Origin of the sequence: Legionella pneumophila subsp. pneumophila str. Philadelphia 1 (assembly GCF_000008485.1) — a bacterium.
GTDB lineage: Bacteria > Pseudomonadota > Gammaproteobacteria > Legionellales > Legionellaceae > Legionella > Legionella pneumophila.
Genome location: NC_002942.5, coordinates 3,162,672 through 3,220,342 on the forward strand (window position 1 = coordinate 3,162,672; position 57,671 = coordinate 3,220,342).

Consider the following 57,671-nt stretch of genomic DNA (forward strand, 5'->3'; position numbering starts at 1 on the left):
AGTTTTTAAAAATTTTGACAGCAAAGGAATGCGTTTTGTGGCTTTTTTTAATAGTGACGTTTTATCTATAGGCGTCAACGGATATTCAATAGGACGTTGCATCGACTGTAAGAGTTGAAGAGTCTTTTCTATTTCAAATTTTCTAAATCGTTCGTCTTTTGTAATTCCCATGATAATGACTCAAGAAAAGAATCGATTTAATTTAAGTATATCAATTCATAATTAAGAAAAGATGACATCGATAATTCTTTCTTGCTAATTAGCCCAGATTTCAACTATATTTCAAGTTATAATAAATAAAATAAAACATGATGGTTAAAAAAGCTCTATATTTGGCAGGTGGTGGTGCTCGAGGCGCTTATCAAGCAGGCGTACTCAAAGCTATCGGTCATATTTTACAAACCAAAACCCTACCTTTTGACTTAGTGAGTGGCGTCAGCGTAGGCAGCGTCAATGCGGCCGTACTTGCTGAAAATGCCAATGATTTTCCTGCTGCCCTGGAGAAACTCGAGGCTATTTGGGGTGAAATTCATTGTCAACAAATCTACAAAGCCAGTAACTACGAATTAAGCAAATCAGTAATGCGTAATTTAAGCACCTTGATTATCAAACAACGTCAATCAGGGCATTTGCTTGATACAACACCATTACGGCAATTTCTGGAAGAAAGCATTGATTTCACACGAATTGAACAAAATATACAAGAAGGATACCTCGATACTTTCGAAGTTTTAAGCGCCTGTTATGAAACACATCAAACCATCTCTTTCTACGCTCATAATCATTCAGAATTTGAAGATTGGAATTATCCCCGTCATAGCAGTCAACGTGCCGTGATCAACGCCCAGCATATTCTGGCATCAAGCGCCTTACCATTGTTCTTTCCCCCTGTCAGCCTCAATGGATTCCATTATGGTGATGGAAGCATAGGCTTGGTCGCCCCCCTTCGCGGTGCTATTCGTTTTCAAGTGGATAGAATTCTCATCTTAGGTACCAGGGAATTGCCCGAATTTACTGATCCAGAGACCTTGCGTAATGGTGAAATTGCTTTCGCTCATATTCTAGGCAATATGATGAATGGGCTTTTTCTGGATAATCTGGATAGAGACATTGAGATGGTCAATCGTATGAATGAAATAGCGACACTCTTATCTATGTGGAAAAAACGACGCTCTCCCTGGAGACCAATCTCAACCCTGCATTTACGCCCAAGCCGAGCAATGGCCTCAGTAGCCCAAAGCCATTACACCAGCATGCCAGTATTGCTTCGATTTTTATTAAATATTATGGGGGCCAGAAGTCATTCCGGTGATCTACTTAGCTTTTTACTCTTTGAAAAAGAATTTACTCGGGAATTACTGGAATTAGGATACCAGGACACCATTACTGCAGCGACAGAAGTGAGCGCCTTTTTTAGTTAACCAGAGTTTGGTTGCCAAAGTGCATCTAGTTGTTATGCAAGCTTCCAATTTAAAAAGATCGCAGGTGTTCTAATATTTTTTGGGTAGAAGGCATAACTTTGTTCCATGTAAAGAATGCTTCCGCAGCTTGCTCTACTAACATACCTAATCCATCAACTGCTTCGCACCCTCCATTACGAGCATATTGAACAAAGGCGGTGCTTGTTTTTTGATTATAAGCCAAATCATAACAAAATGGTTTATGGGATAACACCTCTTCAGGTAATACAATGACCTGACCGGACAAACTCGTAGAAGTGGCATTGATGATTAAATCAAAGAATTCTGTTAATTCAGCAAAACTTGTGACATTGATTTGAGGAAATTGACGCTGTAATTCTTCTGCTTTTTCCAAAGTCCGATTAGCAACAATTAATTGTAACGGTTTCGCTTCCAATAAAGGAAAAATAATCCCTCTTGCAGCTCCGCCAGCCCCCAGAATCAGAATTTTTTTATCCTTTAACTCAAGAAATCGGGATAAATCACGTATCAACCCAATACCATCGGTATTATCAGCATGTAATTGATTTTCCTCCATCCATAGGGTGTTTGCTGCTCCAGCCAGGGTGCATCTTTGCGTGCGTATTTTTGCTAATTCATAAGCGCGCTTTTTATAAGGTAAAGTGACATTAAGCCCGTTGCCATACTGGATAAAAAAATCAGAGATTTGTTGTTCAAACTTGACATCATCACCCAAGATTTTTTCATAAATCAATTCAATTTGGGTTTGTTGGGCAAACATTTGATGAATGACAGGAGACAAACTATGTGCAATTGGATGACCTATCACTGCAAAACGACGAAGCACAAAAACTCCTTTATCCTATAGGTTTCATTGGTTTTCCTAATTATAAACTGTTCTCACGCAACAAGCACATCAATCCAAGTTGTTCTTAAATCGCACCCGGTGATCAAGCTGAAAAGTTAGTTGATGAATTTTGAAAGCTTTGTTTGCACAAATTCGTTTAAGTCGTGCTGAATCTGCCTATAGCAAAATCCAGCACACTTTAATTCATCCTATTTTTCCTCAACAATCAGACTCTTATCTACAACCTCGCGTAAATCCCGCGACAAATCGAGTTTTGTAAGCTGCTCCAACTGGTTCTGTATTAACTTTTGTCTTGGTTCATCATAACTTCGCCAACGCGTAAAAGGCGTAGCCAAGCGTGCGGCGATTTGAGGATTTAGTTTGTCGAGCTTAATCAATACCTCACTTAAAAAGACATATCCGCTGCCATCCAACGCATGGAAGTTTCTGGGGTTAGCCATACAAAAAGCGCCAACCAGCGCCCGAACTTTATTCGGATTTTTAATACAAAAAGCAGGATGTTGAGTTAGTTTTTTGACATGATCCAATGTGCCTGGCAACTCACATGCCGCTTGCATCGCAAACCACTTATCCAGTACCAATTCATTATGAGACCATTGTTTATAAAATCCTTCTATGGCTTCATTTCGTTGAGATTCCCTGGAGCAATTGACTAGTAAGCTGCAACTGGCAATTTGATCCGTCATGGTACGAGAAGCCTTGAATTGTTCTCGGCATAATTCTAAAGCATCTGATTCGTTCGCTTTCATCATCAACCATAAACAAACATTTCTTAATTTTCTGCGTCCATAAGCTTGGCCATGCATGCGATGATCTTCTACTTCCCATAATTCTTTATAAAGATCAGACGCCTCAGTGTATAAGCCCAATCCCAATTGTTGACGGAAATAATCTCGCACTGATTCAACCTTGCTGACATCAACCCATTTCATGGTAGCTGCCACTTCTTCAAATCCTGGAGGTGTCAACAACTCTGCCCTGAGATCCATATCAAGAGAGTCATCAAGCAGAACATGCTGAAAGGCAGCAACAAGAGTTTTAGAGACTTGCCATTCACTGGCTGGCAATTTCAAGTTTTCATTGAGACAGTTAAGAACCAGGCGTTGTGCCGCATCCCACTTGGCATATCCATCCGTTTCATAACGCAATAAAAATAACAAGTCATCCTGATCCAGATCATCATAAATTTTCACAGGGGCTGAGAATTCTCTTAATAGCGAGACAACAGGCTTTTCATTTAGCCCAGAAAAAATAAAACGTTGCTCCTTTTCCTTTAACTCCAGAAGCTCGTTTTCTATGGGAATCATTTCCCCTTTCAAATCAAATAATGCAATGCGAACCGGGATATGAAATGGCTTTTTCTCATGGCACTCAGGCGTAGGAGGACAATTTTGTTGCATGGTAATTTCCAATCGTCCTTCTGAAAAATGGCTGAGAACGCGCACTTCAGGTGTCCCTGCCTGGCTATACCAGAGTTTGAATTGCGTTAAGTCAACTCCATTGGCATCTTCCATGGCAGCAACAAAATCATCAATGGTTACGGCATAGCCGTCATGGCGTTTGAAATAAAGATCCATGCCTCGTCGAAACCTCTCCTTGCCTAACAAAGTATGTTGCATGCGAATCACTTCCGCGCCTTTGTTATATACTGTCGCCGTGTAAAAATTATTAATTTCCTGATAGGATTCCGGCCTTACTGGATGCGCCATGCTCCCGGCATCCTCGGGAAACTGAGCACTGCGCAATACCTTAACGTCCATAATCCGATTAACATCACGAGAATTCATATCCCGAGAAAACTCCTGATCCCGGAATACAGTCAATCCCTCTTTTAAACTTAACTGGAACCAATCGCGACAAGTCACACGATTTCCTGTCCAGTTATGGAAATACTCATGGCCTACTACACCTTCAACATCCGCGAAATCTTGATCAGTGGCGGTTTCAGGGCGAGCGAGGATGTATTTGGAATTAAATATATTCAACCCTTTGTTTTCCATTGCTCCCATATTGAAATCACTCACCGCAACTATCATATAAATATCTAAATCGTACTCACGGCCATAAACCTCTTCATCCCATTTCATGGCTTTTTTTAATGATTCCATGGCATGAGAGCACTTGTCCTCATTCCCCGGTTCTACATAAATCCGTAAATCAACAATCCTGCCGGAGCAAGTAACAAAACTATCTCTAACGCAAGCTAAATTGCCCGCTACCAAAGCGAATAAATAAGAGGGCTTCTTGAAAGGATCCTCCCAAATCACCCAATGACGTCCATCCGCGGTTTCTCCGGTATCCATTAAATTACCGTTAGACAATAAAATCGGATATTGCTTTTTATCTGCAGTAATTCGTGTAGTAAAAGTTGCCAAAACATCGGGTCTATCAAGATAATAGGTAATTCGTCTGAAACCTTCTGCTTCGCATTGAGTACAGAATAAATGGTTAGAACGATAAAGTCCTGATAATTGCGTATTTTCTTGAGGTTTAATGCGAGTCACAATATTAAGTACTATTTCATCCGGGCATTGCTCTATAATAAGAGCATCTTTCGTCAACACATACTTCTCATGTTCTAAAGGTCGCCCATTTAAATGCAAAGCAATTAATTCCAGCTCTTCGCCATACAAATGCAAAGCGCCATCGTTTTGACGTGTTAACTTAAGAGTGCTGTTCACTAGAGCATGGTCATCATACAAATCAAAATTCAATTCCACAGTCTCAACTGTAAAAGAAGGCGGTTGATAATTCTTCAAATAAATGGTCGTGTCTGGCATAGTCATTGCTTCCTATAAAAAAAACGAATAAGTTTATTGATTTATGTATTAAATTAAGTGGTTAGTCTACTATACTATGAATTAAAAGAAGTAATTTTTGCTTTTATACAGGAAAGAGAAAAAAAAGAATCACATTATATCCTTCTCAGGGTTAAGTAAAAGGGGATGGCGCATGAATACACAAGATTTTTTAGCGGGTTATACCAAACGATTTGTTGATAACAAAGAAGAAGACATGAGTTTGGATGAATATCTGGAGTTGTGCAAAACGGACCCGACAGCATATGCCAACCCAGCAGAACGTTTGCTCATGGCGATAGGCGAGCCTGAATTGATCGATACCCGACATGATCCGGTTCTATCACGAATTTTCTCAAATAAAATAATCCATCATTATGAAGTTTTTAAAGATTTTTATGGAATGGAAGAACCCATTGAGCAAATCGTTGGCTTTTTGAAACATGCTGCGCAAGGGTTAGAGGAAACAAAACAGGTTTTATATCTTTTGGGGCCTGTTGGCGGTGGTAAATCTTCCATTGCAGAAAAATTGAAAGATTTAATGGAAAGAATCCCTTTTTATGCAATCAAAGGTTCTCCTGTCTTTGAATCTCCACTGTCATTATTTAACCCCTTGGAAGATGGTGAATTACTTAGAGAACGTTTTGGTATCCCAACACGCTACCTACGCTACTTAATGTCCCCCTGGGCAGTCAAGCGATTACAGGAATACAATGGCGACATCAGCAAATTCCGGGTTATTAAAGTCAAGCCTTCTCGACTCAAACAAATTGCCATTGCAAAAACAGAACCTGGCGATGAAAACAATCAAGACATTTCTTCACTGGTTGGTAAAGTCGATATCCGTAAATTGGAAGAATTTTCCCAAGATGATCCTGATGCTTACAGCTACTCTGGAGGCTTGTGTCGAGCTAACCGCGGACTTTTGGAGTTCGTTGAAATGTTTAAGGCACCGATAAAGGTCCTTCATCCCTTGCTGACCGCAACGCAAGAAGGGAATTACAATGCCACAGAAGGGCTTTCAGCTATTCCTTTTGAAGGAATTATACTAGCCCACTCCAATGAATCAGAATGGCAATCATTTAGAAACAATAAAAATAACGAGGCATTTATAGACCGAATCAACATAGTCAAAGTGCCTTATTGCCTGCGTGTTTCTGAAGAAATCAAAATCTATCAAAAACTAATCCATAACAGTTCTTTAGCAAATGCCCCTTGCGCACCTGGTACACTGGATATGCTAGCCCAGTTTTCTGTATTAACCCGTTTAAAAGAACCACAAAACTCCAGTATTTACTCCAAAATGCGCGTGTATAATGGAGAGAGTTTGAAAGATACCGATCCCAAGGCAAAATCGTATCAGGAGTATAGAGATTTTGCAGGGGTTGACGAAGGGATGAGCGGAATATCCACGCGGTTTGCCTTCAAAATCCTTTCAAAAGTATTCAATTTTGATCATACTGAAGTGGCCGCCAACCCGGTTCATTTAATGTATGTGCTGGAACGCCAAATCGAACAGGAACAATTTCCTCAAGAGTTACATGAAACCTACTTGAACTTCATTAAAGAATATTTGGCGACCAAATACGTCGATTTTATAGGCAAGGAAATTCAAACCGCTTACCTGGAATCCTATTCTGAGTATGGGCAGAACATATTTGACCGTTACATTACCTATGCTGATTTCTGGATTCAAGATCAGGATTATCGCGATCCGGATACTGGCGAGATATTTGACAGAGCCTTATTAAACCTGGAACTGGAGAAAATCGAAAAACCGGCAGGGATCTCCAATCCTAAAGACTTCCGTAATGAAGTAGTCAATTTCGTACTGCGCGCTCGAGCAAATAACCGAGGAAAAAACCCTGTATGGAATAGCTATGAAAAACTAAAATCAGTGATTGAGAAAAAAATGTTTACCAATACGGAAGATTTGTTACCCGTTATTTCTTTCAATGCCAAAGCATCTGAGGAAGATAAGAAAAAACACGAAGAGTTTATCTCTCGAATGGTAGAAAAAGGCTACACACGAAAACAAGTTCGCTTACTTTGTGAATGGTATTTGAGAGTAAGGAAGTCACAATAATAGGTAGGATCATTCATAACTCAATAGGTTATGAAATACAGTCAGGGTTAATAAGTAACTATCTGAAAAGATCAAGTAGAATCCTAAATTCAGATACTGCTTACAACCTGGCTAACAAAAAACTGACCTGCAGAAGGTGTGGAGCTAACAATTATGTCGCAATTAATTGATAGACGACAAAATGCTGGAAAAAAAAGCACGGTTAATCGCCAACGTTTTTTACGCCGTTATAAAAGCCAAATTAAAAAAGCAGTCTCTGAGGCTGTCGGAAAACGGAGTATTACTGAAATTGACCAAGGCGAACAAATCACTATACCAGCCAAAGATATTTATGAGCCCCAATTCCATAGAGGCCATGGTGGCCATATCGAACGTGTACTACCTGGAAATGATAACTTCATCGCCGGAGACAGGATAAAAAGACCCGGCGGTGGAGGTGCTGGAGGAGCTGGAGGTAACGCCAGCGATAGTGGTGAAGGCGAAGATAATTTTGTTTTTGAATTATCTCGAGAAGAGTTTTTGGAACTCTATTTTGAAGATCTGGAATTACCCGATTTGGTAAAAAAAGAACTAGCAAGAATTAGCACTTATAAAACAGTAAGGGCTGGCGTAACCACTAGTGGAATACCTAACAACATTAATGTCCTTCGCTCAATGAAACAAGCGACAGGACGCCGTGTCGCTTTAGCCTCCCCCTATAAAAAGAGATTAAAGGAAGCAGAAGAAGAGCTTGAACGGCTGAAACAATTGGCCAATCCAGACAAAATAGACCTATTGAAGCTTGAAAGAGACATTGAGTTTTTCAAAAAAAAGATACAAACTGTACCATTTATAGATACAATCGATCTGCGTTATAATCACCGTGTGCGTGTGCCTTCACCATCTACACAAGCAGTGATGTTTTGCGTAATGGACGTATCAGGTTCCATGGATGAAGCGAAAAAAGACATAGCAAAACGCTTTTTCATCCTACTCTATATGTTTCTTACCAAAAATTACGAAAAAATTGAATTGGTTTTTATCCGCCATCACACCTCAGCCAAAGAAGTTAATGAAGAGGAATTTTTTTATTCGCGCGAGACTGGCGGGACTGTTGTTTCCAGTGCCCTGGAGTTATTAAACACCATCATCGAGGCACGCTACCCTCCTCAAGCCTGGAATATTTATGTTGCCCAAGCATCAGATGGTGATAATTGGAATGCCGACTCTCCTTATTGTCAGGAGTTGCTGCAAGAAAAAATTATGCCTTTATTGCAATATTTTGCCTATATTGAAATTATGCCCCGTCATCATCAAAGTTTGTGGGAAGTATATCAACAAGTAAAAGAACGTTATCCTAATTTTGCCATGGAAAATATTGATAATGTTGCTGATATTTATCCGGTATTTCGCGAATTATTTAAAAGGAAAACGGTATGAGAAAAAAGCCTCTATCAACTGGTGCAGAATGGACTTTCGAGTTAATACAGGCCTATGATCGCGAAATTGCACGCATCGCCAAAAGCTTTAATTTGGATACATATCCAAACCAAATTGAAATCATTACCGCTGAACAAATGATGGATGCCTATTCTTCGGTGGGTATGCCTATCGGTTACCACCATTGGTCTTTTGGAAAACATTTTGTCAGTGTTGAGAAAAGCTACAAAAGAGGACAAATGGGCCTGGCCTATGAGCTTGTAATTAATTCCAATCCCTGTATTTCTTATTTAATGGAAGAAAATACCATGGCTATGCAAGCCTTGGTTATCGCTCACGCATGCTATGGCCACAATTCTTTTTTTAAGAACAATTACTTATTTAAAATGTGGACTTCTGCGGATGCTATTATTGACTATCTGGTATTCGCCAAGAAATACATCAGCGATTGTGAGGAACGCTACGGAATAGATGCGGTAGAACCAGTGCTTGATGCTTGCCATGCCCTTATGAATTACGGGGTTGATCGGTACAAACATCCCACACCCTTATCTATCCAGGAAGAAAAAATTCGACAGCAAAACCGTGAAATCTACATGCAATCACAAGTTAATGAGCTATGGAGAACGATACCTTTCAGTAAGCAAATCGATAAAAACGGACAAAAAAAACGCTTTCCAGAAGAGCCTCAGGAAAATATTCTCTATTTTATAGAAAAAAATGCCCCTTTATTAGAGCCTTGGCAGAGAGAAATAGTGCGTATAGTAAGAAAACTGGCCCAATATTTTTATCCTCAGGGACAAACTAAAGTGATGAATGAAGGGTGGGCCTGCTTTTGGCATTATACTATTTTGCATGCTTTGTATGACGAAGGTTTAGTGACTGATGAATTTATGCTGGAAATACTGCAAAGTCATACCAATGTCATCATGCAACCAGCCTATAATAGCCCTTATTACAATGGTATTAATCCATACACCCTTGGCTACCATATGATGCAAGACATCAAACGAATTTGTGAAAACCCAACAGACGAAGACAAAAAGTGGTTTCCCTATCTCGCGAATACTGATTGGCTCACAAGCCTTGATACGGCGATGCGCAACTACAAAGATGAAAGTTTTATCGCTCAATACCTGTCACCAAAACTTATACGAGATTTAAAACTGTTCCATATTGTTGATGACGACCGAAACTCCGAATTATACATCAATGCCATTCACGACGAATGGGGATATCAGCAAATCAGAGAAGCATTATCCAGACAATACAATCTGGGTTATCTGGAACCTGATATCCAAGTCTACTCCGTTGATTTGCAAGGAGATCGTTCTTTGACTTTAAGGTACTCCCAACAAAACAGAGTACCACTTGGAAGCTCAACAAATGAAGTATTAAAGCACTTGCATTATTTATGGCAATTTCCAGTCATATTACAGGCAGTTGATGGGGAAAATAAAATCACCGAGGAATTTAGTTGCCCACCTCTTAATAAAAATAAAACAGCGGAAACTAATTGATAGTCTTATATTACTGGCTCAAAATAGCTATTAGTTTTCTATTATAACTAAGGGCCAGTATCTATTCTTTTTCTTCTCCTTAATTCACTGCCCTTAATATGCTGCCAACCACCCGATCTAATGACTGCTCCTGATGCGATCTTGAAGCAACGAAACAATTTTATCTGGCTGCTCCTTAGACAATACCTTTCATTGAGGTAATGCGGGTTGTGGCAATAGAAATACTCTCCTAATAATTTCTTAATAATTTTGTACTATAATTTGCCATAACCAATCATTGGAGTCACTGCAATGCCTTTAACTCAAACCCAACGCCTGATTAATACCTACGGCGCTTCACTTAAAAATGGAACAATCTCTAACGAAGAACTGATTATTTTGCTGGATCCAAACACTTTTACAAAATCAGAAGGTTATGTTGATCCCAATGCCCCGGTTTCAGACTCCAATCATAGTAAAATGGATGCAATAAAGGATTTTGTATTAACCATCGGCCCGACTTTAGATTCTGAAATACTTCACCAATTAACATCTCGAATGATCGAATTATCGCCCCCCGGAGATAGAAACACATTTATGAGAGGCTCTAGCTTGGAAAAAGCTTTCTTAGCTTTTGAAATGGCTCACTACCCAACAAAAGCAGAGGAGCATTTCAACTCGACAAGAGTGAGAACAGAATTCCCAGGCGAAAATGATATAGACAATCTTAAAGCAGTTATTTTGAACCCAATCATTGCATTTTTCCAATCGCCTCCCGGAACCGATGAAAAATTAGAAAAACTTATCAAATTATGCACGGATTATAAAGAGCACTTGAAACCTTCTCTAACCGACGACGCTAATAATTTAGTAAATAAAAAACATGCGATTGTTACAAACATGCTAGCCGCCCTCACTGACAGCACAGCCCCAAATAACGCAACAAAAATTAAAAATATGGAGCAAATACTGACTGAAGAAAACAAAGCAACCTTAAAAGATCGCCGAGATTCATTTAGCGGTGCTAGATTTCTAGAAAGTATCCTGCACATATTGAGTCTGGGTATTTATTCAAAACTGACCAAAGGCACTTTTAAATTTTGGAAAAGCCATGGCGAGGCTCTCTCCGATAACATTGAAGAAGTTAGTAAACAGCAGCCTGGCATGAAATAAATATCAATCGATATCAATAAATTAACTTTAAAAAATAGCCTCTCAAAAATATTTAAAATTTATGAGAGGCATTAAAACAGTTACTCGGAAGCGAGTTCAATAGCGAAAGCTACCGCGAGTTTGGAGAAATTGGTCATATGTTCCAGGTTCAATAAATCCATTTTATCAGAAGAAGTATGGATGTATGGGTTGTGATCAGCGAAACTGGTTTCACATGGGAATGCAGCAGGAATATCTTCTTCATTCCAGGAAGCATGATCACTGCAACCATAACCACATCGTGAATAATCTACTGGCACATGAATATAATGATCAATTAATTTGGCCAAATAATTACTTAAATCTCTATCTGTGTAATCAGTAAATACCCACATAGTTGGATCATTGGCATCATTTCGATAACCGGTCATGTCAAATTGTACCACAGCCTTCACTGGAATTGATTGTTCCTGAAAGTGTTGGACTACGTGTTGTGAACCGACCAAACCTCTTTCTTCAGCAGCATACCAAATAAAATAAATGGGGCGCTTAAATGTTGTTTTAGAAGACAAAATAACCCGTGCGGCTTCCATAATGCTCGATGATCCACTTCCATCATCACCAGCCCCAGGCATACGGCCATCAAGAGTATCCATATGAGCACCAATAACAATAGCGGGGGCTTTGATGTCTTTGCCAATCACGGTAACCAGGGAAGGTTGTTTATACCACCCTGTTTTTACAAAAAAGGTCGAGGTATCAGTTCGTCCATACTCAACGGCCATCTGTTCAAATTTGGATTTTAACCAATTGGCCGTATCAACACCCGTATCTTTTGTTGCAGAGCGGTTATAATAGGAAGTCATATGAGTCAGAGTTTGCCATATGTTATCAGAGACAATTTCTTTTAGTGCCGCATTGACTTCTTCTTCATGCTTGATTTCATAAACGTCTTTATGTAATTTGGATACACCAAAGGGCTTAACGAGCTTTTTTTGCAGTAACTTTTGAGCAGATTGCTGTTGGTTTGCCGCTAAGGTTCCCGTTAATTTATGACTCACATTCACAAAATGGCCGCAACTGACTTTATCAGCCAGAATAGTCAAGGTCTCTACATCAGATGAAAGTACATCAATAATTTTGAATTCTTTATTCTCGGCCAAAATCTTATGGGGTACGGTTATTTTTGCAGCAAGGCATTGTGGGACTTGCAATTGCTCATGAACAGGCGACGTCGTTGCAAAACTTGAATTACTGGCGAGTATTAATCCTGATGTGATACAGGTCATCCATTGGTTAAAACGCATATCCTCTCCTAAGTTATTTAAATCGTTTTTGATACTACCTGATGAAACGAATATTGCAAACAAACTTTATTGTTGAATTGAAACAAAGACAAAAAATACTTTTTTAATATTAATGCTATTGATAATCATTTTCATTTGGTATAAAGTTCTGCATTACGCATCAATGAGCAAATATACTACAATGAATATAAAAAATATACCTATTAAGCCCCAAAAAATCCCTTATTACTTGTTTCTTTTGCTATTAACTGTCGGAGCAAGCCTGATACTTGGCTTTTTAAGCTTTGGAGGCATGTACGCTCTTTGGCCTGTGTTACCTTTGGCTTTTGCTGGTTTTGCGTTATCGGTAGCTTATGAAGGTGAAATCTATTTACAAAACATAAAAGGCGCTCTTAATAAACTGTTTAAATTTAACTATCTTAAGAATTACCTAGCCAAAGAGTATTTGCTGAATCATTTTCCAAACACCGACGAAGAAAATTGCCCGCAATTTTTCAAAGATTATAAAAAACAGTTAACATTATTGGCTGAATTTGGGCATAAAGAACTCAATCAAGACAGTAAGAAAAGAAAACGTCAAATTGAAAAAACACTCTCCGACATGGAAAAGTGGTTTGCCCTGCAATTGTTTTCAGATAAAAACAATCCTTCTCCAAACACATCCAAATACACCATAGAGCTACTTGACTGGCTTGCTTTAAATAAGCGAGACGAATGGATAAAACAATATGAAAAGCGTCATTTTCAATTTCATATTGTCAAAGGTTTTAGCGTGGTTGCCGGCCTTTTCATGGGGCTGGGAAGTACCTATCTGATTGTCGAAGCCTTTACGATCATCCCGTTTTTTGCCACCATTCCATTCACACTTTGGCCCATTATAATTCTTCCCATGGCCACCGTCGCAGGGGCTGCTTATGGAATGCTGACCTATAATGCTGTTACCGACATGATCAACAATAACACAGTTGTCAAATGGTATAATAAAATTCGCAATGATTTAAGCCAAGGTTTAACTGTACGCAATGTGTTTATAGCAACTACTGCTGTTTTTCTTGTTGGACTGGCACTAGCCCTAACCGTCTGTACTGCTGGAACATGGTGGACGATTGCTACAAATGCCCGCCCTTTATTTGACTGGATGAAAAAAATGCCCAGTTTTATTATGGGAATTATCAATCCCATTATAACCGGCGCCTCTGCTATAGTCTTTAACATACAAAACACGGCTGAATCACTGGATATGGTCGATGAAGCAACTCGTAGTAATAAGAATGTCTTCCAAAAAATTTACGAAGCAATAAGCAATGGATATCAGCACTTACGTGAAACTGAAAATTGGTTACAAATAGTTAACCCGTTTCGCATTCTTTTAAAATTAACCATTACCCCATTGCGTATTCTTTTGTTTCTGGGGCATTTGATCAGCGTTGCAGTCACATCGGATCGTATGCCTGGAGTACCGCAGATTCTTTCCGCGCTCGTTGCCATTATTAGCGAAGGCTTTGAAGATGCCCACTATTTTATTGGACATACCCATGAAGACGAACTGGATGAAGAACATGGACACCAAGATCATCACCAATTTGAAAAACTCCTAAAGGAAAGACTAGATCCTGACTCCGATCAAGATCATAATATGGATATTCCTACCTGGATATTAAAAACCATTGCTTCACCTATATATGGCTTGGCAGCACTCTGGGATTGTTCTGCCAGTAAGCTAAATCCTTCTCAAGAGAATCATAGTAAGAATTTGCCTTCTGGCAAAAAACCTCATGTGTTAAGTCTTGGAGAAGCATGGAATAAACAATGGGGAGTAGCCAAAGAGTTCAATGTTGAATTTAGTACTCATGCCAAACGCCCATCGCAAGAATGGCAAGTGGAACATGCTGTTGCCCAAATCGACAAATTTCAAAGAAAGCATCTCAAAGACATCGTTATCGGTCGCGAATTAGCCGATAAAAAAATCATCGCCCTCAATCATTTAAAAGAAAAAATACGCCATCCTGAAAAAGGAGAAACATTGAGTGACACTCTGGAGCAAGCTAAAAAGCAACCAGACTACAATCAACACAGACTATTTAACCAAAAAGGGGAAAAAACCCGTACACAACTTTTCATTGAAGAACTCCCAGAACGAATCAATCTCTCTTCTGGCAAATGATAGAGATTAACATTAGTACCTTAAAAAGCAGTAAGGAGTTCAGTTAATGATACTCCTTACTGGAGATAAAATATAATGTACTCTTAACTCAACAAGTTTTTCAGTCCTTCCAGGTGGGATTTGGCCAGTTTTTTTGATTGTTCTTCACAACGCTCCCCGCCTTTACCGAACCATTCCAGACTCTCTTGCGGCAATTCATCCAAAAATCGGCTTGGAACACAGTCTTGCAGTTCTCCAGCTCGACGTCTCTGCTTCGCTAAAGTAAAACATAATCCCTTCTGGGCACGTGTGATCCCTACATAAGCCAATCTTCTTTCTTCTTCAATTTGGTCATCATCGATACTCACTCGGTGGGGTAATAATTCTTCTTCCATCCCGACCAAATAAACAAAAGGAAATTCCAAACCTTTTGAGGCATGCAATGTCATTAATTGGACTACATCACTTGAAGATTCATCAGATTGTTCCAGTATATCGATTAGTATTAATTTATTCACAACATCCATGAGCGATTGTTCAGGTTCCTTATTCAATAAACGATTAACCCATTCTAAAAGCTCCCATACATTATCCATTTTTTTTTGTGCCTTGGCGGGAGAATCACATTGTTCATAAATATAAGCTTCATACCCAATATCTTCCACCATTTGCCTTAAATGCTCCAGAACTGAATCTGAACTGATACGTTTTTTAATGTCTTCCATCCACAATTTGAAATCATGAAAAATCATTCTCTGCTTGTCAGCAACAAACTCAGACAAGGCCAAATGATCGGATCCGTGATATAAACTTATCCCTCTGGACTGAGCATAGCGTCCCAAGGCATCGAGACTGCTCTCTCCTATACCTCGTTTGGGGGTAGTAATTGCTCGCAAAAAAGCGGCATCATCTGCTTCATTACAAAGTAATTTAAGATAGGCAAAAATGTCCCTGACTTCTAACTTGGCAAACCAGGACTGGCCTCCGCTGATATGATAAGGAATACCGTGATGTCTTAATACCTTTTCAAATATTCTTGCTTGATGATTTCCTCTGTATAAGATAGCGTAATCACTATAATTTGTCCGATTACGTAATTTATGGCTTATTAAATCAGCGATCACATGTTCCGCCTCATCCTGCTCATCCTTACAGCTGACAACCCTCAATAATTCCCCATGCCCCAAATCACTCCATAATTTTTTTTCAAATAAATGTTGATTATGAGCGATCAGATGGTTGGCAGCATGTAAAATTCGGCTGGTTGATCTGTAATTCTGTTCTAATTTAATAATCTTTAACCGAGGAAAATCTTTTTGTAACTGCGCCAAATTCTCTGGTTTGGCACCACGCCAGGCATAAATCGATTGATCATCATCACCCACAACCGTAAAGTGGGCACGAACCCCTGCCAATTTTTTTACCAGAAGATACTGGCTAGTGTTTGAATCCTGATATTCATCCACCAACAAATGACGAATTTTATTCTGCCAATATTCCAACACATCAGCATGATCATTCAGTAGATCGACAGGTAACCGAATTAAATCATCAAAGTCCACTGCATTATATACTTTTAATGCTTCTTGATAGCGTGGATAAATTGTTAACGCCTCGTCACATAAAAGTGTTTCCGGAGGGTTTTGGAGTATTAATTCGGGATTCAATAAATTATTTTTCCAAAGAGAAATTTGTTGTTGAACTTTGAGGATAAAATCTCTATCGGTTGCCTTATTAACAGGTAAAAAACCCCGCAAAATTTGCAAACAATCTTCACTATCAAAAATGGAAAATCCTGGTTTCAAATCGCATCTAGAAACATCACGCTTGATGATGCTTAGGCCTAATGTATGAAATGTCGCAACCTTTAATCCCCGCCTGCTTACAGCTGGTAAAAAGGCCGAAACCCTTGCGCGCATTTCATTCGCCGCTTTATTCGTGAAAGTAACGGCGCAGATGGAGTTGGCATTATAACCACATGAATTAATTAAATAACCAATTTTTTGTGTAATAACTCTGGTTTTACCACTCCCAGCCCCGGCAAGCACCAACAAAGGCCCATCAATATATTTTACTGCAGCCATTTGTTGGCTATTCAACATACTTATTCCCGCTCAAAAAAAAGGCATTATCACCCAGGCTTTCTTTTTCACGCAAGAATTAATTGATAGAGCGTTCTACATCAAACTCGTCTTCATTGTCACAAAGAATATATTCTGGTTTTTTTTCTATTTCTTTAATTTCTTCTATACCAAACAATAATTTGTCTATTGTTTTAAATAGGGGAAGAAGTAAACTGTTATTTTTCATAATAACTCCTTACAATTTTAAAAAGGGGTTTTTTAAGAATAGTCCATGAAATAAATTTCTCCAGGAAAATTAAAAAATAATTAAGATACGCTGGTTATGGAAACTACTATTCCTCTTGTAAGATTTTGTTCAAAATAACTGAACTCAGAAAAGGCCTGAGATAAACATTTTATGTTAGAATAGGTCTATTTGTGTTATGAGTTTGAAATGAAAGAAGCAGATACCTTACAGCGTTTTATTTTTGAGCATGCGAATATCCGTGGCGAAATCGTTCATATTGAAAAAACATTTCAAAACATTATGAACCAACGTGATTACCCACCCATGGTAAAAAATCTTTTAGGTGAAGCGTTAGTCTCATGTTTACTCCTGGCAAGCAGCATTAAATTTGAAGGAAATTTAAGTCTGCAATTTCAAGGTGACGAAAGATTATCCCTGTTACTCGTTCAATGTGATCATAATTTAAATATAAGAGGCTTTGCAAAATGTGCAGAGGGTCTTGAAATTGCTGATTACGCGACCGCTTTTCTTCAAGGCCGAATGGTCATTACGCTCAGTCAAGACAACCAAACTCAAGCCTATCAAAGCCTGATACCTATTCAATCCACGTCCATGAGCGAAAATCTGATGACTTATTTTGCCCAATCAGAGCAAATTGCTACTCGTGTTTGGTTAGCTGTCAATGAAGACATGGCTGCAGGTATGCTATTACAACTTATGCCAGGTCAAGATACAATTCAAAGAGAACAATTTTGGGAGTATGCCGTTCAGCTGGGACAAACAGTAACTGAAGGTGAATTGCTGACCATAGACAATCAAACACTACTCTATCGTCTTTATCATGAAACGGAATTAAGAATATTCGAAAGCCGATCTACCCGTTTCCAATGCCGTTGTAATCAGGAAAAAATGAAACAGGTCATTACTGTACTGGGAGAAGAAGAGGCAACAGATTTAATCAAAGAAAAAGGAAAAATAGAAATCACTTGCGATTTTTGCAATCAAAAATACACTTTTGATTCAATCGACGTGACTCTACTATTTCGCAAATAAAATGAGCCTCTGCCTACTGCATAGTCAAATCGGGTTCTGCCAGAACGCCACAACTTGACTGACTAAACTGGATATACTCTCCTCGCATGGCTTGTAATACTTGCTGCAAAGTAATAAATTGCTCACTTAATTGCAAATACAAATTGGCTGTCTGATTTTCCTCAAGCTCTCCGACAGTCAAATAAGCCGCTTGCCCCATGTCAGAAAAATAACTCAAACTCACATGGCGTTTTTTAGCGATACCTGGAAATAAGCCACAAAACAACAAGCTTTTGTCCCCCACATCCCTTAATAATTCGACTTGTAACTGGCGAGGTTTGCGCATGGATTCAAGAAAATCAAGTGCAACAACGGATTCGATAAGCTTTGTACCTTGAGAAAAGCGCATCAGCAAAAAAACCAAATAACTTTCCGTGTTTTCATTCAATATCAGTCTGGTAGCTGCTTGCGCTTCATTAACCAGCGCATGCCATTGACTAATATCAGTGGGATGTAATATTAGTTGTTTCATAAATACCCCCCATATTTACCTCTTACTATTAGTCTAGCAAACAAATACCAATTGTTTTCTATGACTAATATAATAATTCGTAATGCATTTTTATGATTAAATCAAGATTTTCTTATCTTGGAGCAGATAAATCCCAAGAAAACCAACACTTAATTTAAGATTGATATGGTATTTGCCGAAAACAATTGAGTGCCAAGCCTTCATGAAATTCGCTTCATTTCAAATGAAGGCTTTTTAATATGATCTTCTTGCAAATGGCACTAGATGCTAGATATTGAGCTTTTTCCATTCTGACCAGGTACCTGAATATCCCATAAGGGATTGGCGAGCAAATTCATAAAAATGAATCAAAAATTGCAGTCTTTGCTCATAATAAGGAGTTAACTCAGGGATTTCACGATTCGTCACCATCAAATTATAAAAAGGTGGAATGGAGGCTTGGCGTGCGATGATTTCTTCAAAGCTAACCTTGTCTGCATTCTTTAACATATCAAACATGGCAAAAACAGTCGTCGTACGGCCTTTCCCGCCACGGCAGTGGACATGATACCATGTGTCTTCCGGATTATTTTTTATCAGTGCGACAAGCGCATCCACTTCAGAATCTAAAGGAGCCCGGTGATCGGATATGAATATGCGATAATAATCAAATCCTTTTTTATATACATAATATTCTTCATTTTTTACAGTGCTCACTACCATCGATTTGCCTTGAGAATATTGTTTGGCTACATATTGGGGCACAGTTAAAACACCGTTAACAATTTTTCTGGATCTTAAGCCGGCTAACCAGTTTTCCTGGTCCAAAGTACTCTGACTATTCGACTTTCCCAAATTTATCCAGTTATAGGCGCTAACTAAAGTAATCGCTCTCCCATTTAGATAACCATGACTCTCCTGGCGAAGATCGAGCACTATGACTTTTTTTGTTTCAGCCCCCATTTTTCTGGAAATAGACTCGGCAATAGCCTCCCAACCCTTTTCGCTTGGTTGCTCGCTTCCTGACAAATGAAATTTATTAATCCCTGTGATATTGCCACCGTAAACATCCGCAATTGATGCAACCTCTCTATATCTAATGACGGGTGAAAATTGGGTTTTACTATCCTGAACAATACATGGATTTTCAATAGTTGAATCACAAACAATGGAGGATGCCAATTTAGAGGCATAACTTTGAGTTGATAATAATATCAGCATTACCACTTTAAATCCTTTAAAGCTCATAATAAATCCTTTTTAAATCCCTAAAGATGAACCGCAGCATTCTATGTAAAAGATTTTTATTATTCAAGACGCGTTACCATTTCAGAAATAAAATCACAATCATTAATATGTTACTGCCAAATAATTCTATACTTTATTCAACTGTCCAAATAAAACCATGTCAGTTGAGGATAAACCATGAAATATCGCAAATTGGGAAAGGTGGGGCCTGATGTCTCAGCATTGGGCTTTGGGTGCATGGGATTATCAGAGTTTTATGGCAAACCCGCTCGCCTTGATGATGCAATCAAAATTATTCGTAATGCGCATGACCAATACCAAGTTAATTTCTTTGATACAGCTGATATTTATGGAAAAGGTAAAAATGAAGAATTAGTTGGTAAAGCGATAAAACCCTTTCGTAACCAGATTATACTTGCAACGAAATGCGGAGTAGTAAGGACAGGCTCTAATGATGAAATGAGTGTCAATAATTCATCTGCTTATATCAGAACAGCCTGTGAGAAAAGCCTAAAACGCTTAAATACTGACCACATTGATCTCTACTATTTGCATCGTTATGACCATCAAACACCAATTGAAGAAGTGATGGAGATAATGCATGACCTTATTGATGAAGGCAAAATTGGTTATATTGGTTTATCTGAAACTGATGCTGATACCATTCGGGCAGCTTATACAGCAGTCAAGGACAAACTGGTTGCTGTTCAAACTGAATATTCACTTCGAGTTCGAGCTCCGGCGACAGCAGTTTTGGGCACCTGCCGTGAATTGGGTATTTGTTTTGTTGCCTACTGCCCCATAGCACGTGGTTTCCTCAGTGGAAAAATTAAGAAGCCCAATCTTTTAAGGACAAATGGCTTTGATTTCAGAACTAATATTCCGCAATTCCAACCTGAAAACTTTGATCAAAATCTTGGCTTAGTCAATGAACTTGAGACCATAGGAGAAAAAACAGGCTACACCCCGGCACAATTATCATTAGCTTGGCTATTGGCTCAAGGAGAAGACATTATCCCCATTCCCGGAACCTCGAATCCACAACACTTAGCAGAAAATATGCGCTCAATTGATATTTTTCTAACTCCTGAACAAATGAAAGATTTGGAAAATGCTTACAAAAATAATCCTGTTGCCGGGAAACGATTATCTAAGGAACTGATGGCAACCTTTCATTTAAAAGAATAAGCTGTATGTGAATAGCATAGGAGAATGACGCTTTCTTAACCGCAAATCAGGAAACTTTCCAACATTCTAAAAACCATGTTTACAAAAGTTAGAAAAGATTTTTTTATATGGACTATTATTTTACTAAAGGAAAACCACAGCTGGTCAACATGAAAACGCCTGTTTATCTTGTTACACAATTTCAACAACTGATGGACTTAATGCAAAACCAATATCAAGTTTCTTGTCTCGAACTTATGCAGCGTTCGGGCAAAGCAGCCTGCGACTTTTTGGTGTATCGTTGGCCGAAAGTTAAAAAAATCAGTATTTTTTGTGGTCGTGGTGATAACGGAGGACAAGGCTATGTTTTAGCTCAGCAGGCAAAAAAAATGGGGATGATCCCAACAGTTTGGCAAGTAGGACACCAGATGAGTATGTCAAAACCACCTCAAATGCATGAAGAAGTATGGTACGAAATGAATTCATGCCATCAGCAAGGTATTCTTCTGCATACTTATTCGCCTGACATTGATTTAGGCGATCCTGAATTGATTGTCGATGCCCTTTTTGGCGTAGGGTTGTATGGTCATGTTCGCCCGGAAATCGCTTCGCTTCTTCAACGCCTCCAACAGTTCACTGTACCCATCCTGGCTATCGAAGTGCCTACAGGCATCAATGCCAGCACAGGTGAAATAGCAGGTAATGCCTTGGCTGCAACCGCCACCATTACCTTCTTGTGTATGAAATTAGGCTTATTAATAAATGATGGAAAAATTTATAGTGGAGAAATAGCATTCGATGATTTACTGGCACCTGAAGCAATTTATCAACAAGTCAAAGGCATAGAAAAGTCAAGCTTGCTTGATAGTTCTACTTGCTTCTCCAAAAAAATTTGGTATCGCAATAAAACTCAAAAAGGCTGGCAGTTGAGCATCAATTAAAGAGTAGATATTCTTTAATGAGCGATTAGTGTATAATGTTAAATCTATGAACAATTGTCAGTTATTATCTTAAATTATTAAATCTCGCTATTCCCCAACTAAAGGTTTTTTATGATTGAAAAAATTCGCAATATTGCCATTATTGCCCACGTTGACCATGGCAAAACTACTCTTGTTGACAAGCTCTTGCAACAAACTGGAACGCTCAATGAGAGAGCTCCAAAAGTTGAACGCGTGATGGACTCCAATGCACTTGAAAAGGAACGTGGAATTACTATCTTAGCCAAAAACACTTGCGTTTATTGGAAAGGTTATCAAATTAATATTGTAGATACCCCAGGGCATGCGGATTTTGGCGGCGAAGTGGAACGTATTCTTTCTATGGTTGACAGCGTTTTATTGCTGGTCGATGCAGTTGACGGCCCCATGCCACAAACCCGCTTTGTCACCCAGAAAGCATTTGCCCGTGGCTTAAACCCTATAGTCGTGATCAATAAAATTGACCGTCCAGGAGCAAGACCTGATTGGGTCATGGATCAGGTGTTCGACTTGTTCGATAACTTAGGCGCCAATGACACCCAACTAGACTTCCCTGTAGTTTATACCTCCGCTTTAAATGGCTATGCCAAACTTAATTTGGAAGACAATGCAACAGATATGTCTGCCCTACTGCAAACAATCGTAGATAAAGTCACACCACCTTGTGTCGATGCCAATGGTCCGTTTCAAATGCAAATCAGCTCTCTCGATTATTCTTCTTATGTTGGCACCATAGGCATTGGCCGGATTACACGCGGGCAAATTAAGGCAAAATCTCCTGTAAAGATTATTGATAAAGACGGTAATATGCGCAGCGGACGACTGCTCCAGTTACTGGGATTCAAAGGGCTGGAACGCGTTGAAGTCGAGGAAGCCAGTGCCGGTGATATTATCGCGATAACCGGAATTGAGAGCCTGAATATATCCGACACGATTTGCGACCCCAACCTGGTGGAGGCATTGCCAGCACTTTTAGTAGATGAACCTACAATCAGCATGACTTTTCAGGTTAATGACTCGCCTCTGGCCGGCCAAGAAGGTAAATACGTCACATCAAGAAAAATTCGTGAACGCTTAAATACTGAATTACTGCATAATGTGGCGCTTCGCGTAGAGGACTGCGATGATCCTGATAAATTCAGAGTTTCTGGTCGCGGCGAATTACACTTGTCGATTCTTATCGAAACGATGCGCCGTGAAGGCTATGAATTGGCAATAAGCAAACCGGAAGTGATTATTCGCGAGGTAGAAGGTGAACAACAGGAGCCTTATGAACACCTGACAGTTGATGTTGAGGAAAACCATCAAGGTACCATTATGGAAAAATTGGGTGAACGCCGAGGCGAAATGCAAAATATGGTGCCTGATGGCAAAGGCAGAGTACGTTTGGATTACATCATCCCGACTCGCGGATTAATCGGTTTTCACAATGAATTTTTATCCTGCACTTCCGGTACCGGATTAATGTATCATGTCTTTGATCACTACGGTCCGTTGATTAAAGGACGCATAGGGAAGCGTCTCAATGGCGTCATGATAGCTAATTGTCCTGGTACTGCCCGGGCTTTTGCCTTGTTCAATTTACAAGAACGTGGAAGATTATTTTTAGAGCCTCAATCAGTCTGCTATGAAGGAATGATTGTAGGTATCCATGCCAGAGATAACGACCTGGTTGTTAATGTCACCAAAGAAAAGCAATTAACAAACATCAGGGCATCAGGTTCGGATGAAAATATTATCCTGACTCCTCCGGTCAAATTATCTCTTGAGCAAGCGCTGGAATTTATCGATGATGATGAGTTAGTTGAGGTTACCCCGTTATCTATTCGTTTACGTAAAAAATTTCTCAAGGAACACGATAGAAAAAAAGCCTCTCGTACCGCCACAAGTGAAGAATAACACATTATGAAACAAAAATTTAAACGAGCCATCTTGTATGCCCGTCAACACAGAGCGAATCAGGAAGTCAATGAAAGCTTGCATCGACTGGTTGACTTTTTAAGCACGCAAGACATAGAAATCTTTCAGGACTCAGATACTGCGGCCAGTTTTGAATTAAAAGCCCCTGTTTTACCTAGAGAAAAAATGGGGGCAAAACACGACTTGATTATTGTCGTGGGTGGTGATGGCAGTTTACTTTCTGCCTCACGTATGGCTATAAAAGTTAATACACCGGTCATAGGGATTAACAGGGGGAGGCTAGGTTTTTTAACGGATATTTTACCCCAAGACATTGAGTCCCATTTAGGCCCTGTGCTTAATGGACAATATAATGAAGAAGAACGCTTCTTATTACATACTAAAATATATGATAAGGAAAACAGTTATTTTGAAGGCGATGCACTCAATGATGTCGTATTAGGCAGAGGAAGTGAAACGCATTTGATAGAATTTGATGTTTACATCAATCAGCAGCTGGTTAGCCATTACCGTTCAGATGGAATGATTTTATCCACTCCAACTGGCTCAACAGCCTATGCCTTGTCTGCAGGAGGACCGATAATGCATCCTCAACTCAATGCCATCGTCCTGGTACCCATGTTTTCACACAGCCTAAGTTCCCGACCACTCGTTATCGATGGGGAAGCAGAAATTGAATTGTATATCAGCAAATCAAATGAAACCGATTTGCGTATCAGTTGTGATGGTCACGAATCCCGTGTCGTTAAACCGGGACAGAAAGTAGCAGTCAAAAAAAACGGTAATCGATTGCGTTTGTTACACCCTCTTGATTATCATTATTATGATACATTACGAAGCAAACTTGGTTGGGAATCAAAGCATCAGGGATAAAACATGCTCACGACATTGCGCATTGAACATTTTGCTATTGTTAAACAACTGGAACTCGATTTTACACAAGGCATGACCACCTTTACGGGCGAAACAGGCGCTGGCAAATCCATCATGATTGACGCCTTGCTGTTAGCATTAGGTGAAAAAGCAGATCCTTCTGTAGTCCGCCCCGGCGAAGAAAAATGTGATATCACAGCCGGATTTTGTTTCGATGAATCATCAGAACTCGCTCAATGGTTGGCTGAGCACGATATTTCTTGCCATGATGGTGAAATCTATCTAAGGCGCATTATTTACGCAGAAGGCCGCTCCAAATCTTATATTAATGGCCAACCTTTCCCTTTACAAAAAATAAAGGAGTTAAGTGAAAAACTGGTGCACATCCATGGGCAACACCAGCATCAAACACTCATGCAACATGCAACACATAGACAACAACTTGATCGCTATGCCAATAACCACCTCTTGTTAAATGATGTCAATACACTCTATAAACAACATCAACAAATAGTACAAGAAATAAATGCATTACAAAGTCAGGAGCAACAAGCAGACCGCATTAAATTATTACAATTTCAAATTGATGAATTACAAGCGCTGGATATCCAGGATGGTGAACTGGAAGCCTTACATCAAGAGCATCAAATTTTGCATCATGCCAGAGAGTATCTGCAGTTAAGTCAACAGATCAATGAGCTATTGAATAGTGATGATCAACCGAATATTTGCTCTGGTTTAAACCAGATTTTTCAACTCATCCAGCAACTCCCTCAAGAACAAGCGCAAATAAAAAACACAGCTGAGTTAATTAATTCAGCCTTGATTCAATGTGAAGAAGCAATCACTGAAATGCAGCAATTCGCAGATAAAATTCAGCTGGATCCGGAAAGATTGCAAGAAGTGGAAGCCCGAATCAGCTCTATTCATCAACTAGCCCGGAAGTACCATCTTGATAGCAAATCGCTTCAGGAGCATGAAAAAACATTACAAAATGAATTGGAAAGTTTGCAAAATGTAGAAAGCAAATTGGCACATCTGCATTTGCAATTGGCTCAAATCAATAAGGTATATGAAAGCGCCGCATTAAAATTAAGTGAATCACGCAAAATTCACGCAAAAAAACTGGCTCAAGAAATAACGGCCAGCATTCAGCAGTTAGGGATGCCAAAAGGATGGATTGAAATTGAAATCACTCCTTTAGAAAAAATGCAAGCTCACGGATTGGATAAAGTGGAATACAAGGTATGTACTAACCCTGGGATGGAACCTGATTCATTGAACAAAATTGCCTCTGGCGGAGAATTATCCCGAATCAGTCTTGCAATACAGATGATTACAGCACAAAAAGGTTCAACTCCTACCTTATTATTTGATGAGGTCGATGTGGGTATTGGTGGCTCGACTGCTGCACTAGTTGGAAAAATGCTGAGAAAACTTGGAGAAAGATTGCAGGTTTTTTGTGTTACCCACCAGCCGCAAGTTGCTGCCTCGGCACACCATCACTTTTTAGTCACCAAACATAGTAATAACAATCAAACTTTTACTCATATTTCATTGCTTAAAGCATCCGATAAAATTGCCGAGATCGCTCGCATGATGGGTGGGCTCACTATAACAGAACAAACACTTTCTCATGCGAAAGAGCTGATATCGCTGAGCAATGAGTGAACACGTCGATCATTTTCGGGTGAAATTTTACCAATCTATTGATTTAATTTCCTATTTTTTATACAAAATCTAAATTAATTCAAAAAATTAAAAAAAAATTAATAAAAAAACAGCACAATTAATAAAATAATGCTACAATGGATGCGTAACAATTTAGGAAATTAACATGTCAGAAAAAATTCGTGGTACAGTCAAGTGGTTTAATGAGTCCAAAGGTTTCGGTTTTTTAGAAAGTGGCGGCAAAGATTATTTTGTGCATTTTAGTGCGATCCAAGGCAGTGGTTTTAAAACCCTGGCTGAAGGCGCTACTGTAATGTTTAAAGCTTGCAATGGTCAAAAAGGACCTCAAGCTGAGGAAGTTGAAGTAGTCTAATTTTTTTATATTAGCCCTGTTTTTTTAAGTATAATTTAATCCTTAGAAAAGCAGGGCTTTTTTTATCTACAACATTCTTAAAATTTCTGTTCTGCACTTAAAAAAACTCTGCTCAAGCAATTGCTTTGGCAAATATTGGTTAAAGCCAGCTCAATTATATGATAAAGTTTGTGCCATCATTCAATTCAATAGCGCTCAAATTATTATTGGCAAATACCTGTGCTGATAATAGCTGTTACTAGCATTCTGTTTTTCAATGGAGGCAGCATAGTAGATAAATATCAATCCCCCATCGTTTCTGGTAGACTGCATAAAGACGTTCGGTCATATCTTGTCTATTATAAATTGTTTCTGTACAAACTAGTATGGTTCTCATCAAACTCTTGTCCAACTTCTTCTTGAACCAATTCTGTTGTTATTCTTACCTTATTAGAGTTATCCATGTCAGTTTGATTGGTGATGGTTTTCTCATGACTATCATCTTTTTCTGCCCACAACTTTGCTGGATTTTCTCGTAATATTTCAGAAGGTGACTTAACTTTCATATCATGAAACACAGTAGAATATGAGTTACTTTTGCTATCAATGAGATCTATTTTCGAATGCTCAGATTTTGATTGTTTTTGTTCCTTTTTTTTCAGTCTTGAAACGGAATCATATGTAAACATACTTGATAGGATGTCTCTTAAAAATTTACCAATTCCTTCTCTTATGAATTCTCCTATGGCACTTAAATATGAACCAATTTTTGAGAGTATACTCTCAAAAAAGTAAGATTCTGTTTGTCTTTTTGATGAAGACTTGTTCCCTTGTTTTTCCCTCTCTTGCTGACGTTCTTTGCTTGTTTTTTTAATTTGAGAGGGTTGAAGCAATACATCTTGATTTTTCGGATTGATTTGTTTTAGCTCAACCATTAGGTTTTTCTTTTTATTGTAAGCATCACCTGCTTTGTCAAGGTATCTAAATATATTAAGATTCATCTCTTGTTCAGCTTCTGTTCTTAGATAAAAGAAATGAGCCTCGGGCAGTCCTTTAGCACCAACTTCGGGATGGAATTGCGTGGTTATAATAGGAACACCAAACTCTGATTCTGCTGCTTCATTGGACTCATTATCACTTGCAGTACCTGTATGTTGAAAGCCTGCTGCTAATTTGGAAACAACTTGCTCATGCGCGCCAAAAAACTCCGTTTCATAATGCGGGGAAGTAAGAGGATGAGAATCTTCTAATCCATTTAAACTCGTTTTTATATTTTGTAGTTCTGTTTTTAATTGATTAGTCTCGCCTATTTCTCCTACTAATTCTCTTAAATCAAACAACTCCTCTTCTATATTTAATCCAGTCAACTTTAATAAAAGTTGCACTTCAGATTTATCTAACTCTTCTAATTTTCCTAATGCATCTAATTTCCCTGCTTCCTGTACTAGGTTTAATTTTTCCAATGCATTTAGTTTTTCTGACAATCTATTATATTGGTTCATTCTTTCATTAAACGCTTTTCTGGCTGTATCCATTTCTTTCTGGACTTGTTTTCCACCAATAATTTGAGCTATTAATGAACCCTTATGCACTTTGATTGCATCATAATTCATGACTTTTTGTGTATTTAATTTGTCAGAATTTAAATCGCATATTTCTCCACCGCCATATACTGCAATGACTTGATGCCCACCACAAACACCTAGAATAGGCATACCTTTTTCTGTCGCTACATGCACTAATGCCAATTCAGCAATTGTTCTGGAAAAATCATAATTTTGATCGGGGTCTCTTGTTTGATTAAAAAGCTCAGGATCAATCATTGAATTATTACCAGATAATGCTAACACATCAACATTTTTAAGTAATTCCATTGCTTTTGCTTTGGCGTGTGCAAATAATCTTTGTCGGCCTTCTTTAGTGGAATACAACTTATCAAATTCTTCTTTGGGTATGTCTTCCATCATTTTCCTGTAGTCGCCGTCAATAACTTCGGAACCGACATGTGTAAATGATTCTTTCAACGAAAGAACACTGCTTCCACCAACTTCAGGACTATAGGTAACAATTACTCTTGCCATGATCATAAGCATATTTGAATGAGCAAATGATATTATAAATGATCATTATTAAGGGATCCTTATTTATTGGTTTGGTTTTGAGCAATTCGCAATTTCAGGTAATTATTTGATGAAACTGAAAATTAAAAGGAGTTCTGGACAAGAGCAAATTATTTGCAGCCGTGAACTATGACCTTCGCTTTGATACCATGGGATACAATATAGAGCTTGATTAGCGGCCTTATTCCTGGAACACTATTTACCCTATTTGTTTTGCCTGCGATTTACAACATCATCAAATCCAAACTAATTGATTTACAAAAACAAGCGGCAAAAATCGGTGCAGCAAAGAATAAAGATTTATTTAAAATGCAATAAGTGGATATGGATTTTTGCAAATACTATCAGTATTCTAGGCAACATGATTTCCCCGCTGACTTATTTATGACTTGTAAAGGATCTACGGTATTAATGGTTCCACCGGAAGGATTTTGCTTTAATTATGAAACATCAACCAGCAACTCTTTCCAATCATTCATGTCTATCAAAGACATAAGCACTAAGGCGCTAGCAGAATTTACTGCTATGGTGTTACAACTGGAAAAAGAAGAGATAAAAGTATTAACCCTATCGCAAAGACAGGATTTACCGGATGCCGTCTTTCCCAATAACTGGTTTTCAACACATATTGATGCAAGAGGGAATAATATTCTTATTATTTATCCATTACTAGCTAAAAACAGACAAGCAGAAGTCAATATCAAAGGATTAATGGAAGTACTGAACCAAGCTCAATTTGAAGTTCATGAAATAATTGACTTAAGAAACGATAAGGATGAAATCCTTGAAGGAACTGGCAGCCTGGTTTTAGATAGAGAAAACCACCTTCTTTATGCGTCTTTATCCCCGAGAACTTCCCTGAATCTGGTAAACAAAGTCGCTGATATCCTGGGATACACTCCTATTGTATTTAATAGTGTAGATAGACAGAACAAGCCCGTCTATCATACCAACGTCATAATGAGTCTAAGCCAATGCTACGCGATTATTTGCCTGGATTCTATTCATGATACTCAACAAAAAGCCATGCTTTCAGAAAGTTTCAAAGAAACAGGCAAAACAATGATTGACATTAGTTGGAATCAAGCACAGCACATGTGTGGTAATGTTTTGGAACTTTATAACAAAAAAGGTGAGAGCCTTTTAATTTTATCCGAGCAAGCTAAAAGACACTTTACTCATGAGCAGCTAAGAATCATCCAACAACACTCCAGATTAATATCAACAGATATCCCTACAATAGAAGCCATTGGAGGTGGAAGCGCACGATGCATGATGGCTGAGATTTTTTATTAAAAGTTCAAAAAATTTTGCTACCAGTTTAATTTCCTTTCAGATATTCTCTAAAACGAGACTTAAGAAAAACCCCAAGGTCAAGGTAAAAAAAGATTGGAGGTTTACTTAAGGCCTGTAAAAAACTAATCATTCAGGCAGGGAATCATCATGAAAATTAGTGAATTAAAAAAACTGGTTGCTGAATTAAATAAAGAGGTTTCACCAAAGGTTACATGCACAAACATAATTAACCTGGCTGGCAATTTATCAGAAATCATTGAGTATTTTGAGCAGGATGAACATGTTGGTCCAGAGCTTATATACCGAATAGAAGCGGTGATTTGTGAATTCTGGAAGCTAGTTAGTCTCACATTACCTTATGAAGAATGGCAAAGCAGTATTCAAGTTGCTCCCTGGCTTATATTACAGCAATCATTATCCAAAGCCGGGTTACTGCCTACGGATTTCCACCATCCCATTTTGTACCAGCGCTTAAAAGAACGCTATGAAAGCTTTGGTCACAGCGAGTTAGGAGTTGACCAGCTCTTGCCCTTGCTTATCCGTTGCAGCCGCATGACTGGGTATGCCAATAAAGATCCACAATCTCTTGATACTTATCCTCACTCACCATTAAACAAACAAATCGAAGCGAGAAGACCACAGGAGCTTGCCAAGCTAAAAGACATCCTCTGCCTTTTAAGAGCCATCTTCTATTTAATTCATCATTGTTGCACCATTGAGCAATTGACGTTAATTCCTTACCTGATTTATTTTCGTAATCCCACTACAGATGAAGAAAGACGATCTGAATTGGCCATTTTTAACTGGCTAACCCAAAAACCAGCTGATTGCCTTGAATTCTTTAAAACCAATGAAGATTACATTGACACAAGATCATTTAGGCAAATTAGTGAGTTGGCACCATTACGCCCTTTTATCCCAACTGCGCGTAGTGATTTTATTAAAATAACTAATAGAGAACACTGGATATACCCTTTTATTCAAAGCAGGACAAATACATCAAGATCAGAGTATGATTTGCTGAATGATGCAGTCAATTGGTTAGATACTGATTTTGCAACTGAGAAAGATAAATCCTATCATGCTGCTTTGGAGTTTGCCCATACCGTCAAAAAGCAAGCAAACATTTTAACCCAAAGGGAAATGAAAATAGTGCATTCCGCGCTCTATGTCTTTTGTCTGGACAAATACATAAAACATCGTAAAGCAGATCCTCGTCCAAGGTGCACTCCGTTTTCACTTTCGGGAGAAACAAAATGCCAAGCAGCCGAAAAAAAACAGCAGGAGATACTGGGAAAACCAACGAAGTTTGGATTTTTCGAAAATCTGGCCTTGAATGAAGGAAGATTAAAAACACTGACCAAGACTTTTGAAATGCCACCCTATCCTTTACTAAGAAATTAGTTAAATTTAATTGTTGTTTTGACTGAAATGAAAGATTATGTCTGATTAAATCAAAACTAATTCGAATTAGAATCTGGTAATATTGGCATTCACTAAAGGTGCTTCATTTTCTGGAGTCTCCATAGGCGTAGCGACGGGCTCTGGACCCTTGATATTTTGCAGCCTTTGTTTGAATGATGAAACCAAAGTTTCATTTTCGTTTTTAATATTAAATAATTTGGAAAATAGCGTTTTAAAGAAACTCACCAGAAAATTGTCAGAATTTTTAAGTAATACATTTTTACATTGATCACTTAGGCCGTGAGCCTTGACCTCTGCCAAACGAATAGAAGGCTCTTTGCTGGTTGTTTTTAGCATGTCTTCCATCTTTGATATTTCCTGAATTTTTTCATCTTTGATTTCTTTTGACAAACTCTTATGATTACTAACATGCTCTCTTATTTCTGTCAGTGAGTCATACACACTGATCATCGTGTCATATTTTTCTAATTTACCCATAAAACTTTTCGCACTTTTATTCTGCTCCTGCAAAAACCTGAGTGTCTCATGATCCGGAATACGTTGGGTATTCATTAACTGAGACTGATGGGATCTTAATGCGGCTATTTTTTCTTCACGGCAGGGATTACCTTTAGGTTTCTTTTCTTCTGCCTCAATCAGGCTCTGTACTTCTTTTAGATGGACGTTTAATTGCTCGTAAGCTGCTTTTAACTCCTTATTCTTTTCAAAAATAGCAGGAGCATGAATTTTAAACTGGGTTTCAAGCCCTGTTTCCATATTATCAATGGCTATTTCTTTGATTATTTCAGATTTTTTGGCAATAAAATCAGGCATGATTTGCTTCAAGAATACCTTTCCATAAGGACCGAGTTCGTTGTTCAATTGCTCGCTGATTTTAGTATTAATATAATTAGTAAAAACTTGTCCTTTAAATGCTTCTCCAATAAGAAAGTTTCCTTTAGTTTTTGACAAGACTTCGGGGTTAGAGTCATTTAATATTTGCACTGCCAAATTTAAACGCTCGGCTGGGTTTTTATCAAAATTCGAGAGGATATTCTGAACATCGGAAATCATTTGTAACTTATCTTTTTTGATTTCGGGTAAGTCACTCCCGTTCTCTATGGTTTCTTTTAAAGAATTAAGTACATCATAAATATTGATTAAGGCGTCATTGCTTTCCAGAGATTTCAGCGAAGACCTTGTTTCTTCTTGCATCTTCTTAAGGAATTCCACTGTATTTTCTTTAGGAATACTGTCCAAATCACTCAAGCGATCCTTTAGAGAAGTCAATTTGGCTATTTTTTCATTGCGACAAGGATTATCCCTGGTCTTTTTATTTTCCTCATCAAGTAATGTATTAATTTCCTTCAATGTATTATTTAAATCAACGTACGCCTCTTTCAATGGATTGTTATTCAGCAAAATTCCGGGAGTAATCGCATTAATTTTTGAGCCAATTTCAGCCCCCATTTTGCTGTCAAATGCAACATTTCCCAATATTTCAGATTGATGCAAATGAATTTCCGGGCTTATTTTATCGATAAATAAACTGGTATAAATTCCCAATTCATTGTGCAGAGAGTTTTTAATATCGCTCTGAATATAACTGTCAAATAGTAATTTTTTAAAAGACTCTATTTTATTATTGATAATGTCAGGGGCTATTCTGTCTATTGCTTTTGCAATTTCCTCTTCCATATCTTGGTCAATAGTAATTTTCTCTAAAATCTCATTTTTTTTATCGAGAAAATCCTTTTCAATGAATTGTAGAAACTGTTCGGCATGAGAACCAATTTTAGCATCAAGGGCACTATTGACATTAGCATGGATGTAATTAAAAAATATTTTTTCTTTAAAGGCTTGTATTTTTTCTGGCCCAACTTCCAGCTCCTGTTTCTTTAGCAGATCAATAAAATAACCTATACGCTCTTCACATAATTTTACCTTTAATCGTTTTGTATCATCCAAACCGGTAATCAATTCTTGAAGTTTACTTTCATCATTAATAATTCTTTCTGTCGCGGCTTTAAAATCTTCCGGTGTTTGCAACTCCCTAAGAAAATAAGCGAGATCATATTGGTAGTTTATTTTGATAAGATGGGGTTGAAGCTCCGCATAAAGCTGCAAAAATTGTTCTTTATTCTCTTCTTTTTCGAAATCGCCATCCAAATATAAATCCCTTAATTTATCAAAAGGGCTGGATGGTTTATTAATTTTATGACGCTCTTCGAATACCCTGTCAATGGCATGGAGTAATGAGTACTCACCATCTGTTTTGGAAATGTAATCCTCAGTAAATTCAGGATTAATTTTAGCAAGATAAGGTTGAATTTTTTTATATTCATTCGAAGCTTCTTCTTTTAATTCCTCTAATGTCCTCTCGTACAGATTCATGTGCACCCCATCTTCTATATCCTTCGCAATATGCCTTAAGCTGGCATATGGTTGATATAAAGTACTGAATTGCTCATGCTCTGTACCAAATATACTTTTTTTCGTATCGATTGCACTGGTATCTTCCTTGACACTTTCAAGGCGTTCCATTTCTCTTGCCAAACGTTTTTGTGTGCTTGTTGTATCAATTAATAACTCCAAACCCGTTTGATCTTTTTCCAAAGGTAAATTGACAATCAGAGAACTATAGAACTTTTCAAATCGCTCACTCACAGTACGAGAATACGTACCGGGCTTTAGGCCCAAATGAAATTCTGCATTATCAGCAGCCGCCATTAAAATGGTGCCGAACTCTGCTTGAATTTCTTTTAAACGCCCCATTGTTAATTCTCGTCCTTCTTTACCAATATCAGAAAGCTGCATCTGCAGTTTAGCGGCAGTACTCAGAATCTTTTTAACTGAACCTGGACCAAAGGATAATCCATTTAATCCTTCAACAAATGCTTTCACATTCGCATCTATTTCCTCTTTGGAAGGTTCTGGAGTGTCAGGTTCCGCTTTTAACTTATTGAGCTTGACTGGAATTTGATAGAGGCTTTCTGCAATTAATTGTAAATAAGAAGTATCTTTCAGTGACGTACTTTGTTGAAGAGCATTTTCCTCATTCATAATTCTTTGCAAAGCACCACTGAAATCCTTTGCTGTCTTTAAACCTTCTAAAAATTGCGTTTGATCATAAGTACTATCGATTTTATGGAGGTACGGCTGAATTTCCTTGTATAGCTGTCGAAATTTTTCCTTGTTTTCCTCTTTTTCAAAGTCTCCTTCCAAATGCAAATCCTTAAGTTTAGCAAAACTACTTTCAGGATTATTAATGCGTTGGCGCATTGACATCACTTCATCAATAGCTTTCAGTAGTGTTGATGACTCTTTATGTTTTGCTATGAAATTTTTATCAAATTTTGGATCAACAGACTCGAGAAGAGGTTGGATTTTGTCATAATAACTAACCGCTTCCTCTTTTAATTCGTCAAAAGAAGGTTTATATGGATTATTTTGATCTCGAAACTCATCAGTAATACGCTTTAACAAGAGATAGGGCTGATAAACGCTATTAAATTCTTCATGTTTTGTGCCAAAAACTACCTCATGAGGGTTAGTTGTACCAGTAATAACAGGAGTAACAGGTTTTTCTGGTGCCTTAACCTTTGGTGCCGGTTCTTGTTTTAAAGGCAGATTACTAACAAGACCATTACAAAAATTACTGACAATAGTGCTTATGTTATTGGAGTAGGAGCCAAACTTTTGACCTGAATGATACTCGGTATATTCTGCAGCCGCCCTGAATTGCGCATTCAATTCGGAATGAATGTCCTTAAGTTTACCAAGTGTTACTTCAGGACTTTCCTTATCCAGATTAGAAAGCTGGGTTTCGAGTTTGGTCAAGGCAGCCAGTATTTTTTTCACAGAACCAGGGCCAAAAGACAAGCCACTGATCCCCTTGGCAAATTCGCCAATTTGAGTTTTTATTTTTTCCCTGGCTGAATCTGAAACTTCCAGGTCACCATCAAAATTATCGATGGCTTCCTGAATTTTACCCAATTGCTCACTAATTAATTGCTGATCTGTTTTAGGCTTAGGTCCTTTTGACAAACCAGATTCTACAACCGCTTGTTGTTTCTTCCATGCAGTAATAATATTTTGCTTGGGGGGCTCTTGTTTTTCTGTGGTTTTTAAATAATCACCTATGAGTGGCATACCCTCTAATGGTTTTAGCAAATCCAAACCCTCTTGGACAATTGCCTTTAATCCTGGATTATTTCCTGCCTCCATAACATAGTACTTACTGAAACAGATATTCATAACCAGAGCATTAAATGTGGTCATGACAAATCGCGTACGGTGATAAATGTTATTGGGGTCACCATAGTCATTTAACGACTCCAGCTTTTCCAAGCCATTCTTCATATAATGCATGGAGTTTATTAATTGCTTGTACATGGCAACTTCAGGGCTGTCTTTATGAAACTCGAGATACGGTATTTTGTCAAAATCAAGCGTTTCTCCATTCGATGAGAGCTGTTTCCATACCTCAGGAGAAAGATTGTCCTTAAGATAAGTCTGAAATTTTTTATTGAAAAAATCATCAACAGACTTGGATAACTTCAATTTACTCATCTGCCCAAAGAGCGTTTGTTTCTCAAGTTCTGCCCCCTTCGCTACCAAGGGATTTTTTGCATATTGTTCTTCGCGAGCTTCTTCCTCCTTATCCAGCAAAGTCGTTTTATCCTGATTTAAATCACTAATTTTCTCATTTAAATAGTCATTAATACCTGATTTAAGAGATACCAGATCGGTGAGGCGAAGAGGAGGGTCCGTTGGTTTTGAACTGGTTAGGCTGCTTACAAGGCGAGTGTTAATATCATCATGCTTCAACGCCAATAATTGTGGTTGAAATGTTTTATAAGCCTTGCGAAGAAATTCTTTATCCGATTCATCCAGAGAATCAAACGATGGGTTTTCATGGGGATACTTTTTCTGAATATAATTAAAAAACTCCGCTACTCCTTTCTGTGCTCTTTCAAGTTCTAAAATTTGGTTAGATGCTGCAATAACCCTCTTATGGTAATACTCAACCGGTTTATCGTCCTCCAAAGTAAATTTTAGTGGTTCAAACGGTTGAACCCGAGTAGTTAGATTAGTTGTTTTATTATTCATTGAATAAGCTGTCTCTTCTGAGTGACTCATGGTTTTTTCAATGAGCTTTGCTTTAAACTCAGATTGAGCAAGGCTTTGCTGAATACTGGATAGCACAGAGTCCTTACAGGATAATACCTGCTTAAAATGATCAGAACTCCATAATTGCTTATAATCGGAACTGTATAGTCTGGAAACGATATTGCTTCCGGTAGGCTGAGTAAGAGCATCTACAACCAGTTTGTCAATATCTGGGTATAATGCCGCAAAATGTGGCTGAAACTGTTTGTACTCCTTGATTAAAGCGTCCTTTTCACTCTGACTAATGTTTGCCAAACTCCACTTGGACCATGCTTTGTGAATGCTATTGTAGGAGCCGATTTTATCAAAGAAACGATTGGCCGCGGCAAGTACACTTTTGTCTTCAGAGCTAAGTCTGGCTTCATTAAGTCGGCTTTCCTGATTAGATCTTCTCTTCTGAATAAATACATCGTCCATCAAAACACCTAAATCAGGTGCAGGCGTTAATTTTGGCCCCACATCCAGTTTTTTGCTATCTCCAGCAAGAAAACGAACGATTTTTCCCCCTATTGAATCAGAATAATCTGAAACAGTATCAAGAACTCCAGCTGCCTTGGCAATATTATCAACTTGCTCTGCCAGCTGCGTATAGTATTTATTCATTTGTTCAAGAGCGGGATCGGTCAGTAAACCTGGTTTTAAACCCATGCTTTCTTCAACCATTTCCAGCTCTGAAATCAATTGGGGTAAAATATTATGTTTAATGTCTTCAAGCTTAGCGACAGCATCCAAATAAGCTTGTTTTGTCAGAGGAGCACCGGCATTAACCAAATCAGTACTATGGGCAATTAATCTTTTGACTATTGAAAGATAGCTTGGGATTGCTAATAGCCCACTCTTGGAACTGAGTTGTTCAAAATAATATTTTGTTTCATTTGCCTTTTTTATCATTGCGGATTGATAGTCTTCAGCACTGGTAATTGATTTGGTGGCAATCCCTGATGCCCCGGTAGCGATTAATTTTTGTAACTCCTCGAAGTAATGAGGCAATTCAAAAATAAGGTTACTGAGTTTACCCAAACTTTCTGACTCGGTTGGCTTTTCAGTTGGAAGCATATTGACTACACCAGCAAGCACTGCCCCGGCACTCTCCTCAGGATGCTCCGGAGCAAAATTTCCTAATGCCTTACTGGCTAAAGCCATTTGTGGTAATAATTTTTGGATATGTGGGCCTACTATATCTTGTATGTCCGAATTACTGTGATTGATTAGTTGAAGAGCCGCATAAATTTCATGCACCGCTTTATAACTGACCATGACTGCATCTTTAGCGATCATGGCAGTGTACCTATCACGACTGATATCAATATTTTCAATAGCTCGAAACGACTTTTCAGCATTTTCCAGAGCATTAAGCAATTTTTTCAGAACAGCGACTTGGGTAGGATCAGTCGTGTTAACTTTAAAAGGGGCATTGGGGTTATCTCGTTCAAAATAAGTAGCCAATTCCTCAGAAAAATGGGTTTTATCGGTAATCGATTTTAACAAACCATCTTTTATTGTTTTACAAGTATCAGCTATTTTTAAATCTTCTTTTAAATAGATGATGTAGGTTTCAATGGTTCTTTTCATGCCACATCAACCAGCAAATGAACAATCTATATTATTAATATAGTTGATTCATGCCAGTATAGTGGTTTTTTCTCTCAAAATTTACTTCACTTTGAATCAATATTGCGCAAAAACGGGGCATTAGTACGTCATATCAGATGATGTCTTTTCTTTTTTCTCCTCAGTTCCCCATAACCATGAGGTGAGAAAATTCAAGCTAAAAAAGCCAAAACCACTACTTACTGAAGGTTGAATTTGATTTTTTTGCATTTCGCGTTTGCGGTAAAAATTATAAACTTTTATCTGTTGATAGAGTTCATCAAACACCACTACATCATCAATGGATAATTTTTTGCCTGTTTCATCTTTATTACCCGTTGCGATAAGAAAGTTACTTAATGCTTCTTGATCATATACTTTCCCTTGGGCAGTAATGACAGGTGTTTTGATAAGCGTTTTACTTATTGGGCAAAGAAATATATCCGGAATTTCAGTGTATTCTTTTTGGCGTGCAGCAACCCGAGCATTTTGCACTAATCTGTTTTTTAATTTTTCATAGTTCGTTTGTGTCTCAACAAATCTATTGACTATAATCAATAACTCGGGGAATGGTTGCAAATCTTTAGCCGTTAAGGGTTTACGGCTTTGTGGGTCTTCTTTTTTCGTTTCTAACCATTTTAAAATAGAGGATTTATTATAAACAAAACCTTCTGGTGTGATCACGGGATCTTTTAGAAATCCGCTGTCAATAGGGCAAGTCAGCATTGTTGGTGTTGTTTCTGGATGAGATAAATTGGCCTCTAATGCTGCTTCTCTTAAGTATTTACTTTTATGATCAATATCAAAAGGATTTCGTGTCGCCATTTCTATTCTATACCCCAACTAAATGATGCAATATTTTACCATTAGATTTATTTTTATGCAATTTATTTGTTTTATAGGTGAATCACTCCTTCATTATTTGTGCTTTCGCTAATAAAGAGCACCGTATCTCAAGCTGCCAGTAAAAAAGACTACATGCTTATAGTGGTTCGAGGAAGGTCCCCCAATCAATTGCTCACATAATTGTTTGTTTAAAAATCACAAAGTCAAAATTAACTACTATAATAAAACTATAAGAAATTAAATTCTGTTTGAAACTTGCTGAAATTATGACAAAAAGCCGTAAATTAAAAAGGAATTTACTGGAAATATCAAAGACTGAGGCAGGACAATATTCTGTTAGTGCGCCTGAGCACAAAGGGTTGGTGCTAAGTGGCGGCGGAGCGAAAGGCATATCCTATTTGGGTATGATTCAAGCCTTACAAGAGCGCGGAAAAATAAAAAATCTGACCCATGTTAGCGGAGCATCTGCCGGAGCAATGACGGCGAGTATATTAGCCGTTGGCATGGATATCAAAGACATCAAAAAACTGATTGAGGGATTGGACATCACCAAGCTATTAGATAATAGCGGAGTAGGTTTTCGTGCGAGAGGAGATCGTTTTCGTAACATTCTGGATGTCATTTACATGATGCAAATGAAAAAACATTTAGAAAGCGTGCAGCAACCCATTCCTCCAGAACAACAGATGAATTATGGCATACTTAAACAAAAAATAGCTCTCTATGAAGACAAGTTATCAAGAGCAGGGATTGTGATAAATAATGTAGACGATATTATCAACTTGACAAAATCAGTAAAAGATTTGGAAAAACTTGATAAAGCACTTAATAGTATTCCTACTGAGTTGAAAGGCGCCAAAGGAGAACAACTTGAAAATCCTCGTCTAACTCTTGGTGACTTGGGCCGCTTAAGAGAGTTGCTGCCTGAGGAAAATAAACATCTAATTAAAAACTTGTCTGTAGTTGTAACTAATCAAACAAAGCATGAGCTGGAACGCTACAGTGAAGACACAACTCCTCAACAATCTATAGCACAAGTTGTCCAGTGGTCTGGGGCCCATCCGGTACTTTTCGTACCTGGCAGAAATGCCAAGGGTGAATACATCGCTGATGGAGGAATTCTGGACAATATGCCGGAAATTGAAGGGCTTGACAGAGAAGAGGTGCTTTGTGTCAAAGCAGAGGCAGGCACCGCATTTGAAGATCGCGTTAATAAGGCCAAGCAAAGTGCTATGGAAGCGATAAGCTGGTTTAAGGCACGCATGGATTCTTTGGTTGAGGCTACAATAGGTGGAAAATGGCTTCATGCCACTTCATCCGTGTTAAATCGTGAAAAAGTCTATTATAACATTGATAATATGATTTACATTAATACAGGGGAAGTCACAACCACAAACACCTCTCCAACACCTGAACAAAGAGCGCGCGCTGTAAAAAATGGCTACGATCAGACAATGCAATTACTGGATTCTCACAAGCAAACATTTGATCATCCATTAATGGCAATACTTTATATCGGACATGATAAACTCAAGGATGCATTGATTGATGAGAAATCAGAGAAAGAGATTTTTGAGGCATCAGCGCATGCACAAGCTATTTTGCATCTTCAAGAACAAATCGTCAAAGAAATGAATGATGGTGATTACAGTAGCGTGCAAAATTATTTAGATCAAATTGAAGACATTCTGACAGTCGATGCCAAAATGGATGACATCCAGAAAGAGAAGGCCTTTGCCCTCTGCATTAAACAAGTTAATTTTTTAAGTGAAGGAAAACTGGAAACTTACTTGAATAAAGTTGAGGCAGAAGCTAAAGCAGCCGCTGAGCCTAGCTGGGCCACAAAGATATTGAATCTTCTTTGGGCACCAATTGAATGGGTTGTTTCCCTGTTCAAAGGCCCTGCCCAAGACTTTAAAGTTGAAGTTCAACCTGAACCGGTTAAGGTTTCTACCTCTGAAAATCAGGAAACAGTCTCTAATCAAAAGGATATCAATCCTGCCGTAGAGTATAGAAAAATCATAGCTGAAGTAAGGCGCGAGCATACCGATCCATCCCCATCCCTGCAAGAAAAAGAAAGGGTTGGTCTTTCAACCACATTTGGCGGCCATTAACTCTGTTCTACATATTAGTTTATTAACAAGAATAATTCCGGAACATTTTTCTATTCATTCCTGGCTCAAGTGTGTTCTTCTTTCCTGCATGGTTTCTATGCTGTTGACAACTGTTTGATAACATATCTCTTTCATTACTGGAATATCTTTCAATGGGTATCCTTGATGAATAGCATAAGCTATTAAAAAACTATCCTGCCAAACCTTTTCATTTTTTTTGTGTTTTGCCTTAACCCATAACGCTATCCATAAAAAATGAAACTGCCATTTATCCCGGTGTAATTCCATTTCCTCGGAAAATACTGCGTCTATAGCATCAGCCAAACGACAAACTTTAACTCCTTCCACAAAGCTGCTGTTATGATTGACAATTTTATCAATGGTGGGATTTTCAATATACCATGATTCTGTAAATTGCTTATTTTTAAGCCACATTTTCGAGCGTTTTAAAGATTCTGCTATTTTTTCTTGAGTAAAAGGAATAATCTGAACACTTAATTGTTCAAATACGCAATCCAAATCAAGCTTATCAGGTTTCAAACGAATGCCCAGAAATTCGAGTATTTCTAAAAAATGCAAATTAGGTATATCACTTTTTTCAACAGTAATGGCTAAAAAATGCTCCACTATTGTTTGAAAATAAGAGAAATCAACTTCACGCAAGGTCACGCTGTCTTCAAACGCTTTATGATAATAATCTGTAACTTCCGCTGCAGAAATCTCTGGAGTTATCCAGGCATCTTTAATGCCCAAATCATACTTTAATAATAAGCCGCATAACCTGTTTTTTTTATTTTTCCTTGCGTGGATAAAAACTCCTTGCGAACCACTGCCATCCACTTCAGTTGCTTTAATCGTTATTTTTGCTTGACTAGCCTCTGTTTCAAATGTTACTCCCTTTTTTCTTTGCGTTTTAATCCAACGATCAAACATTCCATGGTAATGGGTTGGATACCAATATTTGATTATTTGTAATCTTGACAGTGATGCTGGCGTCAAAGTAATTGTATTTATTAATTGATCGATAGTAGATAGCGCTATCTCTCGTACCTCGATATTAGGATGGAGTAAAACCAGTAGTGCAATATCTTTACCTTCTTCAATACTATACAAATCAACAATCAAATCTGCAAAAAAATCAGGCGGCATGGCGTAGCTTTGTGCAAAAAAACTCTCTGCTATGTCAAACAGGGTTAAATCAGATAATTCATGGATCAAATCTTTTATGGAGTCCAAATGATTAAATTGCTCATCCACTTCTACCGCATCATCATCCTGGCTTGCCAAGCCATAATATGCTTCCTTTAAATCGTCAGTTAGCTCAACATGCACTTCATAAAATGCATTCAGTACGGGTAACCAAAAGCTTAAGCTATGCTTATGTGTATCAATGACCTCAGCTAAATGATTCATTAGTTGAGACAATAATTTTGTGGCATTTTTATTATTTGCCTCTGCAGCTGCTTGCAATTGAGCAATACAAATGTCTAAAGCGAAAACGCATGCTGAGTATATTGGAGGCCCATCATGCACTAATTCTTCACTCAAATTATTAATAAGGTGTATTAATTCAAGACTAATTTCCGGATGTTGGAAAAAAAAGGCATACAATTGAGGGTCAGGCTCTGCATCTTGCTCAATCAATACAGCCATATCAGCAATTACTCGCTGCAATTCTTGAGTTTTATTAGTCATTGTGTTTTGGGTACCTGCCTCGGCTTTCCATTTTCATCAATCGCAACAAAAACAAATATCCCTTCAGTAACCTGGTATTTTTCCATTTTGATCGATGAGTAAGCCCATACCTCAACCCGAATAGTCATAGAGGTATTACCTACTTTCACTAATTCAACGTGGCAGCTCACTACATCGCCTACATGCACAGGTTTTAAAAAAGTCATTGAATTAATTGCAACGGTAGCGACACGCCCATGGGAAATTCTCTTTGCCAAAACACCTGCTGCCAAATCCATTTGGGAGACTATCCATCCGCCAAATATATCGCCATTGGCATTAGTATTTAAAGGCATGGCCAAAGTTTGGATAGTCAACTCTCCTTTAGGTGTTTGCATCCCTATTCTCCACCACGTTTTAGTTTGGCCAAAGCATCGGCCATGGCTGTATTAAATACGGTTTTTTTGACTGGCTCCGATTTTTTTATCTTATCTGGTTTTTTCTTATGTTCTTGCTTCTTCTTAAATTCAGGCTGCTTTTGTTCCGCTTGTTTTCTAGCCGGCTGTGGTTTATTAGCTTTCTGCAAGACAGCAGGAGCCTGCTCATCATTCAGCTTCATACTTAAACCAATCCTTCGGCGTTCTTTATCCACTTCAACCACTTTAACTTTTACAATATCACCGGCTTTAACAACAGAACGAGGATCTGTAATAAAGCGATTGGTCATTGCTGAAATATGTACCAACCCATCCTGGTGAACGCCAATATCAACAAAGGCACCAAAATTAGTCACATTACTCACAACACCTTCCAGAACCATTCCTTGTTCCAAATCTTTAATGTCCTCAACACCTTCCTGAAATTGAGCGGTTCTGAATTCTGGTCGTGGATCTCGGCCCGGTTTCTCCAATTCACGTAAAACATCTCTTATTGTTGGCAAACCAAAATTCTCATCCACATATTGTTCAGCGTTAATGCTCTGCAATAATTCTCTATTGCCGATTATTTCCTTAATACTAACTTTTTTATCTGAAATAATTTTTTCCACTAAAGGATAGGCTTCAGGATGAACACAAGAGGCATCTAAAGCATTATCTCCATTCATAATGCGCAAAAAGCCGGCTGCTTGCTGAAAAGCCTTTTCTCCCATACGATGGATATTTTTTAATTGATTTCTGTTTGTGAAAGCACCATGTTCATCGCGAAATTGCACAATATTTTTAGCTAAAGTATCATTCAATCCGGAAATATGGGATAGCAAAGCTGCAGAGGCCGTATTAATGTCTACGCCAACAGCATTCACACAATCCTCGACAACACCATCCAGGCAACGCGCCAACTTTGCCTGGTTCACATCATGTTGATACTGGCCAACACCTATTGATTTGGCTTCAATTTTTACCAGTTCTGCCAAGGGATCTTGCAATCTTCGTGCAATAGATACAGCGCCTCTTAGGGAAACATCCAAATCAGGAAATTCATTGGCTGCAATTTCAGATGCGGAATAAACAGATGCCCCGGCTTCACTGACAATTATTTTTGTTAATTTCAAATCAGGGTACATTTTAATTAAATCAGCTACCAATCTCTCTGTTTCCCGAGAACCGGTGCCATTTCCTATGCTGATTAAATTAACCTGATATTTCGCAGCAAGCTTGGCCAAATCCGCAATGGATTGATGCCATTCATTTTGAGGAGCAAATGGAAAAATAACAGAGTAATCCAACAACTTACCTGTAGCATCCACGACAACCACTTTAACACCCGTTCTAATTCCCGGGTCAAGACCTATCGTCACTTGAGGACCTGCGGGAGCAGCCAGCAACAGATCACGTAAATTTTTGGAAAACACTTTAATGGCTTCCTCATCTGCTATTTCGCGCAGACGAGTTAATAACTCAAGCTCCAGCTTGGTAAATAACTTAATTTTCCAAGTCATCCTGACCGTATCTATAAGCCAGCCATCCGCTTTTCTTTGCCTGTCAGTGACATTAAAGTAAGCAGCAACCTTATTCTCTCCATAATTGGCATCCTGATCAGGTAAAACCAGACTTACTTGCAGAATTCCTTCACGCCGCCCCCGGAACAAAGCCAGTGCCCGATGAGATGGAATTTTTTTAATCGCTTCCGAATAATCAAAGTAATCAGAAAATTTATTCGCCTGATCCTTTTTAGTACTGTTTCCTACTGATTTGACTATTCCGTGTTGCCACAAATACTCTCGTAATTCGTTAATTAACTCGGCGTCTTCAGCAAAATGCTCCATTAAAATATGTCGCGCACCATCCAGGGCGGCCTGAGTGTTTTCAATCCCTGCTTCGCTATTTATAAATTGGGAAGCCTGCTCTTCGGGATCCAAAGCAGGATCTTTCCATAAAGCATGAGCTAATGGCTCTAATCCTGCTTCAATAGCAATTTGTGCTTTTGTACGACGTTTAGGCCTATAGGGTAAATACAAGTCTTCCAGGCGTGTTTTAGTTTCAGCAGCTAATATGCTTTGTTCCAATTCCGGTGTTAATTTTTCTTGTTCACGAATGGATTGCAAAATGACTGTTCGTCTCTCATCCAATTCACGCAAATAAATTAGCCTTTCCGCAAGAAACCGCAATTGCACATCGTCAAGCCCTCCCGTTGCTTCTTTGCGATAACGCGCAATAAAAGGTACTGTTGCTCCTTCATCTAACAGCCGAATAGCAGTTTCTACCTGCGATACTTTGACCTTAAGTTCATCTGCAATAATTGCGGCTGACGCCAACATCACTTCTGCCATTCATATCCCCGTAAAACATGATAAAAATCGTCTCATTATATACTCATCACATACTATAATGCGATATAGAAATTAAGCTAATATCCATACAAAATGTCCTTATGCGTAACACTGTACTACGTTTTACCCCTTCCTAATACGCCAAACATAATCATTCACTTCACTAATACCAAGATTAAATAAATGATCATTAGGCTCCCGAATTCGTTTTTGCGATTTCAACAACTCTATTTTGGCACATTGCTGATACGATAAAGCGATTTCTTCTGGGGAAACACTATACGGAGGACCCTGCACTTTCTCTTGATTATATTGTAAAGTCTTTAACAGAATACTTCCCCCAGGCTTAAGCCACTTGAGGCAAATATCTACATACGCTGGTCGCAATTTTTTTGGCAAAGCAACCAAAGCCGCTCTGTCATAGATAGCATCAACTGGTTCTATTAAAGCCGCGTTTAAAGCAAAAATATCGGTAATCCATAAATTCAAATTATCTGTAAAATATTGTTTTGCCTGACCTGTCGTATTCTCCCGAACAGTGATTTGGTGCTCCTGAACAAACTGAAGAATAGCCTTTTCAACCAGTTCGATACCAACCACATGATACCCTTGGCGAACTAACCAAAGCATATCGACACTTTTTCCACACAAAGGAACCAGAACCCTTCCCTTGGCAGGTATATTTAAGGAAGAGATATAGGCTATCAAATCCGGATTTACTTCTTCTTTATGAAAAGAAATACGTCCCTCGCACCATAACTCATTCCAAAAATATTGACCTTTGTTCACTCTACAGTCACCGATTTTGCAAGGTTTCTAGGTTGATCCACATCAGTCCCTTTAGCTACAGCAACATGATAGGCCAGCAATTGCAAAGGAATAGTGTAAACAATAGGCGCAAGCCAAGCACCACAGGATGGAACTTTGATTAAACGAGCGCCATTCGCTTTCCAATTTTGTGAATCATCAACAAATACAAATAACTGCCCACCTCTGGCACTCACTTCATGTAAATTGGATTTTAATTTATCTAAAAGTTCATCATTAGGGGCTACTGCAATCACAGGCATATCCTTATCAACCAAAGCCAATGGACCATGCTTTAATTCACCGGCAGGATAAGCTTCCGCATGTATATAAGATATTTCCTTAAGTTTTAATGCGCCTTCCAGAGCTACGGGATATTGAACCCCTCGACCTAAAAATAAGGCATGAACTTTATTTACAAACAAAGAAGCCAATGATTCGACTTCTTCATTCATCTGCAAAACACGCTCACAACAGGCAGGCAGCTCTTGTAATTGTCTTAAAACTTCCTGCGCACGATTGTCCTTACAAAGTGCTGCTGCCAACATCAGGAAGGCTGCTAACTGTGTAGTAAACGCTTTGGTAGATGCTACACCAATCTCAATACCTGCCCGAGTTAAAAAAACACAATCCGCCTCTCTCACTAAAGTACTGGTTGCAACATTGCATATAGCTAAACTAGCCAAATAATTCGATTGCTTTGCCTTAAATAGGGCAGCAAGAGTATCAGCTGTTTCTCCTGACTGAGATACAGTGATAAATAAGGTATTGTCGGGGACAACAACATCTCGGTATCGATATTCACTTGCAATTTCAACCTGTGTAGGTAAGCCGGCAAGTGATTCAAGCCAATATTTGGCAATCATTCCAGCATGATAACTGGTTCCACATGCCACAATGTGAATATTTTTTACCACCGGGAAAATATGGGATGCTTTCTCACCAAAACTCGCTCTTAGCACATCAATGCTATTAATTCGACTTTCTAACGTGTCTGTGATTACCTTCGATTGTTCAAATATTTCTTTCAGCATAAAATGCCTGTATGGCCCTTTATTCACTATCTCAGAATCACTGTTCAACGGATGAACCGCTCTTTGAACAAGTATTCGATTGGAATCATAGACCTTAATATCCTGTGTTGTGACACAAGCACTGTCACCCTCTTCCATGTAAATAACTGATTGTGCGAAAGATCTGAGTGCCAAGGCATCAGATGCAATGAAATTCTCACCAATTCCAAATCCCAAAACCAAAGGACTCCCTTTACGAATTGCAACCAATTCTTCTGGTCTTTTCTGATGAATCACTCCTAATGCAAAAGCCCCTTGCATTTCTGCAGCAGCTTTTTGTACAGCAAGTAATAAATTCTCATGCTGCTGGTAATGATAATGAATTAAATGCGCAGCAACCTCTGTATCAGTTTCAGATGTGAATTGATAACCATAAGTAATAAGTTGTTGACGCAAATGTTCATGATTTTCAATAATGCCATTGTGAACTAATGCGATTTCTCCATGAGATAAATGAGGATGAGCATTTTGTTCGGAGGGTTTACCATGCGTCGCCCAACGAGTATGAGCTATACCTGTATTTCCAGCGATAGCGGTCTCTTGCATAGCATCCGCCAAATTCTGCACTTTCCCCTGGATTCTTACTCTCTTTAAACGATCTTGACTATCTATGACAGCAATACCTGCAGAATCGTACCCTCTATATTCCAATCGGCGCAAGCCTTCCAATAAAATCTTGCTAATATCCCGTTCTGAAACAGCTCCCATAATCCCGCACATAACCTGCTCCTCTTTTCAGCAACTGTTTTTGTAGAAATAAGCTTTTTCATTCTTGGTTCATCTACTATATATAGATAAAGAGTGAAACGCATAAGAATGCAGCTAATTTCCTAAATAACCGGTGCCTTAAATTTTATAAATAATATTCCCTCATATGAATGAAGTATATCAATAAAAAAGGGGAATTATGACATAAAGTTTTACAAATCACTAAGGCAAATTAATCTTCGTCATCATTTAGAGACTCAAGAATTGCTTAAAAACCGCTCTGGATTTACTTAAATGAGGATCAATTTAGACAACTTCATCATGAAATCACCTGAACCACTGTTAATGTGGTTCAAGTGATGATACCTAATTGTATTAGGCGGACTCTGGCATTTTGCAAGTTACCTCGTAGCCATGTTCCTCCAAAGCCATACAAACCTCATAAGCAAGATAGTTATGTGCTCTCGTGGTTGGATGAATTTCATCCCAGAATAAATAGTCTTCTGGTTCACTACACATGTGATAGTTATTTTCACCTGGAGCAAATTGCTTATCTCGATATTGAAGAACCTGTGTGTATTGCAATACGTAGTTACGAGCAAATGGAGAGTGAATGAATGCATTGAACATGGGGAACTTCACATCGATACAGGCATCTTTCACATTATAAAAACCATATTTCTCCGGATCTTCAAACGCTTTTTTCAGGTATTGCTCTGTATTTACAAACAAGAAGTCAGCTGTTGGATACCGCTCTTTCCATGCGTCAATCCGTTTTGCAAGGCGCTCATTATGAAGGTCTACCGCTGCATTTAACACGTCACGATCAGTAGTTTTCACAAACTTGGGAGTATCCCCCACATGTGGTATTCCCATAATAACAAAACGTCTCGCTCCCGCATTAGCCAGTTTCAGAACTGCAGAACTCAAACCATCCAACACATTGTCAATATAGGTGCTCATTACTTCAGTATTGTAATTGTCTTCAAAAAACAGAACATTAATGTAATCATTACTTCCTGAATAAATAAAATACAGCGTTTCATCACTTAACTGCTCGTGTTCCAGCAGATAAGCTTGCACTATCAGACCAAGACTCGGAGGAATTAATTTTCCTACTATCAGGTTCTTGATTGTTCCCAATGGATGCCGTATCAAGTTCCAAACTGTTAATTGATAATCATAAGTGGCAGACCAGCTACCTCCAAATGCTTTATTTAGGTAGACTTCTTCATCACTTTTTTGTATCGATAACATTTCTGCCAAATACTCAATCCAGACACGACCATTAGAAAAGCGATTTTTCCAATAAGGTTTGCCAGGCAGCACCGGGACCTGTTTTACTTTACCCACCAAATTGGCAAGATAGGGAGCCAAATCATGATCAAAAAAATCTGTAACTGCTGATATTCCTGCATCAAGCACGATCTGTGGAACATAATAATCGTTAGCAAACTCTATCATTTTGTTGATAACAAAAATTTTGAAAGGAGCCACTAAAAACGCAGGATCCTCTTCCTGACGCAGGCTTTTAAGTAAATGGGTAGTATTACCGTTATCAGACAAGCTGTCTCCAAACACCACTATTGATTTCACTGGAATAGACGTAAAACCAACCAAAGGGAGAGACAACAATACAATGAAGAGCCAGCGACAAATCCTGTTGTTTTGGATCATAAAAATCTCCTTATATCAAAGCCAGCGAAACAAAAGATAGCAGCTTAACCCTTAGAGTATGATCAGAATTTAATTATTGTCAACGATTCTTTATACTTAAGTACTAACATGCAATAACGCAACTATTTTTCACCCAATATGCCGTTAAAATCCCGATGTCCAGGAAATGCATTTAATTCATTCCTATTGATTAAATTGTGCGTAAATGATAATTTTTGCGAATTGATTTTTTGTTAATCTTTAGGTTACAGCGTGAAAGACATTATTATTGCATCATTTTATAAGTTCATTCCTCTCAATGATTTTGAATCACTGAGAGAGCCCATACTCACTAAAATGCATGAAATAGGCATAAAAGGAACTATCATCCTGGCCCATGAGGGCGTCAACGGCGGATTTGCCGGGAATAGAGAACAAATGAATGTTTTTTATGATTACCTGCGTTCTGATTCGCGCTTTGCCGACCTGCATTTTAAAGAAACCTATGACAACAAAAACCCTTTTGATAAAGCGAAAGTGAAACTCCGTAAAGAGATAGTGACCATGGGCGTCCAGAAAGTTGACCCCTCTTATAATGCTGGGACCTATCTAAGCCCTGAGGAATGGCATCAGTTCATTCAAGATCCTAATGTTATTTTATTAGACACCCGCAATGATTATGAATACGAACTGGGTACTTTCAAGAATGCAATTAATCCTGACATAGAAAATTTCAGGGAATTTCCCGACTACGTTCAGCGCAATTTAATTGATAAAAAGGACAAGAAAATAGCCATGTTTTGTACTGGCGGAATTCGTTGCGAAAAAACGACAGCCTATATGAAAGAGCTGGGCTTTGAGCATGTTTACCAACTTCATGATGGCATTCTAAATTACCTGGAGTCTATTCCTGAAAGCGAATCACTTTGGGAAGGCAAATGTTTTGTTTTTGATGACCGCGTTGCAGTGGATCAAAAATTAGATCGTGTTTATCCACAGTTACCTCAGGATTATAAATACGAAAGAGAGCAGAAATAACGTAGAATATACTTTTTTGCCATAAGCCGTTCAAGGCAACAAAATTAAGAAAAGCAGTTCAATGGGATAGTACATCAGTTATACTGTTTTTTTCAACAAATCAGATGAATTATGACTACCAAAAAACAACCAGATTCCACCATAGCCTTGAATAGAAAAGCTGGTTTTGATTACTTTATTGAAGATCAATACGAAGCAGGCCTGGTTTTGGAAGGCTGGGAAGTAAAAAGTCTGCGTGCTGGAAAAATCAATTTGTCGGATTCACACGTGATAATCAAATACGGTGAGGCATTCCTATTGGGCGCCCAAATACAGCCTCTTCCCACCGCATCCACTCATTTTATTCCTGATCCGATCAGGACGCGCAAGCTATTGATGAATAAAAAAGAATTAAACCATCTCATAGGAAGTGTTGAAAGGCAAGGCTATACCATAGTCCCTCTTTCTTTGTATTGGAAAAAAAATAAAATTAAAATAAAAATTGCTCTGGCTAAAGGAAAAAAAGAGCATGACAAAAGAGACACGATCAAAGACAGAGAATGGCAAAGGGATCGTTCAAGAATAATGAAAAAGAACACTTGAGGAGATGGTTTATGAAAATAGGTGAGATGGTCCCCGATTTTGCTTTTAACGCCACGAACAACGTGCAAGGACATCTTAATGATTACAAAGGACAGATCATTGTACTTTATTTTTACCCTAAAGATGCCACTCCGGGCTGTACGACTGAAGGTCAAGACTTCAGAGATGCCTACTCACAATTTAAAGATTTAAATACGGTGATTTTTGGTATTTCCAGAGATAGTTTAAAATCTCATGAACAATTCAAAAGCAAACAGAATTTTCCTTTTGAATTAATCAGTGATAGCAATGAAACATTATGCCAAATGTTTGATGTGATCAAGATGAAATCCATGTATGGCAAACAAGTCAGAGGAATAGAGCGGAGCACTTTCATTATAGATACACAAGGTGTCTTGACACACGAATGGCGTAAAGTGAATGTAAAAGGGCACGTTGAGGAAGTTCTAGACACGGTGCGATCTTTGGCAGGATAAATAAGAATAATCCCTGATAGGGATTGATGCTTTAAAAAAATACTTTTTATAGAGTATTTAATTAATTTTTGCTATTATTGTTGCGGATAAATACATCAAATACGCCCTTTTCTTAAGAGTTCAATATGTTTATCCGCAACCTGCAACTTTTTATTGTTGTCGCCTCTTGCATACTGGTTTTAATTGGTACAGATATTTTGTTACCAAGCCTGCCTAACATTGCTCACGCACTGTCTGTCTCATCAAATGAAGCCAAAATGCTCATTTCCATTTTCATGATAGGGCAATTTTCTACAGTTCTTATTTGGGGCGTTATTGCCGACCGGCTAGGCAGAAGAAAAACATTATTTCTGGGGATGCTTATTTTCTTTATAGGCTCAATCTTCAGTTTAAAAGCCGATTCAATTCAGTTGTTACTGGCTTGTCGATTCTTGCAAGGTACTGGCGCAGTCGTTGTCCCTGTTGCAGGTTGGGCTTTAGTCCAGGATCTCTTCCCCAAAGACGAAGGAGCTCGCATCATGACCTGGATTGGGACACTGACTGCAGTGATTCCACTCTTTGCCCCCGCATTAGGGGGACAATTGGATGTGTTATATGGTTGGCGTTCAAATCTTTATTGTATCGCATTTTACTCTTTCATTTTATGCGTCATTATGCTGTTTTTACCCAGAACTATCCCCGTGCAAAAAACGACAACTGCTGACCTGAAGGAAACACTAAGCATTTACATTCGAATTATAAAAAACAAAACATTTATTTCCTATATCGCACTATTTGGATTATTAAACTGTGGCGAGTGGTGCTTCCTGACTGTAGCTCCATTTTATTATTCGCACGCACATATTGCTGCTGACACCATGGGGATATTATTAATGATTACTTCCATGGGATTTGTCTGCGGATCGTTACTGGCCTCCCGCTTATTTAATCGCCTGGGGATTGATAAAATCATAGCATTGGGAATTCAGTTGGCTGTAATGAGCAGCCTGATGTTGTTAATAGGAGAATACTTTCACTGGAGCAAGTACCAACTCTATAATGCCATAACTATCGGCGTCTATATTCTAAGCTCAGCCTTGCTATGGGGCGCAACCACATCCAGAGCCCTGCAATGCTTCGATGATTGCAGAGGCTCAGCCTCTGCAATTCGCAGTTTAATATTACTGTGCTTTGCTGCTTTTGGCACTTATTCAGGTCGCCTGGTTAATCATAATAGCCTGTTCCCTGTTGGATTGTTTTTACTTTTTATGGCCTTCATTGCATTCATTGTTTTCAATAATAAAGAATTGAAAACAGAACGGCACATGGAAGGCATACCCATTTAACTTAAAAACAGACACTTAATAATATAATTCTTGACGGAACCACCATAGCTCAGCACAATGAACATAGAATTCAGGGATTTCAATGTACTCCCTGCCTACGCAGGAGACTGATTCCACTTGAATTGAAGAATACTTTAGCTGACAGGGTGAACCTATGGATAATACCAATACCGGACTTAAGCTGTTCGTGCTCGATACTAATATTTTGATGCATGATCCTACTGCTATCTACCATTTTGATGAGCATGATATTTATTTGCCAATGGTGGTGCTTGAAGAATTGGATAGTCATAAAACAGGGACATCCGAATTGGCGAGAAACGTAAGGCAAACGAACCGCATGTTGGTAGAGCTAATGAGTAACGCCACTCACGATCAAATTGTCTCAGGACTGCCTATCCCATCTTACATCAATAGCAGCAACAAGAAATGCAGTGGACGATTGTTTTTTCAAACAGATGAATTTGATCAAGTGGTTCCTTCAACTCTGCCGGGCCATAAAGTAGACAATACAATACTGGCAACCGCTTTAGGTCTGCAAAAAAAATATTATGGCAAAAGACAAGTTATCATTATTTCAAAAGACATCAACTTGCGTATTAAAGCAGGGATATTAGGTATTCATGCTGAAGATTACTACAATGACCAAGTGCTGGATGACGTCAATTTACTTCACAGAGGATTACATATTCTCGATAACAATTTTTGGGATAGTCATGCCAAAGATATGGGATCCTGGCAAGAAAGTGGTAAAACCTTTTATAAGGTAAGCGGTCCTTTGGTAAGCCAATGGAATCCAAACGATTGCCTTAGTACGGAAGATGACCAGTTTCAAGCTTTGGTCAAGAAAATTGATGGGCCTAATGCCGTAGTTCAACTCATTCGTGACTACACTCAACCCAAACATTCAGTCTGGGGAATCACGGCAAGAAACCGTGAACAAAATTTTTCCCTAAACTTGTTACTGGATCCCGATATTGATTTTGTCAGCTTGCAAGGCTCAGCAGGTACAGGGAAAACACTATTAACCATAGCCGCAGGATTAACCCAGGTCATGGATCAAAATCGATACAGCGAGATATTAATGACAAGGGTAACGATTCCTGTTGGCGAGGATATAGGATTCTTGCCGGGTACCGAGGAGGAAAAAATGACTCCGTGGATGGGCGCTTTAATGGATAATCTTGAAGTGCTTCACAGCTCGCAAGTCGGCGGCAGTTTTGGACGCGGGGCAACTCAGGATTTACTGCAAAACAAAATTAAAATACGCTCGTTAAATTTTATGCGGGGAAGAACTTTTTTAAACCGCTATATTATAATTGATGAAGCGCAAAATCTGACATCAAAACAAATTAAAACCTTGGTTACAAGAGCAGGCCCAGGTAGTAAAATTATTTGTCTGGGGGACATTAAGCAAATTGATACCCCCTATTTAACTGAAACCACTTCCGGACTGACTTTTGCCGTAGACCGGTTTAAAAGTTGGGAACACAGCGCTCATATGACTTTGACTCGGGGAGAGCGCTCAAGGCTGGCTTTTTATGCGGCTGAGCATTTATAGTATTTGTTTATGAGGATTAATAATGACTGATCAAGCGATCACTTTTGATGATGTTCTGCTCGTTCCATCGTACAACCATCATGAATCCAGGCGAGTTGTTGAAACAACCAGTACCGACAGGTTAGGTAAACTGACTTTAAATCTTCCGGTAATCAGCGCCAATATGGATACAATTACCGAAAGTAATATGGCTAATTTTATGCACAGCAAAGGAGCCATGGGCGCTTTACACCGATTTATGACCATAGAAGAAAATATTCAGGAATTTAAGAAATGCAAAGGACCTGTCTTTGTATCGGTTGGATGTACTGAAAATGAATTACAACGAGCAGAGGCACTGCGAGATGCAGGAGCCGATTTCTTTTGTGTTGATGTAGCGCATGCCCACGCCAAATACGTTGGCAAAACATTAAAAAGCTTACGTCAGTTATTGGGAAGTCGCTGCATTATGGCTGGGAATGTCGCCACTTATGCCGGGGCAGATTATCTTGCGTCTTGTGGCGCTGATATTATTAAAGCAGGTATTGGAGGAGGCTCAGTATGCAGCACCCGAATTAAAACCGGCTTTGGCGTCCCCATGTTGACCTGTATTCAGGATTGCTCACGTGCCGATCGTTCCATCGTTGCTGATGGCGGCATCAAAACATCGGGTGATATCGTCAAAGCATTGGCCTTTGGCGCTGATTTTGTGATGATAGGCGGCATGTTAGCCGGCTCTGCCCCCACGCCAGGAGAGGTCTTTCAAAAAGATGACGGAAGCAAAGTCAAACGCTATCGAGGCATGGCATCCCGAGAAGCCCAGGAAGCATTCCTTGGACAAATGCATGAATGGAAAACAGCAGAAGGTGTTGCGACTGAAGTGCCATTTAAAGAAAACCCTGATGGGATTATTGCTGATATCATAGGCGGATTGCGCTCTGGTCTAACCTATGCCGGCGCCGACTCCATCAGCGAATTGCAAAGAAAATTGAATTATGTGATTGTCACCCAGGCGGGACGCATAGAAAGCTTGCCTCACAAGTTGCTGGAGGGATAACTCACCAACCCGGATAATCTGTTTTCACATCTATCCAGGCATAGACTGACTAGGTGTTGGGACATCAGAAGATGAGCCTGAGCCAGAAGATTGACCACTCCCGCTGTTAGAACTGCTGGATGTTTCGTCATACTTTGTTTGGCTACCAAGATCTGGCGTACTTGTATTAGTATTCGAGTCTGGTGGCGGGCTCAGTTGTGATGAAGTATCACTACTGCTGCTACTGCTACTGTTACTACTGTCTGTAGGCGGTGATGAGGACTGACTGTCGCTGCCACTGCTGCTACTGTCTGTAGGCGGTGATGAGGACTGACTGTCGCTGCCACTGCTGCTACTGTCTGTAGGCGGTGATGAAGACTGGCTGTCGCTGCCACTGCTGCTACTGTCTGTAGGCGGTGATGAAGACTGGCTATCGCTGCCACTGCTGCTACTGTCTGTAGGCGGTGATGAAGACTGGCTATCGCTGCCACTGCTGCTACTGTCTGTAGGCGGTGATGAAGACTGACTGTCGCTGCCACTGCTTGTTGTAGGCGGTGATGAAGACTGGCTGTCGCTGCCACTGCTTGTTGTAGGCGGTGATGAAGACTGGCTGCCGCTGCTGCTTGACGAAGTAGGTGTGGGGGTAGTACTACTAGAACTGGAACTCGAACTGGAATTGGATTGTTGCGTTGAGGAGTTGGGATTTGGTTTGGGTTGCTCTGATTCAGCCAGTTTATTTTTAATCCCTTCCACTGCCTTATCAACCAGAAAACTGGCACCAGCTGATATTTTGCCACCCACCCAGTAAAAAGGCTTGTTGATACCGCCTTGCCATTGCTCGACCAGCTTCATATACCTTTCAATCATTTCCATTTGCGGATCTTTTTTGTCATCATCCTTCTTTTGTCCTTCCGCAGGCTTATTTTCAGCACCAGGCTGAGGAGCATTTGAGCCAAATTGCTTGCCGATATTATCGGCTAATTTGCCTAACCCTTTTTTAGCAAGTCCTCCGATTACACTACCTACTTTCCCAAGCGTACTTTGTTGAGGAGCTGGCTCAACAGTCTGCTCATCCGTTGGTTTTGGTTTCGGCTTCGGTGTTGGTGTCTGTGATTTGGGTTTTGGAGTTTCTGCCATGTTAATTTACCATATCTGTTGATATCTAAATTATAGTACCTCATCAAGATTTTGTCCGAGGTTACTTTTCCAATTTTACTGTTCAGGGATATATTTTTTATTGTTATATAATATAATAAAACAAATGAATCAATTAAATACAATATGATTCATCAATTTACAAAAAATTTACTAATTAAAACCATATCTGTAACTCTCAGGACTTACGAAAAACCCCAAGGTCAAGACAAAAAATGTTTTTAGTGAGGGAGTTTAGATAAACTAAATGACCGAATTAAAAACATTTTTTAACATAGAGATTGGGGTTTTTCGTAAGTCCTGACTCTATAAACTAACTGTAATTATTAATCTCGATTTCTATTTAATTAAACTTTAGATAATTTCCATTAAAACAGTGTCTTTATATATTTTGCAAAAGACTATTGCCCCGAATAAGACAAAAAGATTTACACTTTAAAGTTCTTATATGACAAAGAAAAATAGCACAGTACTTATACTAAAATAAACTGATACAATTATAACTTTTACATTTTTATATTTGGTAATACAC

General features: G+C 38.7%; 40 protein-coding genes (1 of these 40 only partly in view). 22 read left to right on the forward strand and 18 right to left on the reverse strand.

The features are described 5' to 3' along the window. Positions 1–171: the 5' end (the start) of a hypothetical protein gene (locus tag LPG_RS14155; RefSeq protein WP_010948493.1), read on the reverse strand. Its footprint begins 1,212 nt before the window's first position; 171 of the gene's 1,383 nt are visible here — the first part of the coding sequence; the start codon lies at positions 169–171; its stop codon lies beyond the left edge, outside the window. Between the two features lie 137 nt (positions 172–308). Between LPG_RS14155 and LPG_RS14160 the strand changes: the two genes are divergently transcribed. Next, on the forward strand, positions 309–1,421 hold the full coding sequence (locus tag LPG_RS14160) for a patatin-like phospholipase family protein (protein ID WP_010948494.1): 1,113 nt from the start codon (positions 309–311) through the stop codon (positions 1,419–1,421). A 49-nt stretch (positions 1,422–1,470) separates the two neighbouring features. Here the strand turns inward: LPG_RS14160 and aroE are convergent, their stop codons facing one another. Further along, positions 1,471–2,268 (reverse strand): shikimate dehydrogenase, encoded by a 798-nt coding sequence (gene aroE / locus LPG_RS14165; RefSeq protein ID WP_010948495.1) that lies wholly within the window; start codon positions 2,266–2,268, stop codon positions 1,471–1,473. 209 nt (positions 2,269–2,477) lie between these two features. Beyond that, positions 2,478–5,069, reverse strand: coding sequence for an aminopeptidase N (gene pepN, locus LPG_RS14170; protein ID WP_015443934.1), 2,592 nt, complete (start codon positions 5,067–5,069; stop codon positions 2,478–2,480). Between the two features lie 172 nt (positions 5,070–5,241). Here pepN and LPG_RS14175 point away from each other — a divergent pair, with 172 nt between their 5' ends. From LPG_RS14175 to vipE, 4 genes are all read left to right on the forward strand, one after another. Beyond that, the gene (locus LPG_RS14175; RefSeq protein ID WP_011216651.1) at positions 5,242–7,173 is read left to right on the forward strand and encodes a PrkA family serine protein kinase; all 1,932 of its coding nucleotides are present in this window, start codon (positions 5,242–5,244) and stop codon (positions 7,171–7,173) included. Positions 7,174–7,326: 153 nt separating this feature from the next. Further along, complete coding sequence (locus LPG_RS14180) at positions 7,327–8,592, forward strand: YeaH/YhbH family protein (RefSeq protein WP_015443933.1); 1,266 nt, start codon at positions 7,327–7,329, stop codon at positions 8,590–8,592. Next, positions 8,589–10,112: a SpoVR family protein gene (locus LPG_RS14185; protein WP_010948499.1), complete on the forward strand. Its 1,524-nt coding sequence runs from the start codon at positions 8,589–8,591 to the stop codon at positions 10,110–10,112. Before LPG_RS14180 ends, LPG_RS14185 begins: the two co-directional genes overlap by 4 nt. 291 nt (positions 10,113–10,403) lie before the next feature. After that, the gene (gene vipE / locus LPG_RS14190) at positions 10,404–11,264 is read left to right on the forward strand and encodes a Dot/Icm T4SS effector VipE (RefSeq protein WP_010948500.1); all 861 of its coding nucleotides are present in this window, start codon (positions 10,404–10,406) and stop codon (positions 11,262–11,264) included. Positions 11,265–11,344: 80 nt separating this feature from the next. On the opposite strand, the gene lapA is transcribed toward vipE, so the two are convergent. Further along, positions 11,345–12,550, reverse strand: coding sequence for an aminopeptidase LapA (gene lapA / locus LPG_RS14195; protein ID WP_015443932.1), 1,206 nt, complete (start codon positions 12,548–12,550; stop codon positions 11,345–11,347). 181 nt (positions 12,551–12,731) lie between these two features. On the opposite strand from lapA, the gene iroT reads away from it, so the two are divergent. Continuing rightward, entirely contained in the window at positions 12,732–14,714 is a 1,983-nt protein-coding gene (gene iroT / locus LPG_RS14200; protein ID WP_015443931.1) for a T4SS effector ferrous iron transporter IroT/MavN, read from the forward strand. An 83-nt stretch (positions 14,715–14,797) separates the two neighbouring features. Here iroT and LPG_RS14205 read toward each other — a convergent pair whose 3' ends face one another. Continuing rightward, positions 14,798–16,795 (reverse strand): UvrD-helicase domain-containing protein, encoded by a 1,998-nt coding sequence (locus tag LPG_RS14205; RefSeq protein WP_010948503.1) that lies wholly within the window; start codon positions 16,793–16,795, stop codon positions 14,798–14,800. A gap of 58 nt (positions 16,796–16,853) precedes the next feature. Next, a complete protein-coding gene (locus tag LPG_RS15280) occupies positions 16,854–17,003 on the reverse strand; it encodes a hypothetical protein (protein ID WP_011216658.1) in 150 nt (49 codons plus the stop codon). A gap of 207 nt (positions 17,004–17,210) precedes the next feature. On the opposite strand from LPG_RS15280, the gene hslO reads away from it, so the two are divergent. Continuing rightward, entirely contained in the window at positions 17,211–18,056 is an 846-nt protein-coding gene (gene hslO, locus LPG_RS14210) for an Hsp33 family molecular chaperone HslO (protein ID WP_015443930.1), read from the forward strand. A 13-nt stretch (positions 18,057–18,069) separates the two neighbouring features. Here the strand turns inward: hslO and LPG_RS14215 are convergent, their stop codons facing one another. Both LPG_RS14215 and LPG_RS14220 read right to left on the reverse strand, forming a co-directional pair. Next, positions 18,070–18,567 carry a hypothetical protein gene (locus LPG_RS14215; RefSeq protein ID WP_010948505.1) on the reverse strand — a complete coding sequence of 166 codons (498 nt, stop codon included), beginning with the start codon at positions 18,565–18,567 and terminating at the stop codon, positions 18,070–18,072. A gap of 267 nt (positions 18,568–18,834) precedes the next feature. Next, on the reverse strand, positions 18,835–19,794 hold the full coding sequence (locus tag LPG_RS14220; protein ID WP_010948506.1) for a tyrosine phosphatase: 960 nt from the start codon (positions 19,792–19,794) through the stop codon (positions 18,835–18,837). Positions 19,795–19,971: 177 nt separating this feature from the next. Here LPG_RS14220 and LPG_RS14225 point away from each other — a divergent pair, with 177 nt between their 5' ends. The 6 genes from LPG_RS14225 to LPG_RS14250 all read left to right on the forward strand — a co-directional run bounded on the left by LPG_RS14225 (position 19,972) and on the right by LPG_RS14250 (position 26,778). Further along, positions 19,972–20,982, forward strand: coding sequence for an aldo/keto reductase (locus LPG_RS14225; RefSeq protein ID WP_010948507.1), 1,011 nt, complete (start codon positions 19,972–19,974; stop codon positions 20,980–20,982). Positions 20,983–21,089: 107 nt separating this feature from the next. Further along, positions 21,090–21,902 carry an NAD(P)H-hydrate epimerase gene (locus tag LPG_RS14230; RefSeq protein ID WP_010948508.1) on the forward strand — a complete coding sequence of 271 codons (813 nt, stop codon included), beginning with the start codon at positions 21,090–21,092 and terminating at the stop codon, positions 21,900–21,902. 111 nt (positions 21,903–22,013) lie between these two features. Further along, on the forward strand, positions 22,014–23,840 hold the full coding sequence (gene typA / locus LPG_RS14235; protein ID WP_010948509.1) for a translational GTPase TypA: 1,827 nt from the start codon (positions 22,014–22,016) through the stop codon (positions 23,838–23,840). A gap of 6 nt (positions 23,841–23,846) precedes the next feature. Further along, positions 23,847–24,734: an NAD(+) kinase gene (locus tag LPG_RS14240; RefSeq protein WP_010948510.1), complete on the forward strand. Its 888-nt coding sequence runs from the start codon at positions 23,847–23,849 to the stop codon at positions 24,732–24,734. A 3-nt stretch (positions 24,735–24,737) separates the two neighbouring features. Beyond that, positions 24,738–26,405 carry a DNA repair protein RecN gene (recN, locus tag LPG_RS14245; protein WP_010948511.1) on the forward strand — a complete coding sequence of 556 codons (1,668 nt, stop codon included), beginning with the start codon at positions 24,738–24,740 and terminating at the stop codon, positions 26,403–26,405. A gap of 166 nt (positions 26,406–26,571) precedes the next feature. Then, complete coding sequence (locus LPG_RS14250) at positions 26,572–26,778, forward strand: cold-shock protein (protein WP_010948512.1); 207 nt, start codon at positions 26,572–26,574, stop codon at positions 26,776–26,778. 338 nt (positions 26,779–27,116) lie between these two features. On the opposite strand, the gene ceg34 is transcribed toward LPG_RS14250, so the two are convergent. Further along, positions 27,117–28,850, reverse strand: a complete 1,734-nt coding sequence (gene ceg34 / locus LPG_RS14255; protein WP_010948513.1) for a Dot/Icm T4SS effector Ceg34 — start codon at positions 28,848–28,850, stop codon at positions 27,117–27,119. Positions 28,851–29,201: 351 nt separating this feature from the next. Here ceg34 and LPG_RS14260 point away from each other — a divergent pair, with 351 nt between their 5' ends. Continuing rightward, positions 29,202–30,173 carry an arginine deiminase-related protein gene (locus LPG_RS14260; RefSeq protein WP_223804313.1) on the forward strand — a complete coding sequence of 324 codons (972 nt, stop codon included), beginning with the start codon at positions 29,202–29,204 and terminating at the stop codon, positions 30,171–30,173. A 147-nt stretch (positions 30,174–30,320) separates the two neighbouring features. After that, on the forward strand, positions 30,321–31,577 hold the full coding sequence (locus LPG_RS14265) for a lpg2828 family Dot/Icm T4SS effector (protein ID WP_010948515.1): 1,257 nt from the start codon (positions 30,321–30,323) through the stop codon (positions 31,575–31,577). A 66-nt stretch (positions 31,578–31,643) separates the two neighbouring features. Here the strand turns inward: LPG_RS14265 and sidH are convergent, their stop codons facing one another. Both sidH and lubX read right to left on the reverse strand, forming a co-directional pair. Then, positions 31,644–38,321 carry a Dot/Icm T4SS effector SidH gene (gene sidH / locus LPG_RS14270; protein ID WP_010948516.1) on the reverse strand — a complete coding sequence of 2,226 codons (6,678 nt, stop codon included), beginning with the start codon at positions 38,319–38,321 and terminating at the stop codon, positions 31,644–31,646. A 120-nt stretch (positions 38,322–38,441) separates the two neighbouring features. After that, positions 38,442–39,182: a Dot/Icm T4SS effector E3 ubiquitin ligase LubX/LegU2 gene (lubX, locus tag LPG_RS14275; protein ID WP_010948517.1), complete on the reverse strand. Its 741-nt coding sequence runs from the start codon at positions 39,180–39,182 to the stop codon at positions 38,442–38,444. Positions 39,183–39,433: 251 nt separating this feature from the next. Between lubX and vipD the strand changes: the two genes are divergently transcribed. Then, a complete protein-coding gene (gene vipD / locus LPG_RS14280; protein ID WP_010948518.1) occupies positions 39,434–41,299 on the forward strand; it encodes a Dot/Icm type IV secretion system effector VipD in 1,866 nt (621 codons plus the stop codon). 54 nt (positions 41,300–41,353) lie between these two features. On the opposite strand, the gene LPG_RS14285 is transcribed toward vipD, so the two are convergent. From LPG_RS14285 to plaC, 6 genes are all read right to left on the reverse strand, one after another. After that, positions 41,354–42,994, reverse strand: coding sequence for a lpg2832 family Dot/Icm T4SS effector (locus LPG_RS14285; RefSeq protein WP_010948519.1), 1,641 nt, complete (start codon positions 42,992–42,994; stop codon positions 41,354–41,356). After that, a complete protein-coding gene (locus LPG_RS14290) occupies positions 42,991–43,371 on the reverse strand; it encodes an acyl-CoA thioesterase (protein WP_010948520.1) in 381 nt (126 codons plus the stop codon). Before LPG_RS14290 ends, LPG_RS14285 begins: the two co-directional genes overlap by 4 nt. Before the next feature lie 2 nt (positions 43,372–43,373). After that, positions 43,374–45,743, reverse strand: a complete 2,370-nt coding sequence (locus LPG_RS14295) for a Tex family protein (RefSeq protein ID WP_010948521.1) — start codon at positions 45,741–45,743, stop codon at positions 43,374–43,376. Between the two features lie 123 nt (positions 45,744–45,866). Further along, on the reverse strand, positions 45,867–46,532 hold the full coding sequence (locus LPG_RS14300) for a thiopurine S-methyltransferase (RefSeq protein WP_010948522.1): 666 nt from the start codon (positions 46,530–46,532) through the stop codon (positions 45,867–45,869). Further along, complete coding sequence (gene glmS, locus LPG_RS14305) at positions 46,529–48,343, reverse strand: glutamine--fructose-6-phosphate transaminase (isomerizing) (RefSeq protein ID WP_010948523.1); 1,815 nt, start codon at positions 48,341–48,343, stop codon at positions 46,529–46,531. The genes LPG_RS14300 and glmS overlap by 4 nt, the downstream gene beginning before the upstream one ends. Positions 48,344–48,706: 363 nt before the next feature. After that, positions 48,707–50,008: a lysophospholipase/glycerophospholipid:cholesterol acyltransferase PlaC gene (plaC, locus tag LPG_RS14310; protein ID WP_010948524.1), complete on the reverse strand. Its 1,302-nt coding sequence runs from the start codon at positions 50,006–50,008 to the stop codon at positions 48,707–48,709. Between the two features lie 252 nt (positions 50,009–50,260). Here plaC and LPG_RS14315 point away from each other — a divergent pair, with 252 nt between their 5' ends. From LPG_RS14315 to LPG_RS14340, 6 genes are all read left to right on the forward strand, one after another. After that, complete coding sequence (locus LPG_RS14315) at positions 50,261–51,025, forward strand: rhodanese-related sulfurtransferase (protein ID WP_010948525.1); 765 nt, start codon at positions 50,261–50,263, stop codon at positions 51,023–51,025. A 111-nt stretch (positions 51,026–51,136) separates the two neighbouring features. Next, positions 51,137–51,607 (forward strand): SsrA-binding protein SmpB, encoded by a 471-nt coding sequence (smpB, locus tag LPG_RS14320; protein WP_010948526.1) that lies wholly within the window; start codon positions 51,137–51,139, stop codon positions 51,605–51,607. 11 nt (positions 51,608–51,618) lie between these two features. After that, on the forward strand, positions 51,619–52,083 hold the full coding sequence (locus LPG_RS14325) for a peroxiredoxin (RefSeq protein ID WP_015443925.1): 465 nt from the start codon (positions 51,619–51,621) through the stop codon (positions 52,081–52,083). Positions 52,084–52,208: 125 nt separating this feature from the next. After that, positions 52,209–53,408 carry an MFS transporter gene (locus LPG_RS14330; RefSeq protein ID WP_010948528.1) on the forward strand — a complete coding sequence of 400 codons (1,200 nt, stop codon included), beginning with the start codon at positions 52,209–52,211 and terminating at the stop codon, positions 53,406–53,408. Between the two features lie 154 nt (positions 53,409–53,562). Next, a complete protein-coding gene (locus LPG_RS14335) occupies positions 53,563–54,969 on the forward strand; it encodes a PhoH family protein (protein WP_010948529.1) in 1,407 nt (468 codons plus the stop codon). 22 nt (positions 54,970–54,991) lie between these two features. Further along, positions 54,992–56,005: a guanosine monophosphate reductase gene (locus tag LPG_RS14340; RefSeq protein ID WP_010948530.1), complete on the forward strand. Its 1,014-nt coding sequence runs from the start codon at positions 54,992–54,994 to the stop codon at positions 56,003–56,005. Between the two features lie 30 nt (positions 56,006–56,035). Here LPG_RS14340 and LPG_RS14345 read toward each other — a convergent pair whose 3' ends face one another. After that, positions 56,036–57,121: a lpg2844 family Dot/Icm T4SS effector gene (locus tag LPG_RS14345; RefSeq protein WP_010948531.1), complete on the reverse strand. Its 1,086-nt coding sequence runs from the start codon at positions 57,119–57,121 to the stop codon at positions 56,036–56,038. Positions 57,122–57,671 lie beyond the last annotated feature (550 nt).

What these genes read in the sequence shown, in the direction of transcription:
- LPG_RS14160 (WP_010948494.1), top strand. Translation starts at nt 309, where the DNA reads ATGATGGTTAAAAAAGCTCTATATTTGGCAGGTGGTGGTGCTCGAGGC.
- pepN (WP_015443934.1), bottom strand. Translation starts at nt 5,069, where the DNA reads ATGCCAGACACGACCATTTATTTGAAGAATTATCAACCGCCTTCTTTT.
- LPG_RS14175 (WP_011216651.1), top strand. Translation starts at nt 5,242, where the DNA reads ATGAATACACAAGATTTTTTAGCGGGTTATACCAAACGATTTGTTGAT.
- LPG_RS14180 (WP_015443933.1), top strand. Translation starts at nt 7,327, where the DNA reads ATGTCGCAATTAATTGATAGACGACAAAATGCTGGAAAAAAAAGCACG.
- LPG_RS14185 (WP_010948499.1), top strand. Translation starts at nt 8,589, where the DNA reads ATGAGAAAAAAGCCTCTATCAACTGGTGCAGAATGGACTTTCGAGTTA.
- vipE (WP_010948500.1), top strand. Translation starts at nt 10,404, where the DNA reads ATGCCTTTAACTCAAACCCAACGCCTGATTAATACCTACGGCGCTTCA.
- lapA (WP_015443932.1), bottom strand. Translation starts at nt 12,550, where the DNA reads ATGCGTTTTAACCAATGGATGACCTGTATCACATCAGGATTAATACTC.
- iroT (WP_015443931.1), top strand. Translation starts at nt 12,732, where the DNA reads ATGAATATAAAAAATATACCTATTAAGCCCCAAAAAATCCCTTATTAC.
- LPG_RS14205 (WP_010948503.1), bottom strand. Translation starts at nt 16,795, where the DNA reads ATGTTGAATAGCCAACAAATGGCTGCAGTAAAATATATTGATGGGCCT.
- LPG_RS15280 (WP_011216658.1), bottom strand. Translation starts at nt 17,003, where the DNA reads ATGAAAAATAACAGTTTACTTCTTCCCCTATTTAAAACAATAGACAAA.
- hslO (WP_015443930.1), top strand. Translation starts at nt 17,211, where the DNA reads ATGAAAGAAGCAGATACCTTACAGCGTTTTATTTTTGAGCATGCGAAT.
- LPG_RS14215 (WP_010948505.1), bottom strand. Translation starts at nt 18,567, where the DNA reads ATGAAACAACTAATATTACATCCCACTGATATTAGTCAATGGCATGCG.
- LPG_RS14220 (WP_010948506.1), bottom strand. Translation starts at nt 19,794, where the DNA reads ATGAGCTTTAAAGGATTTAAAGTGGTAATGCTGATATTATTATCAACT.
- LPG_RS14225 (WP_010948507.1), top strand. Translation starts at nt 19,972, where the DNA reads ATGAAATATCGCAAATTGGGAAAGGTGGGGCCTGATGTCTCAGCATTG.
- LPG_RS14230 (WP_010948508.1), top strand. Translation starts at nt 21,090, where the DNA reads ATGGACTATTATTTTACTAAAGGAAAACCACAGCTGGTCAACATGAAA.
- typA (WP_010948509.1), top strand. Translation starts at nt 22,014, where the DNA reads ATGATTGAAAAAATTCGCAATATTGCCATTATTGCCCACGTTGACCAT.
- LPG_RS14240 (WP_010948510.1), top strand. Translation starts at nt 23,847, where the DNA reads ATGAAACAAAAATTTAAACGAGCCATCTTGTATGCCCGTCAACACAGA.
- recN (WP_010948511.1), top strand. Translation starts at nt 24,738, where the DNA reads ATGCTCACGACATTGCGCATTGAACATTTTGCTATTGTTAAACAACTG.
- LPG_RS14250 (WP_010948512.1), top strand. Translation starts at nt 26,572, where the DNA reads ATGTCAGAAAAAATTCGTGGTACAGTCAAGTGGTTTAATGAGTCCAAA.
- ceg34 (WP_010948513.1), bottom strand. Translation starts at nt 28,850, where the DNA reads ATGCTTATGATCATGGCAAGAGTAATTGTTACCTATAGTCCTGAAGTT.
- LPG_RS14260 (WP_223804313.1), top strand. Translation starts at nt 29,202, where the DNA reads ATGGATTTTTGCAAATACTATCAGTATTCTAGGCAACATGATTTCCCC.
- LPG_RS14265 (WP_010948515.1), top strand. Translation starts at nt 30,321, where the DNA reads ATGAAAATTAGTGAATTAAAAAAACTGGTTGCTGAATTAAATAAAGAG.
- sidH (WP_010948516.1), bottom strand. Translation starts at nt 38,321, where the DNA reads ATGAAAAGAACCATTGAAACCTACATCATCTATTTAAAAGAAGATTTA.
- LPG_RS14285 (WP_010948519.1), bottom strand. Translation starts at nt 42,994, where the DNA reads ATGACTAATAAAACTCAAGAATTGCAGCGAGTAATTGCTGATATGGCT.
- LPG_RS14290 (WP_010948520.1), bottom strand. Translation starts at nt 43,371, where the DNA reads ATGCAAACACCTAAAGGAGAGTTGACTATCCAAACTTTGGCCATGCCT.
- LPG_RS14295 (WP_010948521.1), bottom strand. Translation starts at nt 45,743, where the DNA reads ATGGCAGAAGTGATGTTGGCGTCAGCCGCAATTATTGCAGATGAACTT.
- glmS (WP_010948523.1), bottom strand. Translation starts at nt 48,343, where the DNA reads ATGTGCGGGATTATGGGAGCTGTTTCAGAACGGGATATTAGCAAGATT.
- plaC (WP_010948524.1), bottom strand. Translation starts at nt 50,008, where the DNA reads ATGATCCAAAACAACAGGATTTGTCGCTGGCTCTTCATTGTATTGTTG.
- smpB (WP_010948526.1), top strand. Translation starts at nt 51,137, where the DNA reads ATGACTACCAAAAAACAACCAGATTCCACCATAGCCTTGAATAGAAAA.
- LPG_RS14325 (WP_015443925.1), top strand. Translation starts at nt 51,619, where the DNA reads ATGAAAATAGGTGAGATGGTCCCCGATTTTGCTTTTAACGCCACGAAC.
- LPG_RS14330 (WP_010948528.1), top strand. Translation starts at nt 52,209, where the DNA reads ATGTTTATCCGCAACCTGCAACTTTTTATTGTTGTCGCCTCTTGCATA.
- LPG_RS14335 (WP_010948529.1), top strand. Translation starts at nt 53,563, where the DNA reads ATGGATAATACCAATACCGGACTTAAGCTGTTCGTGCTCGATACTAAT.
- LPG_RS14340 (WP_010948530.1), top strand. Translation starts at nt 54,992, where the DNA reads ATGACTGATCAAGCGATCACTTTTGATGATGTTCTGCTCGTTCCATCG.
- LPG_RS14345 (WP_010948531.1), bottom strand. Translation starts at nt 57,121, where the DNA reads ATGGCAGAAACTCCAAAACCCAAATCACAGACACCAACACCGAAGCCG.